This window comes from Kineococcus sp. AC630, assembly GCF_979255925.1.
In genome coordinates this window covers 1,388-45,903 of sequence record NZ_CEEDMJ010000031.1, presented here as the reverse complement: position 1 = coordinate 45,903, position 44,516 = coordinate 1,388, and the positions used below count along the sequence as shown (strand labels likewise).

Below are 44,516 nucleotides of genomic sequence, written 5' to 3'. Positions count from 1 at the left end.
TCGGGTTTGGGACGTCCGGTCCGAGGCATGCGACGAACCTACGACTTATCGAGCGAAACTCAAGTGCGGGACACTAGAGCCTCGACGGGGATCGAGCCGTCGTTGGTGTCGTACCAGCCGAACGCCGCGTACGGGCTCGAGGCGACCAAAGCGACACCGACCAAGACGAGCAGGATGCCCGTCGCGGCGAGCAGGGTCGTCACGCGGGCCGTCTCACGGAGGAAAGATCGCAGCCACTGCGTTCGGAGGGAGACCCTGCGTCGTCGGTCAGGCCGCCGTTCGGGTGCCTCGGAGGACCCATCGGTGCTGGTATCGAGTCGCGGACCTCACAGACATCCCGCGGTGCGCGCTGTCGCAGGTGGGTGAGACATCGCGGTCACGACGAAGAGCAGACACTCGAAAGTACCGAGGAATAGGCAGACGCATCGCTGCTGAAACGGCGTGAGCTCGCTGGCTCTTACGGCAAGCTGTGGTGATGGCATACGGCGTGGTCAAGTGGCTCAAAGCAGAGAAGGGGACCGGCGCCATCAGCTGCAGCGAACTTCCACCGGGCCGCGACGCCTGGGTGCACTACAGCATGATCGAAGGTAAGGGGTTCCGGTCTTTCGAGGCCGGTGACGCGGTGAAGTTTGACTACAAAGCCGCCCAGCAGGACAGCTTCGACTACCGCGCCACCCGCGTGCGCCGTCTCCCTCCCGAGGAAACGCCACCTCCGGCGGGACTGTCTCCGCAACCCAAGCCTGGGCGCCACTGACGTCCGCAGGCCAGCCTCCCGCATCAGGCTCGACGGGGTTCTCGACGGGCAGGGAGCGGGCGGGGCGGAGCCACGACAACGATCGACCCGCCGGGCCAGCCGACCCGTCCCCCCCAGACCGCGAGTCGGCCGGCGACCCCCAGGGCAACCTGCAGCAAGCCTGCCCACCGCCCCCCCACCGTCGGCATCCGCCGATGGTGCACTCCTCCACCGGCCCTACCCCTCCTTCAGGAGGGGTAGGGCGCGGGCCCTCTGTGGCGATACTGGAAGCATGACCGGCCCTGCATGGCCCCCGGCGCCATCATCCGGTGCCCCCAACGACCCCCACCACGACCCCGACGCAGTCCGGGTGCTCGTCGTCGACGACGAACCCCTCGTACGGTCCGGCCTAACAGCGATCCTCTCCTCCGCCCCGGACCTGCACGTCGTCGCCGCCGTCAGCGGTGTCGACGCGCTGGACGTCGTGCGGCGCTACCGCCTCCACGTCTGCCTCCTCGACATCCGGATGCCTGAGGTGGACGGGATGAGCGTCCTGGCCGGAATCCGGCACCTGCCCCGCCGGCCCGCCGTGGCGATGCTCACCACCTTCCACGCCGACGAGAAGGTCGCACAGGCCCTGGCGGCCGGGGCGGACGGCTACCTGCTCAAGGACACCGACCCCGACCAGCTGATCGAACACGTCCGGGCCCTCGCGCGGGGGGCCTCCGTCCTCTCCTCCGGCGTGACAGCCGCCGTCGTCGAGGGGTTCCTGCGCTCACGTGCATCGGTCCCGGCCCGGGTATCGCTGCAGCGCCTGACGCGGCGGGAGCTGCAGGTGCTGACCCTGCTGGCCCGGGGGGCGCAGAACGCCGAGATCGCCGAGGACCTGTTCGTCTCGGTGCCCACCGTCAAGGAGCACGTGGGCGCCGTCCTGGCCAAGCTGCAGGTGAGCAACCGGGTCCAGGCGGCCGTCCTCGCGGTCCGGGCCGGGCTGGTCGAGGAGACGTGACGTCTACAGCGCTCACGCGGCGGGCACAGCGGGGACGGTGGTCGCGGTGGTCGGGGGTCCTGGTCGAGCACCCCGCCGCCCGGGTCGGCGTCGACCTCGGGCTGCTCGTGCTGTGCTGGCTGGACGGTTTCAGCAACCAGACGGTCGGCTGGAACCGTCCCTTCGTGCTGTCGTGCCTGGCCCTGATCGCGGTCCTGGCCCGACGGCGGTTCCCGCTGGCGGCCTTCCTGCTGGGGGCGCCCGCCCTGGGGTGGGCGCAGAGTCAGCTGGCCCCGGCGGTGCTGGCGCACAGCCTGGGGCGGCGCTCCACAGGGCAGCGACACCGCGGGCCCGTCGTCGTGACCGCACTCGTGCTCGCGCTGTGCATCAATGCCTGGCCCATCATCGATCCCGACCCCGGCATGTGGCGGGCAAACGGTGCTGCGCTGCTGCAGATAACGGCCGTCCTGGGCGGGGCCGCCGCGTTGGGGGCCTACCGCGTCGCCCGGGCCGAGGCCGCGTACCGCCTGCAGGAACTGCTGGCCGCCCGCGCGCACGAGACCCACCTCGTCGACACCGCGGCCCGGACGGAGGAACGCACCCGGCTGGCGCGCGAGATGCACGACATCGTCTCCCACCAGGTTTCACTCATCGCCATCCAGGCCGGTGCCCTGCGGGTGGGGGCCCCGTCGCCGCAGGTGCGGTCGGCGGCCGAGCAGATCCGGGTGCTGGCCGCCCGGACCACCGACGAACTGCGCCAGATGCTCACCGCGTTGCGCGGCGACATCACCGGGGGCGGCGACCAGCCGGTGCGCCCTCCGGGGCAGACGGCTGACCTGCCGCGGCTCTGGGCGGAGAGCGGCCTCGAAGGCTCCCTCCAGATCGATCCCGCTGTCCTCGAAGGCGTCTCGGATAGCTTGCAGGGCACGGTTTTCCGCGTCATCCAGGAGGGGCTGGCCAACGCACGCCGGCACGCACCCGGGGCGCGGGTGCACGTGCGGGTCCAGCGTGAGGCCCGGCGCGTGTCCGTCCAGGTGCAGAACGAAGTGCCGCCCGTCCCCGCGGGGGGAACGCAGGGGGACACACAGGTGGGAACGCAGGGGGGAACGCAGGGGGGAACGGCGCCGGGTGCCGGCACCAGGGGGACCGGCCTCGGGCTCGTCGGGGTGGAGGAGCGGGTGGCGGCCTCGCAGGGCGTCTACTCAGCGGGGCGCACCTCGGACGGGGGTTTCCGCCTCCAGGCCGAGTTCCCCGTCCCCAGCGTGGCACCCGTCTCAATCCCGGGTGGCGCGCAGTCGTGAACCTGTCGTGAACCGTCTCTCCCCGCGCCGGAGGCGGTGGGTCGTGGACGCCGCGCTCGTCCTGGTCTCCGTGGCCGACGCGTTCTCGAAGGGCGTGAACTTCGGCTGGCCCACCGCGATGTGGTTGTCGGTGGCTGCCGTGCTCGGGGTGCTGCTGCGCCGCCGGTGGCCGTTGCCAGCCCTGCTGCTGTCGCTGCCCGCGATGTTCTGGTCGGCCCAGCAGGTCGCACCCGCGATCCTGCTGGCGAACTACACCTACCGACGGCGGCGGTTCGTCCTGGCGACGATCGTGGGGATCGTCGTGGTGCTGACGGCCGCGAACGCCATCACGTTCTGGTACACCGGGCCCGGCTGGTTCATGATCAACCTGCAGTCGGCCATCTACTTCGCCGGCTTCGTCGGCGGTGCTGGCCTGCTGGGCCACCTTCGCCGCATCCGCGGTGAGCAGCGCCGGCAGCTGGAGGAGCTGCGCGAGAGCCGCCGTCGTGAGCAACTGCTCAGCGAGCGCGCCGCCCGTATGGACGAACGTGCACTGCTGGCGCGGGAGATGCACGATGTCGTCTCCCACCAGATCTCGCTGATCGCCCTGCAGGCCGGAGCACTACGCGTCTCCGACGGCGCGGGGGACCTCGGAGAGGTCCACGCGACGGCGGAGGTCATCCGCAACCTCGCGGTGCAGGCCAACGACGAGCTGCGTCAGGTGCTGGGTGCTCTCACCAGCGAGGAGGTCGCGGCGGCGCTGGACGCGGATCACACCATCCATGACATCACCCGGTTGTGGCAGGTGGCCGACGTCCCCGGAGAACTCGACCTGCCAACGTTGCAGGCCGTCCGGGACGTGCCCGCTCCCGTCCAGCGAGCCGCCTACCGCATCGTCCAGGAGGCGCTGACCAACGTCCGCAAGCACGCCGACGGGTCGCGGGTGGACGTCCGCGTGGAACTGGTGGGACTGCCGGGCCACCACCCCGGCGTTCGACTGCGGGTGTCGAACTCCACGACGGGCGGGGAGGCCCGACCCGGTGGGGGATGCGGTCTGCCCACCGGCGGAGCGGGTCTGCCCGGCATCACCGAACGCGCACGGGTCTTGGGCGGCTGGTTGCACGCCGGCCCGACGGCCGACGGGGGTTTCCTCGTGCAGGCCCTCGTGCCGTTCCCGCACAGCGATCCACCCGTCTGAACCAGGACCGCTATCGAGCCCCTCCGAAAGGAGGGGGTGCAGCCGAACCGTAGTGGCGAGGATGGTCGCGTGGACGACGTCGAGAACTCTGCGCAGCACAAGACCCTCCGCTTGAGCGAGCTGCAGGTCGCGGTGCTGCGATTGGCGGGCAAGCAGCAGGGTGACCTTGCGGCCGCCGAGAGCCTGCGCACCCTTGCCGAACCGTCTCGTGTGCGGGCCGCGGTGCTGCATCTGCGCCGGCACCGACTGCTTGGCCGGCTGGAGTACGCCGACGAGAGCATGGTCCGACCCGGGTCGTCATCAGCGCCGGCGGCCGTCGCTTCCTGGCGCAGTGCCGGACCGGGCAGTGACGCGCCAGGACCTGGAGTCCGTAGAGCGTCTGTACGTCGTCGTGCAGCCAGATGAGATGCTGGCGTTGTGGTCCACGACCACCCGGCGGCTCGTGGTGCGTGACGGGAGCGAGGAAGAGACCATCGAGCACCTGATCTCCTGCTACGAGGGGCAGAACTCGTCCACTGGTTCCGGATCCAACGGTTCCGGCGCAGGCAGTTCTGCAGCAGAGGGTCCTGCGAGAGGTCCGGCCGACGAGGATCACCTGCGCCGGTCCCGTCAGGCCGCGCGCTGGACCATCAGCCGAGCCCGTCAAGGTCTGCAGCCCCGGGGCAGCGCGCCCCACTGGAAGGAGGCGGTGCACGCCAGCATCTCCGCTCCACTCAGCTGAGTGGCTCAGCGCTCGAGGCCGGCGATGGAGCGGCGGAACTCGGCCAGGCCCTGCGGGGCACCGGTGAGCGTCATGCCGATCCCGCCGTCAGGGTAGTTCGCGTAGGCCGTGTAGAGGGTAGGGTTCTGCGCCACGACGGATCCCATCTGATGCACGAACCACGCGTTGTCCCACCCCCCGGCCGAACCTCCCTCATCACCCGACATGGCCCACTCCCCCACCGACAACGGCAAACCGTCGCGCCGGGCCAGTTCCAAGCAGTCGCGCAGCGAGTTCGGCATGGCGAACAACGATCTCCACCGCCTCTGGTACCAGTTGCTCACCTCGCCCGGGGTCGCACCGGTTGGTGGCCGGGAACGGTCGAAACCCGGGATCCACCGGTCGTAGACGTCGACACCGATCGCGTCGACATGGTCCCGCCCGGGGTACCAGTCCGTCAGCGGCCGCCAGCTGCCGTCGTCCCGGTGGGCGTCGCCGCTCCCGGCGTTGACGTTGAAGTCGATGAAGAACTCCGCGCCGGGTACGGACCGCAGGACATCCACGACCCGCCGGAAGTAAGCCCGCCACGCGGTGACCTGCGCGTCGTGGGTGCCGACGAAGTTCTCCGGGAACCAGGATCCGTTCGACTCCCAGCCCAGCCGGAGGAGCGAGCGGCCCAGCCCGAGGGAGACGGCCCGTTCGGCGAACGCGCGCCAGTGGGCGTCGAACTCTCCGGCCGCGCCGCGCTCACGCCAGTCAGCCCCCGGGGCGGTCGTCTCGGACAGCGGCACCATGGGCACCGAGAGCACCAGACGGCGGGCCGCGGGATCGGCGCCGACCCACGGCAGAAGTTCCTGACCGGGTGCGGTCAACGGGGACAACCCGGTCAGGTCCTGCCATGAGTAGCGGTCAAGGTAGGTCGCCACGCAGTCCAGCGGTCGCCCCACCGCGCTCTCAAACTCCGTCAGCGCCCACTGGGAGTTCTCGCTCAGGAACGCGCACACCCACCGTGGGTCGTGGCCGGCGGGGACGGGCCAGGGGTGCTCGGCGACCGTGGTGGCCGCGGCCGGGACATCGCCGGTCCGGTCCGAGGCGTTCCCTGAGACGTTGACGACGACAGCAAGTGTCGTGAACGCCGAGACGGTCAGCAGATGTCGACGATGCTTTCTCTGGTGGCCCGCGTCTGGTGCAGCGTTACGAATGGCCGCCACCAGCATTCTCGTCGGGGTCTGCGGCAGAAGTAGGTAAGGGTTCCAGCCCAACGGGATCCGGCCCAACGGGATCCGGCCCAACGGGATCCGGCCCAACGGGATCCGGCCCAACGGGATCCGGCCCAACAGAGTCTGGGACGTCATCGGGGGCCGGGCACGTAGAGTCCAACGTTTCCACCAACCATCGTCCGTAGTTGCTGACGATGACGGATTCAGGCAGCACGTCTGGCGCTGCTCCGCTGTCACCTTCGAGCTCGCGGTATTCCACCGCCCCAAGGAGGTCGTAAGCGTGCAAGAAGTCGATGGCGGCGCGCAACGGTTCAGGTTCGGCGATGCGCCTCAGGGCCGTAGGGCCGATCCAGCCGCCTGGCGCCACGGTCGAGGCGACCCTGAGGATCTGCAGCTGCAGAGATTCCCACCCCTGGGTGGATAGGGACGCGTTCACGATTTCATACTGACCGAGGCGCCGTCGCAACGGTCCCTCCTTTGGGAGGGGTCGACCGGTGTGCGACCAACGCGGTGGTCCTGCGACGGTGCAGGCGGCAGCGTCATCCGGATGACCCTCTGCACCCAACGGAGGGTCTCAGCCACGTGGGTGCTATACGCAAAAGATATCCGACAGGAGCGGTCAGATGAACTGATTAATTGCAACGCAACGGTTTCCATAGAAGTGTGCTCCGCTGCTCGGATACGTACCCATTGCACTAACCTCGCGTCGCTCCCAAATCGGCGCAAACCAGATGGTAAAGAGGGAGTCCTTCTTCACGAGGCCCCCACCGCCAGAAGGCTGTGGCGTGCGCAGGGCGCGAGGACTCAACCTGAATCCACCGCTGGTCGTCGCTGACCACGGGATGACGTGAGGCGGCGGGTGCCTGCTGACCTGCAACGATGGGACTTCTCTAGGGTCCAACGTCGTCTGCCAGGGAAGGCACCCGCCGAATGGAAGTCTCCCACGTCCTGCCCGCCTCGGGCTTGACCTCCTCGATCGTCTTCGATGAGCCGAACCTCATCGCCCACACCGGCCTCATCCCCGCGATGAGCCTGGCCGAGCAGGCCGGGTTGTTCGACCTCGTTCGCGAGCACCTGACCCTGACCGGTCCCGGCGCGGCCTACCCCGCCGAGAAGATCGCCGTCCTCATCGCCGGAATGCTCGCCGGCGCCGACAGCATCGACGACATGGACCTCCTGCGCCATGGCGGGACCAAGAAGATCTTCACCGAACTCCGTGCACCCTCGACGCTGGGGACGTTCCTGCGCAAGTTCACTCACGGCCACGTCCGCCAACTCGACGCCGTCAACTCCCGCTTGCTGATGAATCTTCAAACGACGACGACACAGGCCGGGCAGCCCTTGCTGCCCGACGCGTCCGAACTCGTCTACCTCGACATCGACGACACGATCCGCCAGACCTACGGCTACGCCAAACAGGGCGCGGGATACGGCTACTCAAAGGTGAAGGGATTGAACGCGATGATCCTCACCGCGACGACCCCCACCAGCGCCTCGGTCATCCTCGGCGCCCGACTGCGCAAAGGCTCGACCGCCTCGGCCCGGGGTGCCTCGAAACTTCTGGCCGACGGCCTGGCGACGTTGAAGCGCACCACCGGCTCGAGCACGACCCCGGGCACGAACAGCATTGCGCGGCTGGTCATCGTCCGCGCCGACTCCGCCTACTACAACCACGACGTCGTCGCGACCGCCCGTCGCGCCGGGGCCCGGTTCTCCATCACCACCCGCAGCAATCCCGCGCTCCGACGGGCCATCTCGGCCATCCCCGACGACGCCTGGACGTCGATCAAGTACGCCGATGCGATCTGGGACGAGGAGGACCAGCGGTGGGTGTCCGATGCGGAGGTCGCCGAAACCGTCTACACCGCGTTCACCGGACGGCGGAAGGCCGAACACGTCACCGCCCGATTGATCGTCCGCCGGGTCAAACGCCTCAACCCCACCGCAGGCGCGGGTGCAGGCAACGTGCAGGGCGAACTGTTCGACACCTACCGTTACCACGCGGTGTTCACCGACTCGCCGATGTCGATGCTGATCGCGGAGAAGGCCCACCGCGCGCATGCGATCGTGGAGTCCACGATCGCGGAGTTGAAGGACAACGCGTTGGCGCATCTGCCGTCGGGGAAGTTCCAGGCGAATGCTGCCTGGTTGATGCTGGCCGTGATCGCCCACAACCTCACCCGCACCCTCGCCGCCCTGGCCGGGGCAGGACACCGTCGGGAGCGGATGGCAACGATCCGCCGAAAGTTGATCTCGCTCCCGGCTCGGATCGCGTCTTCAGGTCGCAAACTACGACTGCACGCCCCGCATGGTTGGCGTTGGCAGGCTGGCTTCGACAACGTCCTCGCTGCGATCAAAGCCTTTGCCCGACCGGTCGCGCACCCCCGCCTGCGGACCTGAGCCCGTTCCACCGACCACCAGCCCACCGCGGGCGCGACCCGAAGACAGGAGTGGAAAAGCCGGGCAGACCGGCCGCTGCCGCACGCCCCTGGCCGGGAACCGTCAACAGCGCCCTACGGGCGCCATCGCGTTATCCACAAGCGGTGGATTCAGGCTCAAACACGGTCCGGACGCCTCACAGCACCGACACCGCCACCTCCGCCGTGAGCGCTCTAGATACCTTAATGCAGGCCGCGGGCACCTTGATGAGCGCCGCCTCGGGCACCGAGCCGACCACCCCGTAACCTCCACACCGGTGACGGAGCACCTCAATGCGCGTTCCAGGGCCGCCACGTTGTGTCGGTCGAAGTCAGTAGTCGTCCCCTCCTCAACCTGGCGGGTACACACCGCTCGCGGTGGGCCAGACCGGCGCATTGCGCCTGCAACCGCACCTACGAGAGTCAACGGAAGTCGGGGCAGACCCGTCATCCCGGCGCGGGCGAGCGCATGGTCAGCCCGGTGCGTGCGGGCGCGGGTGGCCAGCCACGAGCTCCGCTGCTGGGGCTGATGGCCTAATGGTGCGGTGACGCGCGGGAGTGGGTTCGGCGTCGAGATTCGCACTCCGCTGTCGACAGGTGGGACACACCCCGCGCCAGGCGAGGCGAGGTCCGCGAACTCTCTTGCCGCACACCGTCCAAGGGCTGGAGCTGTTCGCTGAACGCTCCCGCACCAGGTGGGCGCTGTGACCGCCGCCCCCTCGCCACACCCACCTGCCGCTGACATCAACCACAGAAAGGCGAGCCGGTTGTTCGCTTGTCGAGCCCTCGTGGCTCTCAGGGTTCACCCCGGAGTCAGCCTCAGACACGGCCTCAGACACGGCCTCAGACATGGCTGCACCTGCTTTCACGTAACCCGGCGGCAGTGCCGCCAGGGGATATTCGGCAACGTATTGATTAGGAGAGGCGGGATACAGGTCAAGCCATTGGGAGATCGGCTCTCTGATCTCACAGTCCGGTCCTGGAGAGGGTGAACTGGCTGACGAGCTCGTTAAGCTCGACCGCGGCGCGCGAGACCTCGCCCGCCGTGGTGGCGGTGTGGGTGGCACCGGAGGTGGTCTGATCCGCCGCAGCGGCGATGCCGGAGATGTTCAACGCGATCTCCTGACTCCCCGAGGAGACCTCGGTGACGTTGCGGACCATCTCCGACGTCGTCGCCGACTGCTCCTCCACCGCCGCGGCGATGGTGGCCTGCAGGCCGTCGATGCGGGCGATGACCTCGGTGATCTCCGCGATCGCCGAAGCCGCCTCGGCCGCGTCGGTCTGGGTGGCGTTGACGCGGGTCACGATGGACTCGGTGGCCCGCGCGGTCTGCTGGGCCAGTTCCTTCACCTCCCCGGCGACGACGGCGAAGCCCTTGCCCATCTCCCCGGCACGAGCGGCTTCGATGGTGGCGTTCAGGGCGAGGAGGTTGGTCTGCTCGGCGATGGAGGTGATGAGCTTGACGACGTCGCCGATCTCGCGGGAGGAGGCGGAGAGGCGGTCGAGGGTTTCGCTGGCTCCGGTGGCGGCGTGCACGGCGGAGGCGGCGGTGGCGGAGGCTTCGGCGGTGGAGGTGGCGATCTCGCGGATGGCGGAGGTCATCTGCTCCCCGGCGGCGGCGACGGTGGAGATGTTGGCGGAGATCTCTTCGGTGGCGGCGGAGACGACCTGGGTCTGGGTGGCGGATTCCTCGGCGCCGGAGGAGAGCTGGGTGGCGACGGTGGTGAGTTCCTCGGAGGAGCCGGCGAGGGTGGCGGCGGAGTCGGAGATGCGGCGCATGGTGGTGTTGAGGCGGTCCATGGTCACGTCGACGGCGGCGCCGAGGCGGCCGACCTCGTCCTGGGTGTCGAGGCCCACGCGCTGGTCGAGGCGGCCGTCGGCCAGGCCGAGGACGACGGTGAGGGTGCGGGCCAGAGGACCGGCGATGGAGCGGGCGACGACGGTGGCGACGACGACGGCGATCACGAGGGCGAGGGCACCGATGACCAAGAGCAGGACAACCGCGGCCCGATAGCTCGAGGCGCCATCAGCGGCCATGGTCTGAGCCGCGTTTTGTTCGGTGGCACTGAGCACGTCCAGCTGAGTAGCAAACTGCTTAGCAATCGGCGAGACCGTCTTGTCGCGCGCAGCAAGGAAACCGGCTACATCGTTGGCCTTGACCAACGGAATTTGCGCTTCGCGAGCCGCGCGGTACTGGCTCAGGAGGTCCTCGGCGGTGGCCCGCTCCGCAGTACTGGCCGTGGGGGCGGTCTCCAGGTAGGCCTTCCACGCAGTGTCGTAGGCGGTGTCATCGGTGGCCAGCTGCTGCAGGGCCGTCTCGGTGTCCTGGTCTGTTAGGGCGACTGCAGCGTTGGTGATGTCCTGACGCATGGTGAGGAAGCTCGTCTTGACATCAGCGATGGCTTGGATGGAGCTGATTCCGCTGATGGAAACCCTGGTCAGGTTGGCTTGAGAGGTGCCGAGACGGGAGATCCCGAGCGCGACCACGAACGCCAGCAGGAGGCAGATGACCCCGAAGCTAGCGAACAATTTGGAAGCGACTCTCAGATCGCGCAGCTTGCTCATGGTGGGGCCTCTCATCTAGACAGTGCGTGGCCGCGGCTCTGCATGTGAGCAGTGCCAGCTATGAGAGCCATCGACGGTCCAAGCCCGCACTTGAAAGTAACGGCCCACCTTGAAAAACTTTCCCTTCAGGGTCCCGGCCCAAGGGCCTAGGTGTACTGAGCAGGACGTTAGTGACACGCCAGAGACCGCCAGTCGCTGACGTAAGGAGGATCTCCGAGGACAGTGTGGAGCTGCTGAAGGCGACCACACGCAAACCACTCGGAGGTCCCCGTAGCCCACCGTGACGCCGCCCTGACCCCCGCGCGGAGACTGAAACTGGCCCGGCTCATCATCGATGACCGATGGCCCACCCGCCGCGCTACTGAGTCCTTCCAAGTGTCCTGGCCGACCGCCGCCCGCTGGGCTGACCGCCTTCTGCAGCTACGCGCCGCCGGTGGTCGAGAGGAAGGCGGACTACTCGATTGGTCCTCACGACCGTACCGCAGCCCCACCCGCACCCGGCGGGCCGTGGTGAAGAAGTCCGCACACCTACGCACCACCCGCGGCTGGGAACCCACCCGCATCGGACCCCAGCTAGACCTACCGGTCTCCACCGTCGCCGCGGTCATCACCCGCGAAGGCCTACCGCGGTTATGCGACGTCGCCCTTACCGACCGTCAACGCTTCACCGCGAGGTCCAGCGCTATGAGTATTATGCCGCAGGCGGTCTGGTGCACATCGACGTCAAGAAGATTGGTGTCATCTCCGACCGCGGGCGGCTGACGCTTGGATCTGAACCGTCCTGGCGGGAGCACAACAAGGAGGACTGGTTGACTCAGGTGATCCACGTCCTCCGCGAGCAGTCCTACAGGGGGCGTTGGAACCTACTTCGAGGCACTTTCGCCTAGCTGCTGTTCAAACCCAAGCGCGTGAGCTTCGAGCAGGAGATGTCGTTCTCCACCCCCTGGTCGTCGCGGGCAGCGAAACTCGTCACATCCTTGGACTTACTCAGAACCCGAACAGGCCGCGATCACGCCCGAGGCTTGTCGGTGACTACCCAGACCTACTCACCGACAGCCGCCATGGAAGGCGGCACAGAAGGACCTGCGGATCACCAGTGCACCCCGCATCGCGAAGGTGGCCATTCGAGCCGACATTCGCGCGCCATAGGCATCACCGTCGCTAACATCGCGAGGGACTCGCCTGCAACGTCGGCGACACTGAGCTCTTCTCTGTAGCGGCTTGACGGTAACTGTGCGTCATGTGGTGCGGTCGTGCTCGAGGTGCAGCACGACCAGGACCGCGGCGGTGATGGCGCCGATCCGCCAGGGGCAGAGGGTGACCTTCTGCAAGACGCGGTAGTTCTTCAGCCTGGCGTTGCCTTGCTCAGCACGGGCTCGTACGTGCGCATGGACACGGTTGAAACTACGTTCGGAGACGGTCAGGTCCCCGTCCTTGGGCTGCTTGTTCGGGCAGATGAGCCGGTCGCGTTCGCCTTCGTAGCCCAGGTCGGCGAGGACCTTGTGGTCGGCGGCGGTGAACTCATCCAGCGCGTTGAGGAGATCGGGATGAGTGCGGGCGCAGGTGGTGTCGTGCTCGCGGCCCGGTCGTACCGGCGAGACCCAGATTGGCCAGCCGTCGGGAGCGGTGAGTACCTGGACGTTGCCGCCGTGGCGGCGGTGCATACCTGACCACCAGAGGTCTACTCGCTGCCCTTCGCGCCTGCCTCTTCGCATCGTAGGTCCATGCACGCCAACGCGGTTGGTCGCCACCAGCGTGCCGTCAAGGCTTACATGAGTGTGGCCGGCGGCGTGCGCGGCCAGCAGTACCGAGCGCAGCCCGGGCGCCTGGGCAGCCAGGACGTCGAGGGCCTCGTGCACGTAGCGGTAGGTGGTAGAGGTTCCCATGGCGTTGTCGCGGGCCAGTTGCGACACCCGTACGGCATCGAGTAGGAACCGGCAGATCAGCACCGCCTGAGCGAAGCAGCCCAGCACCCGCCGCCCAGCGCGCGTCCCCACCTTGAATCGGTGACGCAGCAGGAGGGTGGCGATGTGCTGGACGGTGGCCCGGGAGGTGGGCAGTACAGCGGTGTAGGTGACAGGATGAGACACGGTGGAGCTCCGGTGGTGGATGTTGCTGTAGGAAGCCCTCCGTTTACCGGAGTTTCACCTCTACCCGCCACCTCAGCCCTTGCGGCACCACCACCGGCGTCACCGCCCGTGACCGTCAGGCCGCTACTGAGAATGGCTCACTGACCTCATCCCGTCGGACAGAGTTTCCTCGCCGAGACTACACGCGCAGGTACGCATCGGGTTCCGTAGCTGATCTTCCATCGACACCGAAGTCTGGGTCGAGGCGGCACGCGCTCCGCCCGGCTATATGCAGCCCTCTTGCGAGTACAACCGCCCACCCGCCAGGACCAGACACCATTCGTCAGGTTTCTCGCATCCAGACATTCATGCTCGATTGCTCGCGGTTGGCCCACGCGAAGTAGGGCACAGCGCGCAAAGACTGTGCCACGTGAGACGGAGGTTTCTGCCGATACAGACTGTGACTACCCGGCGGGTTGGCATCGACGTAGCCGACGGTAGTCAAGGCGACGAGGCCAGACACATGTTCTGGCTCGATAGCAAACTGTGCGGACCGCGGGAGCACAAGATCCCGCGTCGATCCTGGGTGATCGGCTCCTTCGAAGCAGTAGACGACGGGACCCCTCTGGAGGGCAACCTTGCCGGCGACGGCTGATACGTCGGTATTCGCCCACACCCGAAACTCGCTCACCTCAAGATCGATCTCGACGACGTCGCCACGAGACCAGCGCCGGCGGATCCTGGCGAAACCTTCTTCGGTGATCTTCGCGAGATCGACGGTTTCGTTCCCGATACGCAGGGAGGAGGCCCTAGACCACGCGGGTACGCGCAAGGCGAGGGTCCACTCCGTTCCTTCGTGATCCGGCTCGACGACGATACGGACAGCCCCGTTGAGGGGGTATTCGGTTTCGAGGCGCACAAGCGCACCGCCGCCCGCGATGGTCCGGGCCGATCCAGCGATATACAGGTGAATAGCTAGCTCGTCAGCGCTCTGCCCGTAAGCATAGGTCTGCAACGAGGACAGCAGTCGGGCCAGGTTGGGCGGGCAGCAAGCGACCCCGAACCATTCGTGGCGGTGGAGGGAACCATCGCTCGCGAGTGGATTGCCGTAGAAGTAACAGGTACCGTCGGCTGATCCTCCGGAGAGCACACCATTGTAGAGTGCGCGCTCCAGCGTGTCAGCGTAGTGACCCTGGCCGGTCAGGTTGACCATGCGCTGGGCCCACATCACCAGACCGATCGCCGCGCAGGTCTCGGCGTAGCCATCAGCATCGGGCAGGTCGAAAGCGGGCCCGAAACCCTCGATTGATGGGTCTGACCCGAGCCCACCGGTGACGTACATCTTGGTCTCGGTGGCGGAGTACCACAGGCATTCGGCGACACGCAGAAGGGCCTGGTCGCCGTCCGCGGCGGCAAGATCGGTCATCGCGCACAACATGTACATCGCCCGAACTGCATGGCCGACAATTTCACTCTGTTGGCGCACCGGCAGGTGTGACTGGTTGTACTCGCGAAAGCGCTGACCTTGGTCGCGACGTTGCGGGAAGACGCTGCTGAAGTACCCTTCGTCACCGCGACGGTCTGCTTCTGCTTCGAAGTAGAAGGGCTGGGTACCACGGGCGTCGATCATCCGCCGGGCAAGATTCAGGTATCGCGGTTCCCGGGTGCTACGCGAAAGTTTAATCAGGGCAAGTTCGATCTCCTGGTGCCCGTCGTAACCGCCCTCGCACATCCCATCCGGACCGAACTCACGGTCGACGAGATCGGCGTACTTGCAGACGATGTTGAGCAGAGACGTCTTGGCGGTTGCTGCGTGGTGAGCGACAGCTGCTTCGATGAGGTGCCCGAGGCAGTACAGCTCGTGCGCGTCACGGAGATCACGAAGGCGCCCTTCGGGGCGAACCACGGTGAAGTAGGTGTTGAGGTAGCCGTCGTCACCTTGAGCACCGGCCAGAAGGCCGATAGCTTCATCGACGGACGCTTCGAGGGCTGGATCCGGGTGGCAGGCCAAGGTGTAACTGGCCGCCTCTATCCACTTACCGACGTCGCTCTCCCAGAAGATGTGTGGTTCTTCCATCCCGTGTTGCCACTGCAGACGGAGGGCATCGAACTGTTTGCCCTTCGCTCGCAGCTGCTGCTCCTGTTGAGGCAGAGTGGTCCTACGGACGAGCTCACGGCGTGGCGCCCAGAACGAGTCCTCGATGAGGACATCGCGCAGATCCAGGGGCACCAACCGGGCTGAGAGTCTCGTCGACAGCGGCGGCGCTGTCGCCGGATGGTGCCCTGTACTGGAGCACGGTTCAGAAGTGGTGGCCACGGGAGGTTCTCCAGGGGAATCGGTGCGCCAGGACGAAGGCACAGGATGGTCAAGCGGGTGCCGCTGACGACGCGGTGGAAGTACGAATCGCTCTCGCTCGGCGTGGGATCGCCCAACAAAGGGTTCTGGTGAAGACGCCCACACTGACGGGCAGTACGGCGGGGAGGACCACGGTGGCCGCGAGGAGAGCGGTGCCCGACAGCAGCGCCACGGACATGCGGTGCGGGCGAGAAGCAGTCAGCACGGCAGATCGGACGAGCAACGACCGCAGACTGTCCTCACATCCGATTCGGCATGCGGCCATCAGGGTTACCGTCGGGGTGACGAGGCCTAGAGACACTCCCGCCGCGAGGACACCAGTGCGCAACGGCGTCAGAGGCTCACCCAACGCCCATACGACGTCGAGGAGTGACAGCGCACTCGCAGGTACGGCGATGAGGGCGAGAAGCGCACCGAGTCGCATCCGGGCACGCAGCGCTTGCCCGTACCTCAGGACGAGACTCCCCGCGCTGTCACGATCTTCCAGAACGTAAGCTGCCGCCGCGATCGCGGCAGGGGCGGTCAGGACCGGCAATGCGGTGATCGTGGCCAGCAAGCCCACTGTGACCGTGTTCGCGACCCATTTCAAAGCTAGCGACGTCCGCCCGTCATCCTTCACCGCTCAGCCTTTCAGGCCGGACAGGGCAAGGTTTTCCATGATGGCTCGTTGAGCCAGCGCGAACAGGAGCATGATCGGGAGGATGACGAGCAGGGAGGCCGCCATGAGGTAGCCCCACTGGCTGCTGTAGAGCGAGCGGAAGGAGGCCAGCCCCAGGGACAAGGTGAACTTGTCCGGGTCGGAGAGGTAGATCAGCGGGTTGAGCAGGTCGTTCCACACGCCGATGGTGGTGAAGATCCCCACCAGGGTCAACGGCCCCTTGTTCAGGGGAAGGGCGATGCGCCAGAACACCGTCCAGGGGGAACCTCCGTCGACGTACATCGCGTTGTCCAGGTCAACGGGCATCTGAGCGAAGAACTGGCGCAACATGAAGATATTGAACGCCGCGCCGGCCGCGAACCACGGCGGCAGAGCCAGCGGAACGTAAGTGTTGGTCAGGCCCAGTTCCTGCCAGCCGATGAATGAGGGGATCAACGTCGCTGCGTACGGCAGCATCAGACCACTCATGAGGGCGGCGAAACAGACGTCACGACCACGCCAAGCCAGGCGGGAGAACGCGAACGCGGCAGCTGAGGAACTCAACAGGGCTCCAGGGACGATGAGCACCACCAGCAGTAGCGTGTTACCGGCGTACCTCAGGAAAGGCACAGCAGTCAGGGCGCCTGAGAAGTTGGACCACATGAACGGGTCCGGGATCCAGTCAGGAGGGTAGGAGAAGATTTGTTCGGTACCCATCAGGGAACTACGGATGAGCCACACGAAGGGCATCAAGCACAAAACGACGAGGAGGCCGAGCACCGCGTAGACGCACACTCTGCCCAGTCCGCCGGCGCGAGGTTTCGTCGGGGCCGTTGCCGGTGCTGATGGGGGTGTCGAGACGGGAACGGTGCTCGCATCCATCACTTCAGCCCTTCGGTGTGGACCCAGTATCGGGCGGTGCGGAAGACCAGGAAGGTGGTTGCGACGATGACCAGGAACAGGATCCAGGCCATGGCGGAGGCGTAGCCCAACTGTCCCTCGGTGAACGCCTTCGTGTAGAGGTAAAAGACGTAGAACAAAGTGGCGTCGTTGGGACCACCGTTGGTGATGATGTAGGCGCTGTCGAAGTTCTGCACGGCCGCGATGAGTCCGGTGACGAGGTTGAACAGCACGATGGGACTGATCTGGGGCAGCGTGATGTGCCAGGTGCGCCGGAACGCTCCCGCTCCGTCCATCTCCGCGGCTTCCATGAGTTCTCGCGGGATACCCATCAATGCGGCCAGGAAGATCAACGCCATGTTGCCGAAACCCCATACCGCCACCAAGGCGATGGAGGGAAGGGCGCTGGATTCTCCGTAGATCCACTGCGAGGTCGGCAGGCCCACGGCGCGCAGAGCGGAGTTGAGCAGGCCTGCTGTCGGGTCGAACATCCACAGCCAGAGAACGGCCGTGGCCACCGGCGGTACGAGCACCGGTAAGTAGAAGATGGTGCGGAAGAACCCTCGGCCCCTCTGGACCCGGTTCATCAGCACCGCGACGAAGAACGCCACCACTACGGTGCCGGGCACGGCCAGGGCCGCGTAGAGGAACGTGGCCTTTAGCGCGTTGAAGAACCGAGGATCGGCGAAGATGGCCTCGTAATTTGCGGTACCGACGAACTGCGGGGACGCTCCGATGGACCAGTTGGTCAGGCCGATGACCAACGAGGCCAGCATAGGGCCCACCGTGAAGACCGCGAAGCCGATCACGGCGGGTGCCGCGAACGCGTGACCCCAGCGCGACTGCTGGCGAGACAGCGCCCCCGCGGGCCGGCGGGATCCTCGAGCACGGGCCGGCCCGCGTGCCGTTCCGGGCGGGTGGCGGGGCCCCTGGACGGGTGCATCGGTGCTGGTCATGTCCGCGTCAGACTTTCTGGTCCAGATAGGCACCCTTGAGCTGGCCGTTGACGGTCTGGGCCAGTTGCTTCACTTTCGCCGTCACGTCGCCGCGGCTGGCCATGATGGGGCCGATAGCGTTGGTGATGGTCGTCGCTACGGTGGTGAACTCTTTGATCTTGTAGGAGGGGTAGGCCACTCCCCCGCTGATGACGGTGTCGATGACCGCGGTGCGGAACCCCGCAGGATGCGCCCCACCACCGGTCCACTGCGCGATCTTGGCTTCGTCGGTGTAGTACTCCTGGATGGCTGGCATCCACAGACCGGCTGAGTACAGGTCCACCTTGGTGGGGTCAGCCAATTCGTCCATGAGCTGTAGTGCGAAGTCCTGGTGCTTGCTGGCGGTGAAGGCCGCCGTCGCGCCGGACAGGGTCGTGGTGACGTAGTCCTGGTACACCGGCAACACACCGACGTCGTAGTTGACTTTCGACGCGGCCAGGTCCAGCAGTCCCCAGGTGCCGTCGATGACCATCGCGACCCGCCCACTGGCCAACAGCAGCGAACTGCTGGCGCCGAAGGTGGTGGCCTGTGCAGGGGTCGGTGAAACCCGGTGCTCGTTGATCAGGTCAGAGATGTCCTGCAGGACCTTCACGGCGTCAGGGGTGTCGAGGTTGGTGGCGGTGCCCTCCTCGTTGAAGAGATCCACGCCGTTGGACTTCAGCAGCGCGAACAGCTGGGGAACCCCGGTGGGTGCAGCCATGCCGTAGCGCTGGACGTCGTCGGCCGAGAAACCCGACTCCGAGGGGTGACGCCCATTGGAGTCCACCGTCAGGGCGTCTGCGGCCTGGACCATCGCCTCCCAGCTCCACGCCTCCCCGGCGGTGGCCGGGACGCTCACAGCGGCCTTGCCGGCAGCGTCGGCGTCGTAGAAGAGCGTCATCGACTCCTGACAGGTCTGGGCGACGGCTTCGGTGTCGGAGTACCAGTGCAGTGCCTGGGGGAGGTAGTTGGCGAAGGAAGGACGATCCGCAATGTTGACGAGCTTGCCCTGTTCCCCCAGCCGCATGGCCATGGACTCCGTGAGATACCCGGCGTCGGGGGGTGTGTTGGCCGCGATCAGCGTGTTGATCTTGGTTTCGTAGTTGGTGGGGATGGACTGCGGCTTCGCCGTCAGGCTCGCAGCTCCCGCAGCGGCAGACAGGACCTTGGTCACCGCGTCCTTCTCCGCACCGGTTCCCCAGAAGGTGAAGACGAAGTCGGTGCTGGAGCCCTTGGCCGCCTGAGAACTGCAGCCGGCGAGCCCTAGGCCGGCGACGGCCATCCCCATGGCGCTCAAGCCCAGGAAGCGACGGCGGTCGTGACTGCTCAGGTTGAGCAAGAGGTCGCTGCCGGCGGCTGAGTCATCGTTTCGGTGATGGTTGGTGTGCAGGGAGTTAACTCGAGTGCTCATGGAACACGTCCTCGCATGTCAGCGTGTACGGGAGACTTGCAGAGAGGCACAGGCTTCCCAGTGACGGCTGGCAGACCTGGCAATGGTGCGCGGACTGAGGTGGAGCGGCATCGCTCTGTCAGTGGTCCGAAACGGCTTTCGGAATAGGGACGTTAGGCCTCGCACAGGAAATCTGTCAAGGGGTACCATCCACTTGACCTGCACGAAATCGATTCAGGTCAATGGGTGCACAGTCGCTGGTGGGTGCACAGTCAGTAGGCACGGAAAAGATCGAGGGGACCGATGACGTCGTCAGGCAAGGGACCAGCAGGACGAGCCGCCACCTTGGCCGATGTGGCCAAGGCCGCCGGCGTCTCCCTCGCTACCGCTTCCAAGGCGCTCAATGGTCGCCCGGACGTCGGTCAGGTCACGCGCGTCCGGGTCATGCAGGTAGCGCAGGACCTGGAATTCGCCCCCAACGAGCTCGCCCGGAGCCTGTCCTCGGGACGCACCGGATCGATGGGCATCCTCACCGATGACTTGGAAGGGCGTTTCGCCCTTCCAGTCATGATCGGCGCCGAGGACGCGCTCGGCGAGGCACAGACCATTGCGCTACTGGCCAACAGTCGAGGCCGGCAGGATCTCGAGCAGCGACACCTGACGGCCCTTCTAGGTCGCCGCATCGATGGACTGCTGCTGGTGGGCCGAGGCCCGGAAGAGCGCGACCCCTTGCATACGCCTGCGGGTATCTCCACGGTCTACGCCTATGCCCCATCCAGTAGTCCTGACGACCTGTCCTTCGTCTGCGACCACCTCGGCAGTGGCGTCGTGGCCACCGAACACCTCATCGGCTTGGGTTGCCGCCGCATCGCCCATGTGGGTGGGCCCCTGCAAAATGGGGCAATCGGTCGAGAGGCAGCTCGCCTTCGAGCCGAAGGCACGATGAGCGCGCTCGCAGCACACGACCTCCCCATCGTCGCAGGCGCACCTTTGCATGGCGATTGGCTCGAGCAGTGGGGCTGGGAGGCGACTGATCGACTCCTTCAGACCGAAGAGCTTGATGGCCTCGTCTGTGGCAACGATCAGATCGCGCGGGGCGCCATCGACCTGCTGCTGCACCGTGGTCTGCAGGTCCCAGCGGACGTGGCGGTCGTCGGTTTTGACAACGCGGCCCAGATGTCGAGCCTGGGTCGCCTCCCCCAAACGACCATCGACATGGACCTGTACAGCCTCGGACAAACTGCAGCACGAGCCTTGCTCAATCCCGGCTCCTGGCGGCCAGGCCACCACGCGCTTCCCGGCTATCTGGTCCCTCGAGCCTCCACTGGTCCCAGATTGTAAGGCTCTTCAGACCGAGTAGTCGACGGCCTTCGACGGCCTTCGACGGCCTTCGACGGGAGTGTCGGCCAGCGGCGCAGCGACCTGTTCGCTCGCACGGCTCGCGCCAGCCGTCGGTAAGTGAGGCGCGATCGATTGTGGCCCGCCAGCCGCCGATCGATCACCATCGACTAGGTCATCGGCTCATCCGAGCCCACCCCTGTCGCCTCCCCCGCGGATGCCTGGGGCTCACACAGAAGCCATTGACGCACAGCCTCGCGGGTGCTGCGAACCCCGAATTTCCTACGCACCGAGAGCAGGTGCTGGTTCGTCGTATTCAGACTCACCCCCAGAGCCATCGACGTCTCCGTAGCGGATAGACCTTTGCTGATGTGGCTCAGCACCTCCGTCTCCCGCACCGACAGCGCCGTCGCGGGGGAGGTCGACTGTGACGGGTAGGACGCGCTAGCGCTCCCGAGTAGGCGCACGAACTCTTCGAAGGGCAGGCAGACGACCGACCCGCCGGGAGTCGTCAGCAGCACAACCCCCTCATCGCTCACGCGCTGGACCAGCTCGGCAATTCCGGCAGGCTCGCCAGCAACGGTGGGCACCATGGATCTCCTTCGGCACTGCTGTTCGATGAGTCAGTTCGTGAGCACCCCGGACTGGATACTTTCGAGCGTGCCGCCGGCAGCAGTGATTGCTACCGACGGCACGCACTGACGTCAGGAAGAGTGGACCGTCCACTCAGAGACAGCAACAGCGGAGTAGGAACTATTGGGACCGGGACCGGGACTGGCACTGACGACGACGCGCAGTGCTGTCGTCAACACCGGGGCGAACGTGACCGCACTCCTCAAACCCGCCGCGTTGATCGGGTAAGACCCACCAGAAGGGAGTGCGACGGGTCGCCAAGAGCCAGCTGCATCACGGTACTCAAGTCGCCAGGCGGCAGGTAGGGCTACACCATCACCCGTTTCCTTGGGCCGGTCGCTCCAGAAGGTCAGCGAGGAGGCGGAGATCGTAACCGGCTGCGTCCACGTCAACGTGGCCGTATCGGATGCCGGCCTACCGCTCGGGCGATAGGTACCCCAGAGCACCCCCTGATCGGTAGCGCCGGCGGCGGCAACGATCCCGTCATTGAGGGCAGCCACACGGTTCCAGGCCGCGGTGTAAGTAGCCGACGCCGCGGCGTTTCGACCCACTTCGCGTCCGGTGGGAGCTGCTCCACTACGGGCAATCCCGACCACCGTACCCGCCGCCGTGCTACCCAGGGCGACCACGCTGCCCGGGGTAAGCGCTGCGCTTCGGCCGTCGCTGACCAGCTGGGCCGTTGCGACTGCGCCACCAAGGGACACGTCGTAAACGCCCGCCGCCAGATTGCCGAAAGTAATCCGCGGTGAACTCGTTCCACCCCGAGGCCCCTGCACGGTCAGGATGACGCGGTCACCGGATAGCGAGACTCGCGCGAGGCTGTACTTGGCCCGTTGCAACCCGACGGTCAACCCACCAGCGGGGTGGACGATCAGCCTCTGCCGTACACCGTCGCGGGGCGTGACGGTGTACTGCCCATCGCTCAATGCGACGTCTCCGCCGTAGGCGTAGGTACCAATAACGCGATCCTCAACGATTGTCGTCGAGGCGGTACGCACGCCCCCCCAGAATCCGAGGTCTGCCTCACCAGACCATGCCCACCATCCGTCCATGACGGTCATGTACTCGAAGTTCTGGTTACCCCCTCCCTTCTCGCTCTGGTACTGCCAGGAGGCGGCTCCGTAGTTGGCTGCGGCAGTGCTGATCGGCCCGGAGTTCACGTTGGCCCAACCGGCAAGGTAGGCGCCATAGGTGGAGCGGACCATGTCGTCGAAGTCAGTATTCGCCGGCGCAGCGTAGGCGGTGAGGTAGTCCTGCTGCTGCCAGGCGCCGATCTGGCTCTCATACCCCAGGTTCCACCAGGACTCGCCCATGTGCCGGTTGTCGGAGCCGTAGAAATACCACAGGGGTTGCAAACCACGGCAGGCCAGGGAGGCTTGCTGCACCTTCCGTACCAGATCGGTGTTGGCAGCCATCTTCGCCAGGGTGTAGTTCGCTTCGAAGCCCGTGGTGTCGATGCTGGCCTCGGAGGCGAAGGGGTACTTCTGTGCGAACAGGCGGCGGGCTTTGGCGTCAAGAAATCCTTGCAGTTTCGTCGCCTCTGTTGCGCGCCCCTCGACGCGTAGTGCGGCCAGAATTTCTGGGTAGGTACTCTCCCCCATCAACCCCAACTCGTTGGCCGCGTCGCCAATGGGAGTGGGGAGAGGAATCTTGGTGTACATCGCTTCCAGGGTTCGGAAGCACATGAGGAGATAGTCCTGGGCGGGTAGTGCTGTGCGCATCTCTGGCCACGCGATGGCGACCTCGTACATGTGGAAGTAGGTGTTGGCGATGTGCGTGTAGTTGTAGGCGCGCCAGACGCTCTGGTCCTGGGGGGTTGCGTCGGGCCCATCGAACCAACGGTAGACCTGATAGGTCCGCTGTCCGTTCTCGGTGCGGGCCTGCAAGTAGCCCGCCAGGAACTTCTGGATGAAGTAGTCAACCGAGCTGACCTGACTCTGCACTGGGTCGTCGACGTTCTTGCGCGCGAGGAAGGCGGCTGGGCCTAGGCCCAGGTCGTCAGATCCCCCAGCCATCCATTCCTTCCATCCCCCGCCGGGATAGTCGTCCCAGGTGATGAGTTTCTGCCGGGACATGTCCCACTGCAGGTAGGCCCCGTTGTAGCCCCGTGTTGTCTTGGCCTGCTGCTTGTCCACCAAGAAGGTGGTTCGAGCAGCGATGACCTTTTCGATGGGTTCGATCGCCCAGTACTGCAGAATCGAGGTCCGGTTACCGGCATAGGTGACGGTGATTCGGTTACTGCCCAGCGTGGGGAGCTTGACCTGGTAGAGCGAGTAGCCGTTTCGGCTACCTTGAGCGGTCACCGTCACGTTCTTGCCGCTCTCCCCTACCACGGCGTTGATGCCGCCCGCCGCCCGAACGGCCAGTGTCACGGTGAGGTCGGTGGGGATGACCATGCCAGGCAGGGAGATGACATCCACGACCCCGGCGCTGAAGAGCACGTCGCGCAGGTCCTGGTAGCTGCCTGCCCAGGCGAAGGTGAAGCCGTACGTCTTGGAAGCTCCGGGGGCCAGGACGATGGAGGTCGCGGGTAGGTAGCTGGCACTGGTGCCGGCCCGAGCGACCTGGACGTTCTTGGAGTGGATGTAGTACTCGACGAGTCCCTCCCAGGCCGGATCATCCTCCCCGAAGGGGCCCTCCCTGTGCCTGGCCTTGTTCTTGAACTCGAGCCTGGTGCCGGCCTGGGGGACCATGGCCAGGTAGGGCGCCTCACCATTGGGACGTTGCCAGTAGATGTAGGAGCCGTCTTGGGCCACGAAAGAATGGCGACTGACGTTCTGCTCGTAGATTGCCGTCTGATCCTTGGACCACCAGGAGTTCATGGGCAGCGGGAATCCGATGTCGAGGAACTCCAGCGGGGCGTTCGTGGTGTTCGTGACGGTGAACGTCCAACTCAGCCGACTACGGTCGGCTCCGGTCAGCACGTACGTCTCGACAAGATCGAAGCCTCTGATACCGAACGGGTTGGCTGCTGTTCCCTGGTACTTCACCGTCACACTGGAGGCGTCGGACGTCACGGAGCGGATGTCATCAGAGAGTCCGGTGACCGCGGGTCTGGCTGCCGCGTCGGCGGGGCCCTTGACGCTGAACACCATGTCGCCCAGCCACCGAGAGTCGTCGACGACGAAATTCGGGCGATTTTGCGGGTTCATCAGATAGTTGGTCTGGTACGTGTCCTTCGGGTCCACCATCCGAAAGACCCCACCGGTCGCCTCATCGACAGCGACGTCGAAGCGGGCGGACTGCAGAGCTCGGGTTGCTGCCGCAGCCCGGGTGGGGGCAAGAAGCGTCGGTCCTAGGGTCGCCGCGGCACTGGCCGCGAGCATGGTCGCCAGAACCGAGCGACGCGACGCGGCCGACCTTTTCTCTGCCGGAGTTTGGGCCGTGCCGGAAGGTTCTGCCTGGTTGTGCCGTGGTGCAGGATTCGTCATTGAATTGCCCTTCTCGTCCTCGATCGGGGGGATCTCCGGTGGGTACACGGACCCACCGGAGTATTCCGCTGCTGCGGATGGCAGCGGAAGAATTAGTCTTCGGAGTCACCGAGCCAAACGCGCATCTCCCCCGGGCCTCGGTTTGCCCAGGTGTAGTATGGGATGAGCACAAGTGCGGTGAGGCAGCGCTGAGGGGGCTCGGTGCGGTACAGCCCGGCGCCGCCGTGAACCACTCGCTGTCCTGCCAGGCGCAGTCCTCGAACACCAGGCAGACCTGGGACGTCAACCGATTCACCCGGCGCCGACCTGCTGACGCGCAAATCGACCAGAGATGCCCCGTTGTCGATTTCTTCGGCGGCATAGACCAGCGGGCCTTGAGTGATGGCCACGTGCTGTGCCTCACTAGTTACCCGCGGGTCGGCCCACACCCGCTGCACCTCGACGTCGAGGTCGAGGACCAGCTCGTCCCCCTCGGCCCATTCACGCGTGATGGAGAGATATCCGTCTGAGCCGACGAGGTCCTCGACTTCGTGAACGCACCCGGGAAGCTCCACCCGGCCACCGGCGGCCCAAGCCGGAACCCGCAGGGACAGGGTGAATTTCCCCCCGGGAGTGTCGCTGACACGCAGTGCGGTGCGTCCTCCCCAAGGTGCGTCGGTACTCACGTGGACGGTGGCGGTGCCCCGGGCGGTCTGTACCGCCACCATGGCGCCGAGCGGCAGATGCACAACCAGCTCGTCCTCACCCTGCGCGAAGGCGTAGGAGGGTAGGGAGGTCAGCAGGCGGGCGATGTTCGGTGGGCAGCACGCTACCTCGAACCACTCATGACGTTGCATCCCGCCACGGCTGGCGAGGGGGTTGTCGTAGAAGAAGTGTTCCCCGTCGGCGGACAACCCCGCCAGGACCGCGTTGTAGAGCGCCCGCTCCATCGCGTCCCCGTAGCGGCGGTCCCGGTCCAGAGTCAGCATCCGCTGGGACCACATGACGAGTCCGATGGCGGCGCAGGTCTCGGCGTAGGCGTCTTCGGCGGGAAGGTCGAAGTCCCGGGTGAAGCCCTCGTTGATCCGCGAGCTGCCCAGTCCGCCCGTGACGTAGGTGCGGGTCGCGGCGAGGTGGTCCCACAACCGCCGACACGCCGCCAGCAGCGTGGCGTCACCGGTGTCGGCGGCCAGGTCGGTCATCGCGCTGTACAGATACATCGCCCGGACCGAATGCCCGACCGCCTCGTGCTGCTCGCGCACGGGGGCGTGGGCCTGCAGGTACTCCCGGGTGCGTCCGGGGTGGTCGACGCCGGCGAAGTGATCGCCGAACCAGCCGGTCGTCCCGCGGCGCTGCGTCTCCTCGTCGAAGAAGTACGGCTCATGTCCCCGTTCCTCCACGAAGTAGCTCGCCAGCCTCAGGTAGCGCTGCTCCCCCGTGGTCCGCGCCAGCTTGACCAGCGCGAGCTCGATCTCTTCGTGCCCGTCGTAGCCGCGCAGTTGACCCGGTCCGGTGCCGAAGGTGGCCTCGATGAGGTCGGCGTAGCGGCGGACGACGTCCAGCAAGGTGGTCTTGCCCGTCGCAGCGTGGTGGGCCACCGCTGCCTCGATGAGGTGCCCGGCGCAGTAGAGCTCGTGAGCGTCGCGTAGGTCGGTGAACCGCTGCGAGGGTGCGACGTTGGTGAAGTAGGTGTTGAGGTACCCGTCCGGCTGCTGCGCACCGGCCAGGAGGTCGATGGCCGAGTCCACCTCCGCGTCCAGCCGGGCGTCGGGCGTCGTGGCCAGGCTGTTGCTGGCCGCTTCGATCCACTTCGCGACGTCACTGTCCCAAAACACGTGCGGCGAAGCGTCCCCGTCCCTCGCCGCCCCGGCCAGCGCCCGCAGGTGACCGACACGATTGAGCTGCTGGCGCTGGAAGGGGATGGTCCGCCGGCGCACCACGTCGATGCGAGGACTCCAAAACCCGTCGTCGACGGTGACATTCATCAGGGGCAAGGCCATCGAGGTAGCCCGGGTCCGTGCAGCGGCGTCCACCGTCGAGGGCACGCTGGGCAGGGACGAAGAGATCGTGGTCATGACTGAGTCCTTGAGTTCATCAGTGGGTCATCGGTGCTGACGACAGATGCTGGGTGGGTACCCCTCACCCTTTGAGCGCTCCGGACATGAAGCCGGCCACGTAGTGGCGTTGGAGCAGGAGGAACAGAAGGACGCAGGGTAGGGCCAAGACGACCACACCGGCCTCGGTCGCGCCGTAGTCGACGACGCCCATCACCTGGCTGCGCAGGTTGGCCACCGCCAGCGGCAGGGTCTGCTTGTCCGTGTCGCTGATGAGGACCAGCGGCGTGATGAAGTCGTTCCACGCTGCGAGGAAGGCGAAGAGCCCCACCGTGATGAGCCCGGGCTTGACCGCAGGTAACAGCACCCTGATCAGCGCGGTGAAGGAGTTACATCCGTCGACGAGGGCCGATTCCAGTAGCTCACGAGGTACCGCCTCGAAGGCGATACGCATCATGAACGTGGCGAAAGGCAGCTGGAACATGGTCATGACCAGCGCAGCCCCAAGAAGACTATTCTGCAGGCCCAACTGGTTCAACAGTACGTACAGCGGGATGAGCAACGTGGCGTAGGGGACCATGAGGATCGCCAGCACCGACAGGAACAAAACGTTCTTGCCGGGGAAATCGAAGACGGCGAACGCGTAGCCGCCCAAGGTGGAGACGACCAGGGTCAGGACGACCGTCAGGACCGAGAGGTAGGTCGAGTTCCACAGGTAGCGCAGGACCCCGGCCTGGTAGTTCGCGAGGGTCTCATAGTTTCCGAAACCCCACCCGACCGCCTGGGCGGTGCCCCCCTGAGGACTGACGGAGGCCCCCGCCGCCCACAGCAGCGGCGCCAGGAAGATCAGCGCGAGGCCCCCGGTGAGCACGTAGCGGGGCATCGTCTGCGACGCCCGACGACGCGAGGAACGCAGCGGTCCCCTCGACGAAGGGATCGCCTCGACGATGGCTGTATCGGAAAGTGGCGGGGTGGCGATGTTCTTGCCCATGCTCAGTTCTCCTTGCCGCGCAGACCGCGGAACTGCAGGACGTTCAGGACGACGAGTGCGGCCAGGACGATGATGGACAGGGCCGCGGCGCGCCCGAGGTCGTTCTGCCCCTGGAACGCCGCGTTGTAGACGAGCTGGACGATGGTGACCGTGCTGTTGTCCGGCCCCCCCTTGGTGAGAATGTAGAACTGGTCGAAGGCCAGCAGCGACCCCGTGACACACAGGATCGTGCACAACGCCAGCGACGAGCGCAGCAGCGGAACGGTGATGAGACGAAAGATCTGCAGAGGTTTCGCGCCGTCCATGCGCGCGGCCTCATAGACCTCCCCGGGAATCCCCTGCAATCCGACGAGGAGCAGCAGCATGTAGAAACCCGCGAAGCGCCAGACGATGAGCACCACAGTCGAGGCCAGCGCTGCGCCAGGCGTTCCGAGGAAGGAGATCGGGCCGACGTCAATGCCGATCAGGGACAACAGTGTGGGTACGGGTGAGGCCTGCGGTGAGTAGAGGGCGTAGAAGAGCAGGGAGGCCGAGGCCAATCCCAGGGCACTGGGAAGCAGGAAGGACGTGCGCAGGACCGCACTCCAGCGACCAGATTCCTGCACCAGCATTGCCAGTCCCAGAGCCAGGGCGAGGAGGATGACGGTGGTGATGGCGGTGTAGAGGAGGGTGAAGCGGACCGCGGGCCAGAACAGTGGCGCGGCGACGGCGTCGGTGAAGTTCTCTGGGGCGTTGAGACCCTGGTTACCGGCGAAGAGACCCCAGTCCGAGACCGACATCTGCAGGACGAGCAGTGCGGGGAGGATGAAGAAGAGACCCACGAAGAAGGCCGTGGGGGCGGCGTACAGCCAGCCCCCCATGGACTGGCCCTTGCGGCGAAGGCGTGATTCTCGGGCCGGCGTGGACGCCGTGGTGGAAGACGGGCTGGTGACGGCCACGTGGTCGCTCTCTCATCAGGTGACGGGTGGGGCAAAGTGATGAACTCCCCTGGCGGTAGACCATCCGAGCCGGGTGGCGCCGTAAGTGCGCGATACCACCCGGTCCGGACTTTCTGTCAGTCGGCCAAGGCGGCCGTGATCGCGTCGTTCTGGGCGTCGAGATCGCCCGGGGTCTCGCCGTAGACCTGGTCTCGCAGCAACGTCACCCACGGACTGCCCGTGGCGTTGAACGCGGTCTGAAAGTTCGGCGCGAACGGGGTCTTGCTGTCCGCTGCCCCCGCGATCTTGTTGATGACGGCCTGACGGGGATCGTTCGCGGTGTACTGGTTCTCCGCGAGATCCGTGCGTGAGGGGGTGGTGCCACCCTTGGCGAGAACACCGACCTGAGCGTCATCGGACATCAGCCAGGACAGGAAGTTCCAGGCCTGGTCGGACTTCTCGGAGTCCTTGGAGATGCCGATCCCGTCACCGCCGACGAAGGTGGACCCGCCCCCGTCGACTCCGGGGATGGGAGCAACTCCGACGTCTACGGTCTTGGCGACGGTGGACAGCAGAGTCGCCGGGTACGGCATGACCCCGACCTGTCCCTCCTGGAACGCACCGGTCCACGTCGCCCCGGTCTCGTCACGGGACCCGGGGGCGATGGCTCCGGCCGCCTGCAGGTCGCGCCAGGTCGCGTAGACCTGCTGGGCGGAGTCACTGTTCAGCAGCGACTTCGTGCCCTCGGCGTTCATCACGTCCTCGCCACTGGCCCAGATCATGGGGAACCAGGTGAAGACGTTGCAGCCGCCGCAGTTGCCACCGAAGTAGGTGCCGTAGGTGTCAGGCTTGCCCAGCTTCTGGACGGCCTCGGCTTGTGTTTTGAACTCCGCCAGTGTGGTCGGGCCCTTCTCCGGGTCCAGCCCCGCCTCGCGGTAGAGGTCCTTGTTCCACATCATCACCGACAGGTCCTCGACGAAGGGCAGCACGTACTCCTTGTCTTCGTAGGTGCCGGCCGCCAGGTGCCCCTTGTTGATGGTCTCGGCTGAGGGCAGGTCGTCGATGTTGGTGGTGATGTCCTTGAAGAGGCCCTGCGAGGTCCAGTTGGGGGCGTAGACGATGTCAGCGGCGAAGAGGTCGGGGAGGCCACCGCTGCCGGCCGCCGCACCCACCTTGGTGACGTAGTCGTCGTTGGGGACGACGGTCAGATCGACCTGGTTCTTGTGAGAGGCGTTGTAGGCGTCGACGAGGGCCTTGGCCTGCAGCTCCAGCGGTGCTCGCGTCCACAGGGTGAGCTTGGCCCCGTCGTCGCTGCCCTCTGGGCTGCTGACCGACGCAGTCTGGTCACCGCTGGCCTCGCCACCGCTACCGCAGGCAGTCAGGCCCAAGACCAAGGTCGCTGCAGCCACTGCAGCGAGGGTGCCTCGCAGCGTTCCGTACCCGGTGGTGATCTTCATGTGCTCCTCCTCGAGCCAGCAGATAGTCGCCCCGGCTCAGAGCCGTGCGAAAAGGCGTTTCGGTGGCCGCGAGGAGCTCAACTGTAGCGTTTGCCCAGTTCAGAGGGGTTTTGGCTACGTCTTTGCTAGCAACGTCGAACCGTTCCGTAATCGCTTTCGAAAGCTAAGTGTTGGCACGGACGACTGTCAAGCGCCTCAGTCGGAACGGGTGAAGGAGCAGATGGGATGCTGTCGTCTCGCCCGGCCCACTGGGGGGCCACGAGAGAGGCAAGAGGAGGACGCGAGCAAGGTGAGGATGGCGTGATCCAGGGACAGCGTGGACGGGCAGCGGTGACCCTGCGCGACGTCGCCCGGCTGGCGGAGGTGTCCACCGCCACCGCCTCGAAGGCGTTGAACGGTCGCCCGGACGTCAACGCGACCACCAGGGCCCGCGTCCTGGAGGCGGCCGAGCGCTTGTCGTTCCTGCCCAACGCAGTAGCCCGCGGACTATCGGCGGGACGGACAGGCACCGTAGGGCTGCTGACGTCGGACCTGGAAGGGCGCTTCTCCCTCCCCATCCTCATGGGCGCTGAGGATGCCTTCGGCGCCGAGCACACCTCGGTCTTCCTCTGCGATGCCCGCGGTGACGCCATCCGGGAGCAGCACCACCTGCGCGCTCTGCTCTCGCGACAGGTCGACGGCCTGATCGTCGTGGGGGCGCGACCGGACTCGCGACCTTCACTCGGCTCCGACCTTCCGGTGCCCGTCGTGTACGCCTACTCCCCCTCGGAGAACCCGGCGGACCTCTCGATCGTCTGCGACAACGTCGCGGGCGGCCGGCTGGCCATCGACCACCTGCTCAGCGCCGGCCGCTCCCGCATCACCCACATCACCGGCGATCCCAGCTACGGGGCATCTCATGATCGGGCCCGGGGTGCCCGGGAACGCCTCGCCGAGGTCGGGCTTCAGCTTCTCGATGACCATGTGTGGTTCGGTTCCTGGTCCGAGAGCTGGGGTCGTGGTGCGACGCGACTCCTGCTGCAGAAAACTCCCAACGTCGATGCCGTCTTCGCCGGTTCAGACCAGATCGCCCGTGGAGTCCTCGACGTGCTGCACGACAACGGTCGCCGAGTCCCCGACGACGTCGCCGTGATCGGGTTTGACAACTGGGAGGCCATCGCCGCTGAGTCGCGCCCAGCCCTCAGCACCGTCGACATGCGGCTGGAAGACCTGGGACGACACGCCGCAATGAGCCTGTCGACCGCCATCGCCGGACGACCGTCGTCGGGAACGATCAGGAACTCATGTCGGATCGTCCCGCGTGGTTCCACCACACCCATCGGCTAGGCATCAAGATCATAGTCTTCCTTGCTCCCCGCGGTCCCATTGCAGCGCAGGGACAAGCAGATTTCAGGCGCCAGGTCGGCCCGAGTATGAGTCACGCCCTAGCCGCCTAATGCGAAGGCTCCACCACCGAAGGTTCGTGCTGTCCCCCAGGGAAGCCAACACGCAATTGCATGCAACGGACAAAGGTTGCATTCTCACACCCGAGTCTCACTGGGGACTGGTCGGTCATCGCATAGATGCAGTCCGTCATCATCACGGCTCCCCGACCTCTCCACATGTTCTCCCTGTCGGCCATCACCCCCCGCCGCGGCGGTGGGAAGACGAGCGGCGAGCGGCGACGAGCGGCGAGCGGCGGCGAGCGGCGACGAGCGGCGAGCGGCGGCGAGCGGCGACGAGCGGCGACGAGCGGCGACGAGCGGCGACGAGGGGTGGCGGGCGAAGCCTGAGCCGGACGGGAAGTTTCCGGCATTTCGGTCGCCGGTCCCATCACTGAAACGGTCCGGTCGGCTTGACGGATGGCGTCGTTCTGTCTACGGTCTCAGCACGAAACGGCTTTCGAATCAGGTGGGGGACCACTTCCACATCCAGTCCTCAGTTCGCCACTCGCTCCACAGACATGCCGACGCGGCGTGGGAGTAGTTCCGTTGCCGCCCCTTGACGTGGGGGGTCTGACCGCCAGTCGCTTCCCCGGGAGCTCTTCGGCTTGTATCCCTCCGCACACGGCGGGAATCCGAACGCTCCCTAGGGAGCGACTCGTACCCCAGTGCAGTGGGTCAGCTCCAATCCGTACGGACTCGACCCTACATCGAGCGGCGGGAGTACAGCCACATCGTCTGTCCTGGAGGTTCTCAGTGTCCGTTGGACCTCGCCCTCCGGCGGCCGCCAACGCCACGAGGACCACTCTTCGTGAGGTTGCCCGACTCACGAACACGTCGATCGCCACGGTTTCGAAAGTTATCAACGCCCGCGCAGGAGTGAGCGCCGCGACTCGCCAGCGTGTCGAAGCCGGACTCGAAGTCTTGGGGTACGTAAGTCTCGGGGCACGCCGCCAGGCCGCTGAACAGCAGGGCGAACCCATCATCGAGATCCTTCTCGATGCCGATGGATTGATTGATCCCTACTGCTCAGCCCTCGTAGGGAAGCTGCTTACCCACGCAAGTAGCTCGGGTATTGGGCTCGTCGTGCGCAGCACGAACACGATGAGCTCTCGACCCCCCGCTGGTTGGGGTGCCGCTCTCGCTCGGGCAGGACGCGCCGGGGTCATCGAGGTTGCCGGCCTCTTCTCCCAAGACCGGCACCAACAGCTCAACCGAGCGGGCCTGCCTCTGGTTCTTCTCGATCCATTTCGTAGATCCAGCATCCCCACCCACACCGTCGCCGGTGGCGACTACGCGGGTTCCTACGCCGCCACAAAGCATCTCCTCAGTCTTGGCCACCGGAGCATCGCGTTCATCGGGAGCTCGGCCGAGAGCGAACGCGAACTCCAACGAGCACGAGGTTGGGTCACAGCGATGCAGGAAGTGCATGCATCCACTCACCTGACCGCTGAACCTCGCGAGACTCACAGTCACGCCTACGGTCTTCGCACGGGACGGCAGTTCCTTCAACGTCCCCACCGGCCTACGGCCGTCCTCACCAGCAGCGACGCGACCGCAGCTGGAGTTCTGCATGCTGCCGCCGAATGCCGGTTGGACGTCCCCGGAGATCTCAGCGTTGTCGGCTTCGACGACACCCTCCATTCATCAGGGAAGTTCTCTACACTGACGACCGTTCGACAACCCTTTGCGGGGATGGCAACGGCCGCCCTCAATACCGTCATCGAGCTGGCGCGGGGACAGCAGATTCCAGCACAAACCATCGAGATGGTCGCGCATCTGGTCATACGAGAATCAACTGCCCCCTCACTCCTGAACCCACACGAAACTGTCAGCACCGAGGAAGAGAGCGCCTAAATTACCCAGGCGGTTCCCTAGAATTGCCAATCAATCCTGTTCTCGTAGAGACGTGGCCCACAAAGTCTCCCTCACGAGCAGCAGGTCAGCGGGCCCCTGGGTCAGGCGTTGACCTCGCGCAGCCACTGCTCCACCGAACGGGGTGATAGGCCGAGTCGCTTCTGAGCGCTTGCCGACTCGTCGATGAGTTCGTGAGGCTGCGTCCGGCGCCATTCGTAGGACGCCACGACGGGCGCGATAGCCTCGGCCCCGAACAGAGGGGTCACCGCGGTCCCGAAGTCCTTGGGTTCCTGGGGCTCGAAGCGAACCTCTTGCCCCAGATAGGCGGCGAACCCGGCGGCCAGGTCGGCTCCCAGCAGACCCGGCAGGGCGCCCACCGCGACGATGCCGGTCACCGAGATGTTCTGGAACAACCGGATAGCGACGTCGGCGACGTCGAGGTGGGAGCTCCAGGAGACGGCGTAGTCCTCCCGCACCGGGTACCGCAGCACGCCCTCCCCCCGCGCGGAGCCGGTCACCGGTGGCAACAGCAGGTTCTCGAGGTAGAGACGGGGAGCGATCACGGCGGTGGAGACTCCGCTGTCGTTCAGGCGGGCTGCGAGGAGGCCAATCGCAGTCTGCTCGGTGCCGTCACGCAGCGGGTAGCCACTGGTGGAGAACACCACCCGCGCCGGACGGGCCTCTTCGACGGCTTCGGCGATCGACACGGCCACCGCCATCTGATGATCGGCACCGCCGATGGGCAGGTGGACGAAGAGGCCTTCGGCGTCCTGGTAGGCCGACGTCAGCGAGGCGACGTCGGAGTAGTCGACGGCGAGCGCGGGGCCGGCGGTGTAGGCGGACGGTACGCGAACCGCGGCGGTGACGTGGTGTCCGGCGTGGGTGAGAGCTGCGGCGACGGGGGCACCTTGAGCGCCGGTCGCACCGTGCACGATGAAGGTCATGACCCCATTAGTGCATGGGGAGCACCAGTTACTTCAAGTGCACCATTGGGATACCCTCACCCGCATGGCCCTCCCCGATCCCCGAGACACCCCCTGGCCAGAGTGCGGGATCGCCCGCTTCCTCAAGCTCCTCGACGGGCCGTGGGCGACGCTGGTGGTCCGCGAACTCCTGCCCGGGCCGATGCGGTTCACCGAACTGCGCCGCGCCTTGCCGGGGGTCAGCGCCCACACGCTCACCAACCGGCTGCGCCAGTTCGAGGCCTATGGCATCGTCACCCGGACCGTCTATGCCGAGGTCCCGCCCCGGGTGGAGTACCAACTCACTGATATCGGCCTGCGCCTGCGGAGCGTGCTGGAGGCCATGGACGAGTGGGCCAGTTCGGTACCAAGGGTGGAGGGCGAGGGCACAGTGCCCCTCTCCGCCTCCTGCCAGACCCCGCGACTGGCACAGGACATCGCAGGAGTCCGCCAGCGTGGTGCAAGACCTTCCCAGTGACGAGCGCGCCTGACTCGGGGCCTTTGACGTCTTGCTTACAGCTGCGGACGGCCTTCCAGCGAGGACCATGATCCTCACAAGTCTGGAATCAACCAGAGCGGAAACAGACCCCTTCGCCTCCGTCGAACAACGTCGCCGGCGTTTTTGGCCTCCCCGGCGCAGCCCGCCGGCGGAACCCACCGGCGGAACCCACCGGCACCGGATGGATCCGATGACCCGGCACGCAGCTACCGGTGCTGCTCCACAGTGGAAATCGGACCCACAGCTAGATCCCCCGGCAGCCGCTGGAGCCAGCTGACGGGAACCTGTTGCCATCGGACCCTCGAGGCATGACCCCACCCGGTATCGCAGGGGCGGAAATAGTTCTCGCGTCGATCTGCACGATCCCCCGTGCTGAACTACCCGCGCCGTCGCGGGCGTCGCTGATCGGTGTGGCGTGGGTCCTGGCCGGGGCAGTAGCCTGGACCGAAACCATCCCCGGTGACTTCGCCGCCGCCGTCTTGGCCGGCGAGGCGGGCGTGGGTGCGCGGGTCTGGCAGAAACGCGCGACCTGGCTGCGTCGGTACGACTTCCTGCTCCACGGCCGCCGCGGCCATCGGATGGCTGGCAGCTCACCACCCCGCCGGCAAATACCTGAACAGGGGCGACTCCAGTCATCAGTCTGACCAGTGAGCGTGAGATATTCTGCGTCCAGTCTCGGTGGGTGCCCTCCTTGTCGTCGCGCCCGGTATGGCGTTGACGGGGCTCGCGACCAGCAGCGTGTGATCAGGTCTCGCCCCATCAACTGATGATGCAGAACGTCGCGCTGATCTCCCTCAGCAGCTGCTCCACCGTGCGGTCAGGTCCTCAGGCTGCGACCTCCAGTGGACGTCGACGGGAACCGAAGGTGGCGACGTCAAGGTGGCAACAGACGATGTGATCGTCTTCGATAGGTCGTACAACCGCTGCCGACCTCAAACGCTGGTGACGGCTGATCCACGCCCGTACTTCAGATTTCTCAGCGGGGCACCGATAGTAGAACGACGAAGGTCCAGCCGGGGGCCTTATGCAAGCTTGACAACTGGGTGTGCTGATGTCTCGAATGCGTGATCTTCGGGTGGCCCGCAAGCTGGGCGTCGGCTTCGGGCTGGTCAGTCTGCTGCTCGGGATCGTCCTGGCTCTGGGCATGGTCAGCCTGCAGTCTTCCCTGGCCTCGCTGAAGGACCTCAGCTCCTCCAGCCTGGCTTCGGTCCAGACGATGGGGAGGGTCAAGGCAGCTTTCCTGCAGGTTCGTCTGGACACGTCCAACGTCGCGTTGTCTGTCGACGCGGCCGGGGTCGCGGCGGCGGAGCAGAAGTTGAGCGCCGACGACACCGTTCTCGATCAGACCTACGCCGCCTACTTGACCGTCGGTCCGGCCAGCACCGCCGCTCAGCAGGGCACCTACACCGACCAGGTGGCGCAGTACCGCCAGCTACGCACCCAGCAGCTCACCTACGCCGAAAGAGGCGACGTACCCGGCTACCTGGCGTTTCGAGACGCCAACGTCACCCCCGTGGTCAAGACCCTCGAAGCCGCCGTCGACGCACTCTCGAGAGCCGAAGATCAGAACGCGCAGGAAAAGACGAAAATCTCCGAAGCAGCAGCGCACCGGGCGATGCTCATTCTTGCCCTGGTGGGCGGGCTGGCCCTTGCTTTCGCCGTAGTCGCGGCTGTGCTGATCGCCCGCTCCATCGTGCGCCCCCTCGCCCAGACCGTCGTGGTGGTCCAGGGACTGGCCGAAGGCCGCTTGGACCAGCGGGTGGCCTACGTCTCTGCCGACGAGGTAGGGCAGGTGGCGGCCGCGGTGAACGCGTCGATGGAACGCCTGGCCGAGGCGATGACTCAGATCACCGGCAACGCCACCACACTGGCCGCCTCCAGCGAAGAGTTGACCGCCGTCGCCGCGCAGTTGTCGTCAGGAGCTGAGGAGTCGGCATCGCAGTCGCAGGTCGTCTCCACCGCGACCGAGCAGATCAGCGCCAACATCGGCACCGTCGCCGCGGCTGGAGAGGAGATGACCTCCGCTATCCGCGAAATCGCCACTTCCACCGCGCAGGCCTCCCAAACCGCCTCCACCGCGGTCGCCGCAGCACAGGACGCCGGCGCCACCATCGACCGCTTAGGTGCTTCCAGCCGGGAGATCGGTGATGTCGTCAAGCTCATCACCTCCATCGCCGAGCAGACGAACCTCCTGGCATTGAACGCCACCATCGAGGCCGCCCGCGCCGGCGATGCCGGTAAGGGCTTCGCCGTGGTAGCCGGAGAGGTGAAGGAACTGGCTCAGCAGACAGCTCGGGCAACAGAGGAGATCGTCGCGAAGGTCAACGCCACCCAGGCTGACGCGCATGCAGCGACCGCGGTCATCGCCACCATCGCCGAGGTCATCGCCCAAATCGACGGACTGCAGGCCACGATCGCGGCGGCGGTGGAGGAGCAGTCGGCGACCACCTCGGAGATGGTCCGCAACGTCACCGAAGTCTCCACCGGCAGCCAGGAGATCGCGCTGAACATCTCCGGCATCTCCGCCGCGGCTCAAGAGACCACCGCCAGCGCGATCCACACCGCCACGACCGCAGCAGAGGTGTCGGCGACGGCGGCGGAGTTGAACACTCTCGTCGGCCGATTCCGCCTTTAGGGTTCCGCCCTGACCTCTTAGGTCCCTGTTCCAATGGGCCACTTCATCGAGCAGGCGAAGAGATGGGGAGGCTGCGATGTCCACAGATGCACAGAAGTACCTGCGCGACGCTTTGCTCAACATCGCGATGCGTCATGCCGTCCTGGCCGAGCAGGTCGGCCAACGATTCGCCGTGGCTTGTAGAAACGGAACGAAGCCGACGACGGCCGATCGAGGCTTCATGGAGCATTGGCTGCAGGTGCTCACGGCCTTGGCTGAGGTGGTCTGCGATCAACCCCAGGCTGATCTGAAGGCGCTAGCTGCGCGACTGGATGAGCTCGCCAGCATCGTACGACTGCACCTGAAGGACTGAGTCTCCAACCGCGCGAGGTCTCCATCTCGGCTCTTCGTGATCTCCCTGTTCAGGACTGTGCACCTGCGGGGATATTGCCGTTCGAAGTCGGTCGGGCTGACCCGTAAGAGGGCCGCCTACCACGTGTCCAGCTCAGCAGCGCGGTTGTGGTGCTGCACCAATCTCATTGATAGGCACCCGGAAGTATCAGTTCTGCTGCACGATTTGGGTCCACCACAGTGGTGTACGACACGGTCACTCCGTGTAGCGCGACCCTGCGTGCAGGGAAGCCCACCCGAGTGGGTGATGCACACAACGTCAGCATCGCCCACGACCGCCTCACGCGCCCACAGCATCAGGGTGAGTCTCCTTTCATTGGTGAAGTCAGGATGCGCAGCGTCCGACACTTCCTGAGGACGATGCGGTCGAAGTCTTCTTCGACATACAGCCATCGGCCCGATCCACGCCGGCCCGCTCGGAAATTGCTGGGTTTGCTGCAGATCGTGGGCAGCTTCATCACATTCACAAGAGGAGATGAGATGCGCCGGGGTAGCCCTGCCACCGGGCGGTTCAGCACCCACTCCACGTTGGGACCCAACGCGACAGCGGGGTCACGTGACGGTCAAGAAATCCGACGCGGATACAGCGGCGCCTTCCTGGTCGTGCTGGTCATCGTCATTGCCGTCCTCGCCGCGACAGCGGAACTGGCTTGGCCGTCCGGCAGCAGGATCGGCTGGTTGGTGCTCGTGCCGGCTCTTCTTCTCCTGTTGAGAGCGCACACCCGGCGCAGCGCCCTCGCTCCTGGTCCTTGGCGGTGGCTGGGTATCAGCGTCGCTCTGCTGGTGCTCAGTGCACCGGTGCACTCACCGTGGCCCCTGGTCAGCCACTCGCGGTTGTCCGCCGTCTTCGGCGGGACAGGCCCGGTAAATGGACTCGATGTCCTGGGCGCGGGCAATTCCCACCTCACCGCCCTCTTGATCATCGGCGTCCTGATCGCCCTGGCCACCTACCCGCTGGCGTTCCGGGCGAGCCTGCGTCTGCTGCACTACCGGCGCAGTGCAGTGACACCTCACCTGGAGTCGTGGTTTGACGGGCTCGCCAGCCTGCTGGCTTTGGGAGCCATCGCTGGGGCTTTGGTGATTCCCGCCCTTGTGGCGCGAGGCTTCACCGAGGGGCAGGCGTGGTGCCTGACCGTGCGTCCAGCGTTGGTCCTGGTCCTGAGCGCTTTCGCCGTCGCCAACTGCCAGCTGGTGGGATGGCGCACTGATCGTCGACTCGTCAAGGTTGTTGCCGTTTTCGTCCTTCTCCTCGTGGGGGAGTCGCTCGACCTCGCGCTCCTGCTCGGCTCGACGAGTCCTGGTGACACTTCAGGACTCCCCGCGCCAACGTTGGCGGCGCTGGCCGCGCTGGCCACGGCTTCGCGAGCTGCGGCGATGGTGCTGCTGGTCGCCGCCAGTTGGCGTCCAGCACCACCACCCACTGCCACGGTGGAGTTGGGCTGGGCCGTGCTGAGCGGACCCATCAGCGTCTTCACCCTCAGCATGATCGCCGGCTTCTTCCGAACAGGACAGCAAGCCACGTCGCTGCTGACGTTTTCCCTGACCGCCGGGGCGCTGGCCCTGATCGCCTGCAAACTGATCGTGCTCGTGCGAACCCTCATCGCACTCTTGGACAGCCGTCGTTTGTCGTTGAGCGACGAGCTGACTGGATTACCTAACCGTCGCGCCTTCTTCGAACAGCTCACGGGCCTAGACCGCGACTGTTCGACAGTGGTGATGCTGCTGGACGTCAACGGCTTCAAAGGGGTGAACGACGGCTGGGGGCATCACGTCGGGGACCTTCTCCTGCGTGATACCGCCGACCGCCTCACTCGTGTCGTGGCCCACCACGGGCACGTGGCGCGCTTGGGTGGCGACGAATTCGTCGTGCTCCTCGCCAACAGTGACCCCGAAGGCGCGGCTGTCCTGGCGGCAGCCATCGTGAGCGAACTGGGACCGCGCCAGGTCGCGGGGCACGACCTGCCCGTCTCGGTGAGCATCGGTGTGGCGGTCCACCCCGGGAACTTCAGTCCAACGACTCCCCCACGCAGTTCCCAGAGTGCACGATCTGAGCAGCGAGGACCCTATACACCCCATGTCACGAACGGAGGTCCAGACAGTTCCGCCTCCGTGTCGGCACCTCTCAACAGCACGATCCGCCGCGGTGCCCGCAACGCTGGCGTCGGCTCCGAGGCGGCTCGGGCGCGACGACGCGGTGAAGAACTCTTGCAGGCTGCCGACACGGCGATGTATCAGGCCAAGGCCGACGGAGGGGGGTTTCTCCTCACTTACGACTGCCTGGGGGATAGTTGCTGAGCTTTCTCAGTACCGGCCTGACGATCACAGTTGGTGACGACGGCCGCGCTTCCGCGAAGGCTGAGGTGGCGGGTGAGAGTGGAACTTCGACAAACGGAGGGCTTCCAACGGCAACATCCACCACCGGAGCTCCACCGTGTCTGATGCTGTCATCTACACCCACCGTGCTGCCTACTTCCTGAGCCACCGTCCAGCACATCGCCGCCCTCCTGCTGCGCCGCCGTCTGCAGGTAGGGACCCGCGCCGGGCGGCGGGTGCTGGGCGTTTTCGCTCACGCGGTACTGATCTGACGGTTCCTGATCGACGCCACCCGAATGAGGCACCTGGCCCGCGACAACGGCACGGGCATCTCCGCCGCCTACCGCTAGGTGCACGAGGCCCTGGACGTCCTGGCCGCCCGAGCACCCCGGCTGCGTCGGGCTCTGTTGGCCGCTCACTGCGCCGGCCACACTCACTTCAACCTCGACGGCGCACTGATCTCCGCTAACCGTGTTGCGGTGCAGGGACCGACGATCAGGAAAGGCCCGCGACACAATCGGCGGGTGGATTTCTGGTGGTCGGGCAAGCATCGCCGCCACGGCGGCAACGTCCAGGTCGTCACCGCTCCTGACGGCTGGCCCATCTGGGTTTCACCGGTGCGCCCAGGACGCGAACACGACACCACCAGTGCCCGCATCCACACCGACCTGCTGCCCGCGCTGATCAGGTTCGGTGACGCCGGGCAGACGGTGCTGGCCGACCTCGGCTACGAAGGCGGACGAGCCCGTCTAACCTGCCCGCACAAGGTTCCCAGCGATCGTGGCCTGAGCGTCGATGAGCGTAGTTTCAACCGCGTTCACGCCTACGTACGCGCCCGTGCTGGTCCTCGCGTCGCCGCTGTCCCGCCGTCCTGCTGACTCTGCGAGCAGGGCCTCAGAAGGACGACTTGACGCCACCCCAGACCTGCCCGGTAAGGGAACGCGTACAACAGCTGGCCAGTCGGCGGTCAGGGAGTGACCGGGGCGGACACCTGCTCGAGATCGCTGAGAGTCATCCCCCGCGCCTCGACGCCGCGCGCCCACCAGATCACCCCCGCCAGCGAACCGATCAGCCAGAACGCGGCGAGCAGCACGAACATCGACGTCACGGAGAAGGCCACTGCGACCTCGGCCAGCAGCACCTGCCCCAGCACGGCGCCCATGCGCCCCACCCCCACCGAGGTACCGACCCCGGTGGCACGCAGGTGGGCTGGAGGTGGAGCTGGCCGATCAGGGAGGGCAGGTGATGGTGGCGACCGGCCGGGTCTGTGATCGATACCTCGATCGATGAGCGTGATCGATGATCTGATCACTTGCGAGGGGACTTCGTCAGCGACGACACTTTCTATCCCCTCGAACCGGAACCGCGAGCTCAGGCATTGGCGCCCCTACAGCCCGTGCTCTCAACGCCGCGGTGTGGCAGGCTCAGTCCACAGCAAAGGCGACAGCTCGCGAACCCGCCGGGTTCAACCCGGACTGGGAGACGCAGCTGGTACCGGGAGCAGGCAGGAGTCACGACGTGCCCCGCATCACCATTCGCGGTAGCCGCATCGATGCACGACGCGCCACCACCGTTGGGCTGACTTCCTTCGCCACCCTCACCCTCGTCCCGCTGCTCGCTCACGCCAAGCCCAGTGAACGCGTCGCCCTGCTGCTGGCTGCGGTCCCTGCCGCCGCGTTGTTCGGCTACCTCGCCGGCTACGCCGCAGGATCGGCCACTCCTCTCGAGGCGACTGCGCTACAGACTGCCCAAGTCACAGACCGCCAGCTGAGTGTTGCTCAGCTCCAGGCTGCCCAACTTCAAGCTGCTCAGCCGTCTGCACCGGTCATCAGCATCGTCAGCGAACCTGTCCCAGTACACGGGACCGGCTCGCCCACCGGCAGCGGCCACCTCGCCGCCCTCGCCCGACCCCCCGCACACCAGCAGCAGGAGCTGGGTCTGGTACCTACTCCCCACCGGAGAGCCTTCACCACCGGACCTGACACCGAGGCTGCTCCCAGCGGGCTCCGCGGCAGTAGTCCGCACCTCACGCTAATCGTCACCCATTACCCCACCAGCTGACACTTCAGCTCAAGGCCAGTCCGGGATACCTGAGCTCGCTCGATCACTGACCGCAGTGGGCGCATCACCAGCCCGCCTCAGCGAAGACGCCACGTCCGGCAGGGCACCCAGGCCCCGCAAGCGCGACTCACGCCACTCGTGCACCCCCACCTCGCCCCACCCCTTGGACTTCCCCGCACCGGAGGACCCGCCATGACCCAGGCCAACCACCAGCCCGCGAGCGCCAACAGCACCCGGACCGGTGTAGGTACCGGCGGCCGCAGCAACACCGGCTACGACACAGACCTCAACGTCGAACACCCCGCCACCCGCGCCGCCCGAACCCGCCAAACCAACGCCCACCGCGCCACCTACGCCGCCGAAGCCCTCCACCGCCACGGCCAGATCAGCCACAGCGACGCCGACGACATGCAGCAAGCCCTCGTGGAGCTCCTCACCGACCTGTACCACCTCTGCGACGCTTGCGACCTCGACCTTGCTCCCCTGTTCGAAGCCGCTGGCCTCATCCACGTCCGCGAGACCCAAGCAGCCTGACCAGACCCATCACTTTGCGGCGGCACCCGGTACCCGGCACTACGACGGGTCTGGCCCCTCCTTCGGTCAACTCGCTGATGTTCACACCGCCGTGGGTAACCCAGGGGTGGGGCACGTCATGGACGTCAACCAAAGCTGGGGCAGACCCGTCGGATCGCGTAGGACGTCATCGACCGGTGGAACGCCACGCAGGGCAGCTGAGCGCTGCCTCACCCATGGGACGATGACGCCATGGCACAAAAGCACGTTGTTGAGCTGACAGACGACCTCGACGGCTCCGCCGCGACCGAGACGATTACCTTCTCGATCGACGGTGCGACCTACGAGATCGACCTCAACGACGAAAACGCCACGCGCTTTCGCAACAGCCTGGATGCCTTCGTCGACAACGCCCGCACGATCAACGGGTCCCGACGTCCGGCCGCGAAGCGGGCAGCCGCCAAGACTGCCGACAAGACTGTCAGCGCCTCCACAGACGCCCACGAGGCGCGCTCCTGGCTGCGCGAGCACGGACATGAGGTCTCCGACCGGGGCCGTATCAAGAACGACCTGATCGCCCTGTTCCAAGAGGCCAGCGGCTGAAACTAGCCCCACCCTTGACCTACGAGGCCCGCCGGATCCCCTTCCTGGCGGGCCTCGCTGCGTCTACTCCAACCGGAGCGCGCAGGAACTTGGCGCGGCGGGGCAGACCCGCCAGCAGGTCATGGGCTGCGGTGCGCACCGAGACACCCCAACACGGCCTGGATACGGCCTGGACACGGCCAGGATCTTGCGAAGCTACCCAGAACGAGGCCTGTCGGGCTCAGCGTCGAAAGTGTCGTTCCTTTGTCCCCGCCTCGCCGACCGACTGACCCCCGCCACCGTCTGACCTCTGCGGTCAGCACGCTTATGCAGCGCGACGCAGTAGTTCACCCGCCAAAAGATGCCGCGTACGTCGCGTCCACGCTCGGCGGCAGCTGACCACTGACGCGCGGCAGGACGTTGCCGCGCACGTGGTGATACTCACTGCCCAGCAGCATGTTGCCCTTCTGCACGGTAGCGATGTAGTCCGCGCGGGCTTGCGCATCAACCGGGGTGGGCCACACCTCCAGGACCGCCCCGAGGTCAATCCCCCCGGAGCCGGCAGGGTCGCTGGCGCGGGAGTCGGTGAGGCTGGCCGCGCCGGTGTAGCCGTTGGGCCGACCCAGCAGGGCGTTGGGGTCGGTGGTCTCGACGTAGATGAGGGCGTCGGTGATCTCGGGGACGCCGGCGCGCACCTGCTGGACGAGATCGGGCAGTCGATCCGCAGCGACGACGTCGCCGCCGACACTGGCTGCGCTGCTACCGCCGCTGGAGACCGTCGCTGAGGGGTCGGCTGACCCGGTCGCTGCACTCGTCGAGACGGTCGGTGCAGGTCCCGCCGACGAGGTCGAGCTCGCCCCCGGCCCGTCGCTGGCTCCACCGCTGCAGCCAGCGAGCGCCGTCATCACCGCGATAGCGCCGGCCCGCATGCAGGAGGGTCGATGCGTGCTTCACGCGCGCAGCATGCCCGCTCCGTCGTCCCGCTCCGTCGTCCCGCTCCGTCGTCCCGCTCCGTCGTCCCGCTCCGTCGTCCCGCTCCGTCGTCCCGCTCCGTCG

Annotated in this window: 34 protein-coding genes and 1 pseudogene; 18 read left to right on the top strand and 17 right to left on the bottom strand. The window is 66.2% G+C overall.

Annotated features, from left to right (window positions below):
- Positions 1-59: 59 nt before the first annotated feature.
- Positions 60-203, bottom strand: coding sequence for a hypothetical protein (locus AC0I8G_RS23270; protein WP_471732074.1), 144 nt, complete (start codon positions 201-203; stop codon positions 60-62).
- Between the two features lie 272 nt (positions 204-475).
- Between AC0I8G_RS23270 and AC0I8G_RS23265 the strand changes: the two genes are divergently transcribed.
- The 5 genes from AC0I8G_RS23265 (at position 476) to AC0I8G_RS23245 (ending at position 4,604) form a co-directional block, all read left to right on the top strand.
- Positions 476-754 (top strand): cold-shock protein, encoded by a 279-nt coding sequence (locus tag AC0I8G_RS23265; RefSeq protein ID WP_471732073.1) that lies wholly within the window; start codon positions 476-478, stop codon positions 752-754.
- A 271-nt stretch (positions 755-1,025) separates the two neighbouring features.
- On the top strand, positions 1,026-1,742 hold the full coding sequence (locus AC0I8G_RS23260; RefSeq protein WP_471732072.1) for a response regulator: 717 nt from the start codon (positions 1,026-1,028) through the stop codon (positions 1,740-1,742).
- Positions 1,739-3,022, top strand: coding sequence for a sensor histidine kinase (locus AC0I8G_RS23255; RefSeq protein WP_471732071.1), 1,284 nt, complete (start codon positions 1,739-1,741; stop codon positions 3,020-3,022). The genes AC0I8G_RS23260 and AC0I8G_RS23255 overlap by 4 nt, the downstream gene beginning before the upstream one ends.
- Positions 3,023-3,065: 43 nt before the next feature.
- Positions 3,066-4,199: a sensor histidine kinase gene (locus AC0I8G_RS23250; RefSeq protein WP_471732070.1), complete on the top strand. Its 1,134-nt coding sequence runs from the start codon at positions 3,066-3,068 to the stop codon at positions 4,197-4,199.
- A gap of 69 nt (positions 4,200-4,268) precedes the next feature.
- The gene (locus tag AC0I8G_RS23245) at positions 4,269-4,604 is read left to right on the top strand and encodes a hypothetical protein (RefSeq protein ID WP_471732069.1); all 336 of its coding nucleotides are present in this window, start codon (positions 4,269-4,271) and stop codon (positions 4,602-4,604) included.
- 321 nt (positions 4,605-4,925) lie between these two features.
- On the opposite strand, the gene AC0I8G_RS23240 is transcribed toward AC0I8G_RS23245, so the two are convergent.
- Entirely contained in the window at positions 4,926-5,903 is a 978-nt protein-coding gene (locus tag AC0I8G_RS23240; RefSeq protein ID WP_471732068.1) for a glycosyl hydrolase, read from the bottom strand.
- A gap of 1,146 nt (positions 5,904-7,049) precedes the next feature.
- On the opposite strand from AC0I8G_RS23240, the gene AC0I8G_RS23235 reads away from it, so the two are divergent.
- A complete protein-coding gene (locus AC0I8G_RS23235) occupies positions 7,050-8,519 on the top strand; it encodes an IS1380 family transposase (RefSeq protein WP_471732067.1) in 1,470 nt (489 codons plus the stop codon).
- A gap of 983 nt (positions 8,520-9,502) precedes the next feature.
- Here the strand turns inward: AC0I8G_RS23235 and AC0I8G_RS23230 are convergent.
- On the bottom strand, positions 9,503-11,101 hold the full coding sequence (locus AC0I8G_RS23230) for a methyl-accepting chemotaxis protein (protein WP_471732066.1): 1,599 nt from the start codon (positions 11,099-11,101) through the stop codon (positions 9,503-9,505).
- A 288-nt stretch (positions 11,102-11,389) separates the two neighbouring features.
- Between AC0I8G_RS23230 and AC0I8G_RS23225 the strand changes: the two are divergent.
- Positions 11,390-11,863 (top strand): annotated as a pseudogene (locus AC0I8G_RS23225) (leucine zipper domain-containing protein); the annotation flags it as partial.
- Between the two features lie 476 nt (positions 11,864-12,339).
- On the opposite strand, the gene AC0I8G_RS23220 reads toward AC0I8G_RS23225, so the two are convergent.
- The 5 genes from AC0I8G_RS23220 to AC0I8G_RS23200 all read right to left on the bottom strand — a co-directional run bounded on the left by AC0I8G_RS23220 (position 12,340) and on the right by AC0I8G_RS23200 (position 19,448).
- Positions 12,340-13,212, bottom strand: a complete 873-nt coding sequence (locus tag AC0I8G_RS23220) for an HARBI1 family protein (RefSeq protein WP_471732076.1) — start codon at positions 13,210-13,212, stop codon at positions 12,340-12,342.
- Between the two features lie 301 nt (positions 13,213-13,513).
- On the bottom strand, positions 13,514-15,400 hold the full coding sequence (locus AC0I8G_RS23215; RefSeq protein WP_471732065.1) for a glycoside hydrolase family 127 protein: 1,887 nt from the start codon (positions 15,398-15,400) through the stop codon (positions 13,514-13,516).
- A gap of 748 nt (positions 15,401-16,148) precedes the next feature.
- Positions 16,149-16,754, bottom strand: coding sequence for a carbohydrate ABC transporter permease (locus AC0I8G_RS23210; RefSeq protein ID WP_471732064.1), 606 nt, complete (start codon positions 16,752-16,754; stop codon positions 16,149-16,151).
- Between the two features lie 290 nt (positions 16,755-17,044).
- Entirely contained in the window at positions 17,045-17,872 is an 828-nt protein-coding gene (locus AC0I8G_RS23205; RefSeq protein WP_471732063.1) for a carbohydrate ABC transporter permease, read from the bottom strand.
- 154 nt (positions 17,873-18,026) lie between these two features.
- Positions 18,027-19,448, bottom strand: coding sequence for an extracellular solute-binding protein (locus AC0I8G_RS23200; protein ID WP_471732062.1), 1,422 nt, complete (start codon positions 19,446-19,448; stop codon positions 18,027-18,029).
- Between the two features lie 333 nt (positions 19,449-19,781).
- Here AC0I8G_RS23200 and AC0I8G_RS23195 point away from each other — a divergent pair, with 333 nt between their 5' ends.
- On the top strand, positions 19,782-20,768 hold the full coding sequence (locus tag AC0I8G_RS23195) for a LacI family DNA-binding transcriptional regulator (protein WP_471732061.1): 987 nt from the start codon (positions 19,782-19,784) through the stop codon (positions 20,766-20,768).
- Positions 20,769-20,935: 167 nt separating this feature from the next.
- Here the strand turns inward: AC0I8G_RS23195 and AC0I8G_RS23190 are convergent, their stop codons facing one another.
- From AC0I8G_RS23190 to AC0I8G_RS23165, 6 genes are all read right to left on the bottom strand, one after another.
- A complete protein-coding gene (locus AC0I8G_RS23190) occupies positions 20,936-21,358 on the bottom strand; it encodes a helix-turn-helix domain-containing protein (RefSeq protein WP_471732060.1) in 423 nt (140 codons plus the stop codon).
- Between the two features lie 111 nt (positions 21,359-21,469).
- A complete protein-coding gene (locus tag AC0I8G_RS23185) occupies positions 21,470-24,877 on the bottom strand; it encodes a DUF5695 domain-containing protein (RefSeq protein WP_471732059.1) in 3,408 nt (1,135 codons plus the stop codon).
- A 44-nt stretch (positions 24,878-24,921) separates the two neighbouring features.
- A complete protein-coding gene (locus AC0I8G_RS23180; protein ID WP_471732058.1) occupies positions 24,922-26,883 on the bottom strand; it encodes a glycoside hydrolase family 127 protein in 1,962 nt (653 codons plus the stop codon).
- A 64-nt stretch (positions 26,884-26,947) separates the two neighbouring features.
- Positions 26,948-27,745 carry a carbohydrate ABC transporter permease gene (locus AC0I8G_RS23175; protein WP_471732075.1) on the bottom strand — a complete coding sequence of 266 codons (798 nt, stop codon included), beginning with the start codon at positions 27,743-27,745 and terminating at the stop codon, positions 26,948-26,950.
- Positions 27,746-27,855: 110 nt separating this feature from the next.
- Positions 27,856-28,791 carry a carbohydrate ABC transporter permease gene (locus tag AC0I8G_RS23170; RefSeq protein WP_471732057.1) on the bottom strand — a complete coding sequence of 312 codons (936 nt, stop codon included), beginning with the start codon at positions 28,789-28,791 and terminating at the stop codon, positions 27,856-27,858.
- Positions 28,792-28,907: 116 nt separating this feature from the next.
- Positions 28,908-30,227: an ABC transporter substrate-binding protein gene (locus tag AC0I8G_RS23165; RefSeq protein WP_471732056.1), complete on the bottom strand. Its 1,320-nt coding sequence runs from the start codon at positions 30,225-30,227 to the stop codon at positions 28,908-28,910.
- 300 nt (positions 30,228-30,527) lie between these two features.
- Between AC0I8G_RS23165 and AC0I8G_RS23160 the strand changes: the two genes are divergently transcribed.
- The 3 genes from AC0I8G_RS23160 to AC0I8G_RS23150 all read left to right on the top strand — a co-directional run bounded on the left by AC0I8G_RS23160 (position 30,528) and on the right by AC0I8G_RS23150 (position 33,505).
- Positions 30,528-31,553, top strand: a complete 1,026-nt coding sequence (locus AC0I8G_RS23160; protein ID WP_471732055.1) for a LacI family DNA-binding transcriptional regulator — start codon at positions 30,528-30,530, stop codon at positions 31,551-31,553.
- Between the two features lie 236 nt (positions 31,554-31,789).
- Complete coding sequence (locus tag AC0I8G_RS23155; protein ID WP_471732054.1) at positions 31,790-31,999, top strand: hypothetical protein; 210 nt, start codon at positions 31,790-31,792, stop codon at positions 31,997-31,999.
- A gap of 69 nt (positions 32,000-32,068) precedes the next feature.
- Entirely contained in the window at positions 32,069-33,505 is a 1,437-nt protein-coding gene (locus AC0I8G_RS23150) for a LacI family DNA-binding transcriptional regulator (protein ID WP_471732053.1), read from the top strand.
- Between the two features lie 101 nt (positions 33,506-33,606).
- On the opposite strand, the gene AC0I8G_RS23145 is transcribed toward AC0I8G_RS23150, so the two are convergent.
- Entirely contained in the window at positions 33,607-34,449 is an 843-nt protein-coding gene (locus AC0I8G_RS23145; RefSeq protein WP_471732052.1) for an NmrA family NAD(P)-binding protein, read from the bottom strand.
- Between the two features lie 64 nt (positions 34,450-34,513).
- Between AC0I8G_RS23145 and AC0I8G_RS23140 the strand changes: the two genes are divergently transcribed.
- From AC0I8G_RS23140 to AC0I8G_RS23120, 5 genes are all read left to right on the top strand, one after another.
- Positions 34,514-34,945 (top strand): winged helix-turn-helix transcriptional regulator, encoded by a 432-nt coding sequence (locus AC0I8G_RS23140; protein WP_471732051.1) that lies wholly within the window; start codon positions 34,514-34,516, stop codon positions 34,943-34,945.
- A gap of 1,096 nt (positions 34,946-36,041) precedes the next feature.
- Positions 36,042-37,601, top strand: coding sequence for a methyl-accepting chemotaxis protein (locus tag AC0I8G_RS23135; RefSeq protein ID WP_471732050.1), 1,560 nt, complete (start codon positions 36,042-36,044; stop codon positions 37,599-37,601).
- 76 nt (positions 37,602-37,677) lie between these two features.
- Complete coding sequence (locus AC0I8G_RS23130) at positions 37,678-37,953, top strand: hypothetical protein (RefSeq protein WP_471732049.1); 276 nt, start codon at positions 37,678-37,680, stop codon at positions 37,951-37,953.
- Between the two features lie 641 nt (positions 37,954-38,594).
- On the top strand, positions 38,595-40,286 hold the full coding sequence (locus AC0I8G_RS23125) for a diguanylate cyclase domain-containing protein (RefSeq protein ID WP_471732048.1): 1,692 nt from the start codon (positions 38,595-38,597) through the stop codon (positions 40,284-40,286).
- Positions 40,287-40,654: 368 nt separating this feature from the next.
- Positions 40,655-41,182: a transposase family protein gene (locus AC0I8G_RS23120; RefSeq protein WP_471732047.1), complete on the top strand. Its 528-nt coding sequence runs from the start codon at positions 40,655-40,657 to the stop codon at positions 41,180-41,182.
- A gap of 89 nt (positions 41,183-41,271) precedes the next feature.
- Here the strand turns inward: AC0I8G_RS23120 and AC0I8G_RS23115 are convergent, their stop codons facing one another.
- Entirely contained in the window at positions 41,272-41,466 is a 195-nt protein-coding gene (locus tag AC0I8G_RS23115) for a hypothetical protein (RefSeq protein WP_471732046.1), read from the bottom strand.
- Between the two features lie 1,091 nt (positions 41,467-42,557).
- On the opposite strand from AC0I8G_RS23115, the gene AC0I8G_RS23110 reads away from it, so the two are divergent.
- Together AC0I8G_RS23110 and AC0I8G_RS23105 are read left to right on the top strand one after the other, a co-directional pair.
- A complete protein-coding gene (locus AC0I8G_RS23110; RefSeq protein ID WP_471732045.1) occupies positions 42,558-42,899 on the top strand; it encodes a hypothetical protein in 342 nt (113 codons plus the stop codon).
- Positions 42,900-43,130: 231 nt separating this feature from the next.
- A complete protein-coding gene (locus AC0I8G_RS23105) occupies positions 43,131-43,481 on the top strand; it encodes a histone-like nucleoid-structuring protein Lsr2 (RefSeq protein WP_471732044.1) in 351 nt (116 codons plus the stop codon).
- A gap of 326 nt (positions 43,482-43,807) precedes the next feature.
- Here the strand turns inward: AC0I8G_RS23105 and AC0I8G_RS23100 are convergent, their stop codons facing one another.
- Complete coding sequence (locus AC0I8G_RS23100; RefSeq protein ID WP_471732043.1) at positions 43,808-44,155, bottom strand: hypothetical protein; 348 nt, start codon at positions 44,153-44,155, stop codon at positions 43,808-43,810.
- Between the last annotated feature and the right edge of the window lie 361 nt (positions 44,156-44,516).

Coding starts and splice junctions, on each gene's coding strand:
- AC0I8G_RS23140 (WP_471732051.1), top strand. CDS start 34,514: ATGGCCCTCCCCGATCCCCGAGACACCCCCTGGCCAGAGTGCGGGATC.
- AC0I8G_RS23115 (WP_471732046.1), bottom strand. CDS start 41,466: ATGGGCGCCGTGCTGGGGCAGGTGCTGCTGGCCGAGGTCGCAGTGGCC.
- AC0I8G_RS23105 (WP_471732044.1), top strand. CDS start 43,131: ATGGCACAAAAGCACGTTGTTGAGCTGACAGACGACCTCGACGGCTCC.
- AC0I8G_RS23200 (WP_471732062.1), bottom strand. CDS start 19,448: ATGAGCACTCGAGTTAACTCCCTGCACACCAACCATCACCGAAACGAT.
- AC0I8G_RS23260 (WP_471732072.1), top strand. CDS start 1,026: ATGACCGGCCCTGCATGGCCCCCGGCGCCATCATCCGGTGCCCCCAAC.
- AC0I8G_RS23230 (WP_471732066.1), bottom strand. CDS start 11,101: ATGAGCAAGCTGCGCGATCTGAGAGTCGCTTCCAAATTGTTCGCTAGC.
- AC0I8G_RS23155 (WP_471732054.1), top strand. CDS start 31,790: ATGCAGTCCGTCATCATCACGGCTCCCCGACCTCTCCACATGTTCTCC.
- AC0I8G_RS23190 (WP_471732060.1), bottom strand. CDS start 21,358: ATGGTGCCCACCGTTGCTGGCGAGCCTGCCGGAATTGCCGAGCTGGTC.
- AC0I8G_RS23165 (WP_471732056.1), bottom strand. CDS start 30,227: ATGAAGATCACCACCGGGTACGGAACGCTGCGAGGCACCCTCGCTGCA.
- AC0I8G_RS23110 (WP_471732045.1), top strand. CDS start 42,558: ATGACCCAGGCCAACCACCAGCCCGCGAGCGCCAACAGCACCCGGACC.
- AC0I8G_RS23180 (WP_471732058.1), bottom strand. CDS start 26,883: ATGACCACGATCTCTTCGTCCCTGCCCAGCGTGCCCTCGACGGTGGAC.
- AC0I8G_RS23175 (WP_471732075.1), bottom strand. CDS start 27,745: ATGCCCCGCTACGTGCTCACCGGGGGCCTCGCGCTGATCTTCCTGGCG.
- AC0I8G_RS23235 (WP_471732067.1), top strand. CDS start 7,050: ATGGAAGTCTCCCACGTCCTGCCCGCCTCGGGCTTGACCTCCTCGATC.
- AC0I8G_RS23145 (WP_471732052.1), bottom strand. CDS start 34,449: ATGACCTTCATCGTGCACGGTGCGACCGGCGCTCAAGGTGCCCCCGTC.
- AC0I8G_RS23150 (WP_471732053.1), top strand. CDS start 32,069: ATGGCGTCGTTCTGTCTACGGTCTCAGCACGAAACGGCTTTCGAATCA.
- AC0I8G_RS23265 (WP_471732073.1), top strand. CDS start 476: ATGGCATACGGCGTGGTCAAGTGGCTCAAAGCAGAGAAGGGGACCGGC.
- AC0I8G_RS23130 (WP_471732049.1), top strand. CDS start 37,678: ATGTCCACAGATGCACAGAAGTACCTGCGCGACGCTTTGCTCAACATC.